Raw genomic sequence first — 57671 nt, 5'->3', positions numbered from 1 at the left:
GTATCAGGAGCTGAAATCCGAGTTTGAAGGGCAGAATCCTAAGAAGATTGTCAATGACATCCGGGACTTCGTGGACAACTACAACCAGATCGAAAACTCAGGTTCGAAAGAGATCTTCGTCCTGGAAAATCTGTCACATACTCTGTATTGGAAGACGATCCTTATTGCCGCTAAGAAGGACGGTATTGATTACTTCGACGAGTTGCGTGATGAGCTAATCGGGTTCTACTATTCGTACTGGATCGGAGACTATACCAGTGAGAAAATCAAGATACCCTCGATCAATATCTTGACTCTGCTTCGCGACGAGGCCAGTTTGGAGGAGATCCAGGAGTATATCGAGAGTAAGAGAAAACGTGATAATATACCGGAACGGGTTCGAGACGGCCTGTATTCTGATAATGTATATGGAGACGAGAAGTGGCACAAGAGCCTGCTGATTGCTATTGAATACAGTCTAAGTGACTCGCAGAAGGTTGAGCAGATTGAGAAGAGAGGCGGTGGAATGCACATAGAACACGTGCTTCCCAAGTCGTACGGTTCTGCGATGGAAAAATACGATTACTGGAAAGACAATTTCAGTAGAGAGGAGGCAAGTCAGCTGAGAAACACGCTTGGAAATTTGATTCCTCTACAGTACGATCTCAACGCAAAGGCGGCTCAGAAGCCATTCGGTGAGAAAGCTGCTATCTATCAGGGGGAGCGGGGGAAACCGCGTTCAAGTTTCGACCTGGCACTGCGAGTAGCTCGCGGAGACTATGGTGATTGGTCTCCAGAAGCGATCGAGACACACCGCGATTACTTGATTGAGGAGTCTGCTTATCTGTTGAACCTGCCTACCGATTCGATCCTTATCGAGGGAGATTCAGAGGGATCAGAGTAGGCGTCCACTCAACTTTCGTCTCTACGAGAAAACGCGAAGACGCGAATCGAATTAGCGATCGTCCTCGTCGTATGCTCGCCATTCGGGACCGTGGCTGATCCGTTGCTCGTCGGTGACGAGTCCACAGTCCTCACAGACAGTTTCGATAGCGTTTGTGGTGACCCGACCATTGCACTCGGGGCACTGATTCGATTCGGTCTCAGTCTGGACGTCTTCGTCGAACGCCGTCGCGTAACTCTCTCTGATTGCCACGATGCTCACGAGGGGACGATGCGTTGCTCGGGACGCCCCTCAGCCACTCTGGGGCGAACAAACACCACACGATACGGCGGTAGCATGGACCTATGGGGTGGCGAAAGCCCGGCAGCACAACGGCCATTGGCCGTGAGCAGCCCGGACCGTGGAGGTGGTGGGAGGTGGCGGTGACCGCTACACGTCAGCAAAAAAGGGGCGTCGCCCCGGCTTTTCCCACCACCGACTGCACTCATCAGGTCGTTCCCACCGACGACGGCCTCGGCCAGCCGCCGGCTGATCGCCGCTCGCGACTAGCCATCCTGCTTTTCGGCCAGCCGCATCGACATCAGCTCTCGACTTCAAAAGCGAGTAACTATCTCTAATTTAGTCCTCAACCGGAACTTCGACCTCGAGTTCGACGAGTAACCCGTCCTGCGCGAGCTGCTGTGGTCCGAGGAGCGTGAGACACGGATACGGTGGATCGGCGAATACGTCGTTCCACACTTCGAAGAACGCGTCCCGGTTCGTTTGTAGCTCGACGACGTGTGCGGTCACTTTCGTCACGTCAGTCAACGATCGATCGATGTCTTCGAGGAGTATCTCGACGTTCTCGAAGGCCTCGAGCGTCTGGCTCGTAATATCTTCCCCCGCGAGTTCGAATTCCTCGTTCCAACCGACTTGCCCGGACATAAAGAGGGTGCCGTCTACGACGATGCCGTGACTGTAGCCGATGCTCGAGGCGTCGATGAGCCCGTCTGGAGCGATCTGTTTCCGTGCCATGACATGGCAGACAGTGTGGAACTCGAAGTATATGCCGATCGATGTATCGTCGATCGGTTCGGAAACGTAGGGCGCGTTGACGTCAGCGCTCGCGGGCGTGATGTACTCCGCTCTGGTGTTGCGGTTGATCACCAGGACTTCGTTGGTCTTGAGCCGTGAGTTCGGAAGGGTGAGAGAATGGTCCAAGGTGGTGGTGGTAGTGGTGTCCCTCAGGCTTGTCTGGGAAGGTTGGACCTGTTTCAGTCTTTTCTTGTCGATGTAATGAAGAGATCGGTTCCCCCAGTATGTCGTGTTCGTAAGCGTCCGTGGCGTCGGCTTTAAGATTCGTGAACGCTGTCCGGAACCCGTCGGGACGGGCGTTGCGTCGGGAGTCCTCCGGTGAGAGGTGGCGGTTCAGGACACAGGCGGCGTCCTAGGACGTCTTGACGAGAGTGTAAGTCGTTGCGACAACCCCGACAGTCGGCCGGAGTCCGAGAGAGGACGCGCCGGCGGGTTTCGTTGTAGGTAAATTAATCGGGTTCCGAGCGGACGTCGATCACAACGCCGAACTTGCGAGCGTCCTCGTGGCCTTTCTTGGGTGATTCGAGACGGTCACAAAGCGGGTCCTCTAGTTTGTGAACGGCGGTTCGATACCATCGGTGTCGCCGAAGTGCGGGAGAAGACCGCTGCCCGTCAGCGGGTCCTAAAAACCAAACCGTGTCGCAAGTGTTCAGAGAACGGTAGAGAGAATAAGACCCTTCAGTTATTTCTGTCTTGTATTGAGTTGGAGAGTGCTCAGAGAGCGTTTGGTTTATAGCATTTTAGATTGATTGTCAGTTTGTTCGTATGACAAACGTGTTTTTAGCACCGTGTGACTCGCCGAACTTCGACGACACTGTAAAGTCCACCGTCGATCTCAACGAGTATCCAGATCACCCAGAAGCATTGAACGGGATGGAAGAGGTACGGTTCTGGGGAGCGCGTACAGGAGCACGAAATGAAGGAAACTTCGAGAAAATGCAAAGCGGAGATCTCGTACTATTCTACCAGGAAGGGAACTATGTGGGTACAGCATGGGTTGAATCCAAATTCGAGGATGAAGAGGGCTGGGCTAGCACCACATTTTGGCGAGGTGGCGAATCAAACCTAGTCTATACATTGGCGGATTTCGAGTCAATAGCTATTCCTCGAGAGAAAGTAAATGCGCTTTTCAACTACACAGCCGGGTACTACCCGCAGGGACTGATGCGTGTAAGTGACGACAACGTGAACAAGCGACCGGCGTCGATCAAGTTAGCACTGGAACGCTATAGTGAGAAAAACAACTAATAATTCACTCACTTCGTGGTTAGAGACACGGAATCGGGTTTCCTGCTAGAGAACGAACCAGCGAAAGCCCGGCAGCGTAACGGCCTATGGCTGTGAGCAGCTCGAAACGTGGAGGTGGGGTGGGTAGTAGGTGATCGGGCACCAGCAACAAAGAGTCCGCTACTGGCCTACTCCCACCAGGGTTCGTGCTCTGGGAACACGATTTCCGACCAGTGAGTCAGCGCAATCGAACATCGTCCATTGTACCAGCTCTTCGCCGCCGCCCTGAATCGTACTCGCTCACCCTCACGGACCATCGTTTGTCTGGATCGCGCCCAAATCGTGGACTTCGTTCGACCAGTCTCGAACGGAGTCGTATGGTAATAGCACGATGCGTCTCCTGTGGCAACAAGTTTGGACACTACCGCTGTTCCAGCTGCAGTGGCAATGTGTGCGGTGGGTGTGTTACTCGGGAAAAGTTTCGGGCAAGAATTTGTTGCGTAACCTCTGTAAGGGCTGTGCTGGCGGAGCTCACGGAGGGACCGCCTTCGCTCTATTAAGGAATGATCACACTGTTTCTACGGGAGAGCGATGAAGAAATGTAAAACCTGGACTGTGGTTGATGCGTGATCTTAGCGACCGGATACGGTACGTAGTCCCAGTATCAACATGAAATTTGGTGAAGTTCCACACAGATCTCAGTGGTCAATACCGACATCGGATAAGCTGTCTTCAAGCATTTTCCTGATATCTTGATTCATTTTCTCTCCGTGGTTGCTGTGATGGATTTCCTTGTGACAAGTCGGACAGACCGCTATCACTTTATCAGGATGATCGGAGCCACCCTCACCAAGTTCATCCACATGGTGGACCTCAAGATACGGTTCTCCGTCAGGTGTTTCGAACGGAGCCGGTTCACCGCAATACTCACAGTCGCCAGCCGCCCGGGCTTTCGCGTATACCTTGATGGCTGGCGCCCGACTATACCGTGATCCGACTGTCATCGACGTATCCCTCACAGGATCCTCGTCTGCAGCCTCCTCAGCCTTCTTCCGCAACTCCTTCAACTCAGGCGAATTACTGGGAACGGACTCTGTATCTTGGTCGGAAGCCTCAGTCTCTTGACCCTCTAACTTTCGTTGTGTGATTCGAGAATCAGATTCCGGAGCCATCTCCTCATCTTCGTCCTTCAATTCAGCAAGAACACTCTGATCAGCATCTCTAACGTCTGCAAGCCAGTCCTCGTAACCATCATCTCTCGCTTCCTCTGATATACACACACCACGCTGATGATCAACCATCATTACTGTCACTTCTTCTCCGACGAACTCATCTTTGACAGGTCCAATATTGATTCGATGTCTTCCTACCTGAATACTCCCCTTCCCACTATTGCTGACCTTGTCAATTATATCAGAAAAATGCCCTCCGGGACTTGGGACGTACATTGGATCCACGGAAGGCGGATATTTTGCTGGAGTCCTCCGATATTCCAGATCTAGACATTTAGCAAAGGTATCATCAATCATTTTTGCCCGGATAGTCTCACCTTCCGCGCTTTCCACCATCGGCCCAAGATTTATCGTACGATTGTCGATACACGCCACCCCATCCATCACCCTGTTCAAATAACTGACTGTAACTTCAAATTCTGCCCCTGGGGGTGGTACTTCCTTTAGCTCATCTTCGCTCATCCCGCTTTGACACCCCATTGACTATTGAATCAGCTGCTATTCAAGATTCAGGCTCGCAAACGCCATAATATTTTCCTCCTATTATATTTCCAGAATATGGATGGCATACTCTGAGATGCCTGAGAACGGCAATATAGTCTGTGAGGGGTAGTCTGAAGGATCTCGCCTTTCTCCACCTGCTCTTCGAGGATCTTGGTTCATTCCTCGAGAACGATATGTTTGACCCGTTTCCGTGGGATACCCGGTTTTCGTTCAAAGAATACGATTTTCAGGGGAGAGGCGAGCAAATGGCGTGGTTGAGTGAGGAGGACGGCCGTCTCGAGCAGTATCAACCAGAACAAATCGAGACAGGGGAGCAGATTCCGATCGATCATTGGCGAGAGCGGCCGGACGTCGACGGGCAGACTGAGTGGGGTGACTGGCTATGAACCGTGGCCGATCATGGAACAGCGGTACTACTATTTTTTAAGCCGCTGATGGGGACTGAGAAGGTCAGGACGTAGACAACCTTTTTCCGGGAGAACGGAGAATCGATTAAAACGACGACATAGCCGAGATTCTTCCGTTTAAGTACAAAATCCGGCTTGATTTCGAGGGGTGATCAGAATAGTGATATATCTCCGGACACCCCCTCTTTGGTACCCCTCCAATTGGCGCGCGAGTCGCCCGCGTACGCGCGCGCCAGCTGCGAAACGCGCGGACGATTGGGACCCTCAACAGAACACATTCAATTTATATTCTTTCAAATAGCTTCTGTGCATTTGCGGTTCAGGCGTTCTATCGTGGGTTTACGGAGTCTTAACTGTGTTACCAACCATTGGTGAAATGGAGACATGTCCACAACTCCATCACCCAAAAACGGCTGCACAGACATCGAGAACGTCACGATCAAAAACACCGGGACATGGTGGGAAGGCGTCGTCCACGATCATGATCCGGACACGTACGCACGTCGGGTCAGGCTCGTTCGGCGAACCTGTGACTCCCATGATTCCCAGTGGCGGAACGTTCACTCGTGGCGGATTCGTCCCGAGTACTGGCAGGAGGAACGACGGGCCGTCGCTCGGTTTGAGCGCGGTGCAGGACAGACCAACCCGCCGCCGACACCGGTTCATCCTCGGTACACGGTCACCCGATATCTCGAGGTGCGGAAGGATACAGATCGATGGGTTGCCGTGGTTGAACTTGATCGCCCGGATTGTCCCTCGTGCACGCGCCTGTATCACTGGCGAATGCCGGACGAATCCACCTGCCAAAAGTGGACGGTGGGAACGCACTGGCACGATGCCAAGAACCTGGCTACGCGGGAACTGTCGAAGATCCTCTAGCTAGGTTTGCGGCCAGCTGAACGTGATTGCACCGGAAGCAGAGATACATCGCCACCGACCACACCATGACGTACACACTGGATTTTACCCGATCCGCGACCGCAGCAGTACAGGCACTGGAACAGCGAGAACAGGAATACCTTCGGAACAAGCTGGTAGAGATCGCAACGTCTGAGTTCCGGCATCCGCGGCAATGGGATTTCAAGCCGTTACCGGGCCAGGTAGATGGTCGGTTTCGCGTCGGTCATCTCCGTGTGTTTGCCGTGATCGATGATCGGTCCGGCGTGATTTGCGTCCAGGATGTAGGCCGTCGGGAGAATCTGTACGCGTAGCTGTCGTCTCTCCCTCTATTTTTGGAGCACGTCACGTGCGTCCTCGCCGACTCCTGGTCCAGAGAAATGAAACAGGTGCGCTGATGTCCTCCGCCAAGTCCTGCATCAGACTTAACCAACAAATTTGGCATCTACGTTCCTTGTTGGTTAAGGTATTGTTCTGCTGAGTATCTCAGCGAGGAGTTGGTCCGTGACGAGGCAACTGACATCCCTGGCACTCCCACACCGGCTGGCCAGATTACGTCTCATCTGGGAGAGACTCGAACTCCTGGAACAGATGCATTCCGAAGGATAACAAGAGGTTCAATATCCAATAAGAGTCACTCCGAATGGAAGATCCATTTGTGATGATTCAGCCAGCGCTTTAATGGATATCTCGGCACGATTGAAGTGATATGCAGTCCGGTTGTTGCCGTGCTTGTACTCATTTAGTACAGCGATGATGAGACAGTTGATATCCTCCATGGCCATCGTTCGAACCAGATTTCGATAGACTGCATTAGATTCTCCTCCTCTTCCCCCTCAACTTCCAAGACGCACCTCTTTCCTTTATGAAAACCATCGACTTCGGCAGCTTTCTTCGGCTCTCCATGTTTACCTTTGAGAATTGCTCGATAGATTCTGCCCTGTTCTCCTCCTTCTACCTGAAAGCCCAGTTTTTCCAATCCCGGCCGGACCATCTCAAGTACCTCATTACTCTTTGGCCGGTCCTCCTGTGACAACTCTATTGTCGAGAGGTTCGATTCATATTGTCTGAAAATATCCGCTACATCTTTAGCGATTCTTGGTATCTCCTCAGAACCAGGATAATACTCGATTTGAATACTTGAGGTCACTTCATCACTATTCATCCTCACTTAGCAAAAATATGCCCTCAGCTATCGGTCAGTGATTTGTATGGGCATAGATAGCACTGTTTTCATGACGTCGACTCACATTTGTGTTGTTGAATCTGCTCTGACAATCCGACTTTCCCACAGATCGGGCACTCCTGTAACGGCGTTAGCGGCAGGTCGTCCCAGACGTCCAATGCGGCCGTCAACTGTGCCTCGACGACGGGAGAGGTGGTCGCTCGTTTCGCCTCTTAAAGGTGGATTCGGAGTCGCTCACGGGTTGTAAGAGTAGTTTCCTTGGACATACTTCGTTGAGGACACGCTATCGCTATGCCCTCCACTCCTCGAGGGGCAGAAAAACCCATTTCCCATGGTGATGTTGAACCACCGACGTTCACCAGTAGGCCCCTCGCGAACGCCGGAACTGATTTACTCATTTTAGTCCCGAGGCGATCGGTTTGTATCTGGTCTAAGTGGGGCAGCTCGTTCCCACAGGCGATGATGCTGAACGCACACCGTCACGAGATTCTCAAGCCGATTGGCCCGCTCGAAGTCCACATCGTCGTCCCTGTCCTCGAATGAACTGAGCGGCTGGATATGGTGACCGTGCAGTCCCCTCCCGAACGCCCCCCGATGGGCAGTATGTGACCAGTCACACCCCGGCGTTTGACATACGTAGCTGTCTCGCTCAAGCGCCTTCGCCCGCTGTGCCTTCCAGTTCGGCCCGTAGTATCGTCGCTCATCCTTTGAGTCCGCTTTCCAGTTGCCGTTGGCAGGTCCTGATGGACGACCAACTGGCTCGTGGCCAACAGATCGAACTGCGGCCTGCCAGCCGTCCCATCGATCAAAATAGCACCGACAAGAAAAACGACCGTACTCATCCATATCGGTCGCTGTTGGGACCTTCCCCAGTGCCTCGACGAGCGTCCGGATTTCATCGAGGGGACCATCGTCGGGGATTCGATGTTCGCACTGCGGCTCAAACCCAGCAGCTGCTAGTGCCTCATTCCAACTCCCAAACAAATTTTGCGCAAGGCTAACGGAGAAATCCCCTCGTTCACGGTACTCTGGCGATGTCGGTGGACGTCCAAGTTTTGTTGCGATTGTTCTGATGTCCTCTTTGACTTCCGATGACGGAATGTCGTATCTGATGTTCGGTGATAATCCAATTTCTTGTAGTGCATCTCCCCACGTACCGAACCGTTGCCTTATACAAGCCGCAGAATACGCACCCTGTTCGTCCATCATCTTCATTGTCGGTGCCCGCCCTGAGACATTCGCCAACCGTCGGAGTTCAGCTAGTAATTCTTCGCGGCTGATCTTGAGCTGATGCGCTCGTTTGTGACCGCCCTTTGCTCCTGGTGTTTTGAAGTCGGCTCCACAGATCTCACAGATATACAATCGTTTCTCTGATTCCATCGAAGATCAGGACACCGACGAAAGGTCAACGCCTCACCGCTTCAGGCGCGGAAAAACTCCCTCTCGTCGACCTTTCGACAGGGGCCTCCGCGAGTTCTTGACCTGTGTAACAATGGTCGTGGCTGCACGCGCAGCGACCAGCGGGAGCGAGCACGGAGCGGAGGGTAGGGTGGTGGGGTCTGGGTCGGTCCGGCACGTAGCAAAAAAGAGCTGTTGCGACCGGTTACTCCCACCACCGACCGCGCTCTGGGAAATGCACGGTGCTCCACCCGGTCAGGGCCACGGAGACGCGCCCGTTGTACCAGTTCTTCGCCGCGCCGTGGATGCGAACGCGCTCGCCTTCTTCGATCCAGGGTTGGTCGCTCGCAACCCACGACGTCAGCTTCGTACGCCCGCTCTCGTCTTCGATGAGACCCACCTGGGAAATGGCTGCACTCGATGGCTCCCACAGCTGCGTCACCGTCCCTTCGATACTCACCTCTTTGCGACCGACCTCCTCGAGTTTCCCGATTGGGACCACCTGTCCCGGCGCCGTCTCCAGCTCCTCGAACACGCTGACGACTGCGCTCATCAGGTCGTTCCCACCGACGACGGCCTCGGCCAACCGCCGCCCGATCGCCGCTCGAGACCAGCCGTCCAGCTTCTCGGCCAGCCGTATCGACTGTCTGTTCACCGCCGCCAGCTGCTCCTGGGTGAGCTCTGCACGGGGATCCTCTCGCTCCGGATCTGCCAGCGGATCTACGCTCGCCGCCCGCTTCTGGAACGCAGCACGCCGCTCAGCGCTCCGCTTCGCCGCAATGTCTCGCGTGCGCTGCTCGCGACCGTCCTGCGTTCCAAGATTGGCTTGGGCACTGATGCGCTCCAGTTCGGCTTCCCGCGCCTGAATGCGCTCTTCCTGTTCGAGGGTCACACCTCGAATCCGTTCGTCACTGGTGTCGACCATCCCGTCCGGGTGGTTGGCATCGACCTTCGCCTGCACCTCCATCTGCACCGTCACCTGGAATTTCGGCGTCTCGTCGACGACCTCGAAGCCGTCCTCATCGACCTTCGTTTCGTCCGCTTTTTCGAATGCCTGTTCATCGACCGAAACTACATTACTGGTAACGTTCTTACTTGACATTGGAATCACTCACAGGTGATTTCCGACGAAGGCGCTCACGCGCCGCCACCGCGATGCTGCTATATCGCGTTTTTCCGACGACACCGACCGACAGAACCATCTGCGCGCTCTCGCTCGCGCCTTCGCGAGCGTCCCCTGGGGCGCGAGCGAGAGCGGGCCAAGGGAGGCCACCCAACCAGCACCGCGCGCCGGCCCGTCCGGAGCGAGCGGCCAGCTGTAAGCCGTTTCTCGTGTCCGGCCCGGACGGCGGGTCCGTGTCCAGGGCGACGGTCGTGAGCACGGCGAGTCGTAGGGTGACTCGCCGCGCGGAACGGCCCAAAGCGCTGGAACGCGAAAGCCCGCGAGGGGCGCAACCGAAAACGCGCTTAATGCTGGCGTCGAGACCAGATTCATTTTAGCCCGGCAGCCCGCCCGCTACCGCAGGCAGGCAGCCCGGAATGTTCGGTCGCGAGCGACGCGGAGGGCGGCACGCGGCGAGCGGGGCGGGCCGTTCTGTACCACTGGTCGATCGGCTTCATCACTCAGCGAACCAATCACCGTCCTGGTGGACTCAGAAAGGGCGAGGCCGGCTCGGTCGTCCCCCGACCCCGTAAGCACCGCAAGAATGAGGCGCGCAGCGTGGGTTGCGGGATGCCGAGCGGCCGAGGGCTTTCATGAGGAACTCGAGTACTCAACAGCTGAACTACAGGAGATTGTGAACCGTCTCAAAGAGAAAGACGCTGTCAAAGAAACTAATGATCGCATTGAGCGTCTTTCGACAACGGTCTGACGGCAGGGAGTACAGGAGTCTATGAGTAACGCCTACGAGATGTCACTGGATTCTGAAGACCCACAGATATGTATCGAGGACTTTAGACTCCAACCCGTACACCCGCACGGATGTCTCCTCACGCCCCTTTTGACGACCTGATCGAGATTATTCGAATCACTCGTCCTCGAGTGCCGCGTAGATCTCGGCGTGGCGGCGTCCGTCGAGCTTCCCCATCTCGAGGGCGATCTGGTGGCGTTCCTCGTCGCTCTCGGCCACCTGATAGCGCTCGTACAGCTGGTGGACTTCGTCGTCGACTGACTCCGAATGAGTAGTGTCGGACATCACCGATCGCGCAACCGGTCTCGAGCGGCTGCAAACCGAACGGGATCCGTGTCGCCAGCAGCAGCCATCTCATTGGCTGACTGGAGCTGGGAGTCGATAAGCCGATTCTGCTGGCGTGACCACTCACGATCGTCGTGCGTCCGAACGTACTCGGCCCAGCGCTTGATCATCGCACGGCGTTGCTCCGTATTCCGGCGTTGATCGTCCTCAAACTCCTGTGAGTTCAGCATAGTAGTCTTCCACTCCAAGCTCTTTGACGTACGTTTCGAGTTGCTCCGTGTTAAATCGTTCCTCGAAAGTCAAGTACAGGTGAAGTGCATCTTCGAAATCCTTCCCGGTGAGGCTGTCTGCAGCTTGCGCGAGCCGGAGTTTGTATGCAATTTGGAGTTCGAGCGGACTGATCTCGATCTGCCCCTCGTCGAACGTAACCGTGAGAGGATTCGAGAGGGCCTCGCGCTCAACGTCGTTCGAGACGAACCACGTCTCGAAGTTCGGATACATCTCTCCGTCCTCGGCAATCCGGATTCGGCTGCCTTCGTTCAACATCGAATACATCTCATCGAGCGGCATCGCCATCCCCCAGTATCCCCTATCTTTGAGTTCAGCGACCAACTGCTCGGTCTCCGTTTTGGACAGCGACTCCAGAATGACGTCGATATCCTCTGTCGATCTCGATCGCCCAGTAAGGATCGCGACGTACCCACTGACGATGACGTAGTCAACCCCGCAGGCGTCGAGGATCCGTGTGAACGCGAGTACGTCTTTGTCGAGTTCTGAAAGTTCCCGTGAAACCGTGAGCGTGTCGTCACTGAGTTCCATCAGTCCCCTCCATGGAACACCGATAAACTAAGCGCTGCGTCACTTGTGTCCGTTCTTTTGTTACGATACTCATTCATTGCTCTCCTCTTCGGTACCGTGACGTACGTCCTCTCCGATATCGAAGTGCTCGTGGACAATGGGCCGAAGCGCCTGGAGGACAATCTCGGCCGCGAGCGGGGAGATATCGAGATCACGAGCCATCAGCCGGTGGGTGACCTCCCCCCGCTCTCGATCCACGGTGTAGATCAGTGCTGTCGCGAGGCCGGCGATTCCGTGCCGATCGATGTATGTATCGATGTCATCGTCGGCCGTGCGGCGTCCAACGGCATCGATGAGCGCTGGCGTGATCGTGTATTCTCGGGTCCCGTCGGCAGCGGTGACGGTCAGGTCGATGTCGCGAGCGACATATCTTCGTGGTTGCTCGTCAGTCGTCGCCTCGAGGACACCAGCATCGACCAACCGGTTCACGTAGGTGTATGCTGTTCCCTGCGCGAGGTCGAGAGTGTCCATCACCTCCTGGACGGTCACTTCCTCCTCGTGATCGATATACGCGTACAGTTGAGCGAGCTGTGGCTCCTCGAGAAGATCCGCGACTGAGAGGAAGTCGCGGATGACGTCGCCGTTGGCTCGGTGTGACGTACGTGACACGGCTTTGGCCTCGATTACAGTTTACAGCAAAGCAGTAAAGAGTGTTTGGGGTCACTCCGCCGGCGGCGTGACGAGGTGCTCCTCGAGGTCACGCGTCCAGTACGTCGCGGGGCCACCGGGGCTACAGCGAGCACACAGCTGTAACGGCCCTTCGAGATGCCCGAGTTCGACACGGAATCGTGTGAGTGCAGCGAGCGTGTCGACGACGAGCCCACAGCTATTACAGGCGTGGTGATCACGCTCGTCGAGATCGGGATGCTCCTGGACGGCACAGTCGACGCAGATCTAGTGGGTGACTCGCTCGTCTTCCCCCCCACGTGTACGCCGTGCCTGCCGCAGACCCGGGTACTGCCTCACAGAAGGTACACCCGGAGAGCGTCTGCTGCATCATTCTGCTGACTCGCAAGCGTTACGGGCCGCCGACCAGCCGCGATGGAAGATGACTAACTGCCGATTCGAGTCGAAGGCTTCGCCGCTTGGCTCGTGGACCAGCACTCGCTGTTCGGCGACTGCCGTCACGACACCGTCGTCGACGAGGTCACTGACGAGGTGTCGCGCCGTCGTCTCGTCGACGTCCGCTGTCGATACCCGGGCTGCATCCCGATCCTGTGCGAGAAGTTCGGTTTCGAATCGCTCGTGATCGTCTGATCTGTCGTCGAGGATGTCTGAATCAGTCATGGAAACTCACATCCTGGCACGCTCTCGAGCGTGCCTCGCGCCTCACGGCGCCGACAGACTCATCGTGGGGAACAGGTGAGGAGGGTGAATCAGGACTCTGAACTCGAGAGCTTAACCAACGGCTTGGGATCCTCACTCGGGACTTGTTGGTTAAACCAGTCACCCCGTCTGCAGAACTGCAGAAGAGGACACAAACCCCGAAATACAGGATTATTGAATTATCATCGAGTGATAAACTTGAACAGCTGTGCTGAATACAGAGAGTTAGTTCTGCAAACTACAGTCTATTCGCAATCAATCTCATCTTCTACATTCGTCTAGATCATCAGCTGCTTGCATCAAAGCCCGAGCAAATTGTCGTGTTTGTTCGGGGGTCATCCTGAGTTCAGCTTCTGCTTTTATATCTTCTGATTGATGATTCAAATGAAATGACACAGAGAGCCTTTGAGGTCTTCCCCGTCCAATAAAACCGAACTTTACATCTTTATTACATCTATCAGCGACGGTTAGACTTCCAATTTTTGTGTCTGTCTTTATTTGGTGAACCATTCGGGAACTTTTATGAGACATACCAAGAGGATGCTCATACAATTAGCTTAAACCCATGGCCATGGGTTGGAATCCGGGCGACGCCCGACCTCCTTAGATGGAGATTTGGCGTCTTGATTATCCGAATCCCATTAGTTAACTGAGTACGGTAAATATGAATCTTCGTGAATTTTCTCGGACTCTTCGAGTGATATGCGCCTGTATTCAACACGCAGTTGTTGCTAGGGCTGAAGGATTTCAACAAAACCGAAAGACAGGAATCTTCCTCCACCGAGCGGCTGCGCTGAGTACCGTGTTTAGCCGTCGCCATCTCGACACTCAGTTCGGTCGAACGCAGGGACGTCCTGTGGGCCAGGCTTCTTGGCGTCATCGATCGAGTAACTCGACGTCGGGCTTCGCCCCGGCTAACCCATCGACCGCTTTCGCCCGCTCGAGTTCGCGGCGTTCTCGCTGGGCCTGTCGTTCGAGGGCAGCTGCCCGCCGACGACGAACGGAGAATCGATCGTCGTCGACGTCGTCGTCTTCGATCGTGAAGCGCTTGCCTCGATGGTCGATTTGCTCGAGCATCAGTACGCGTCCTCCCGAACTGCGTCTCGCGCGGCCGCCTGCAGATGCTCGTAGCGGACTTCACAGCGGTCCGAACAGAACCGGCCAGCGTATCCGGCCCGATCGCGGGTGCGTCTCGTACAGGTTGGTACTCGACACTCGGTACACCTGGTCATCTGGCGATCCCTCGCTTCAGGAGCCCTATCGTTGCAGCGTCTGGCGACGCTGGTGCTACGTTGTTTGCTCGCATGGATTGCTGCGGTGGCCTTCAGTCGAGCCCCCGCACCCCTCCCGGGGCCGATAAACTATCTCGAGCGGACGACCTGGCCACCTCTCAGTCACCGGTTGAACGTCCCATCCGGGGCGGGGGAGATCCCAATCCGAATCTCGAGATCGACGCGTCTGAGGTGTTTACAGCCACAGGCGGGCTGGCGTTGTTCACAATCCGGACAGGTGCACGTCTCCGCCTCGACATCGACCGTGTATGTGTTCCCGCTCTCGCTGACGACCTCGTAGGTTGGGCACACGCTGGCGAAGCGGACGTCCATATCCTCGCTCAGTGCTCGACGGGTTCGTGGTTCGTCGATCGAGTAGCCGCCTGCCTCGAGTGGAGTCGGTGGCTGTGGATCCGCACAGGGCTGGTGAATTCGTTGCGACGGTTTCGTTCTTGCCCACATTTTCTGCAGCGCCAGTAGCGTGTGCGGTATTCGGACCCCTCTGTGAGGTCGATCTCGTATGGAGAAGGTTCGGCGCCGGGAAGCCACTCGTCGATGGCGACGAGCTCGTGTCCGTTAAGACGGGCAACGTCGCCTGGGTAGCTGCGATCTCGGTCACTCGTCTTCGTCTGGGATTGGTCGTCTCGATGCGATTCGCTCGGGAGTGGCTGATCTGTACTCATCAGTGATCTCGAGGCACACGTGGTCGCGCCTCACCCTTCAGGCGCGAAAAACGAGTTCCGGGCGGGTGATCGATAGGGAGAGCAAGGCTGACTGGAATGAAAGTCACTCATTCGAAAGCGCTCTTTGAGTCGGTTAGTTTCCCCCACGAATCTGCTCTACTCCCCCAAGGAGGTATTCTTAAACGACTCGATACGAAAGAGACGGGCACGAAGACGAGATGAACGACAGCACCGATCCACGACCGCCACTGTCGGAGTGGATTCTTGATGCGTACGACGTCCTTTGTACGCACAGTCTCAATTCGGACGATCAGGAAGACGTACAGTCGGTCCCTCGAGAGCGAGCACTCGAGATCCTTCTCAGAACCGATGAACTGACCCTTGAACCTGAAGACGCGAACTACGCGCTCACCCGGCTACTCGAGCGAGGCTACTTCTACGAGGTCGACGATGAACTCCGTGTGACGGCGCCGGAAAACTGACATTGATAGTTGCGGTCTGAGACGTATTGTCCACGACACGTGCGGACATACCGCTGAGTCATCTGGCCGACAATACCTACACCCTGGCGTTTATCTTTCTATCGAACAGCATAGCACGTATGACCGGAAGTGGAACTGTCGAACGGATCTTTATTGCACCGAAAGCCGAAGCGGAGATGGAAGAACAGACCGATATTGAAGCGGTCGCCGGGAGAGGGCTCCGAGGAGATCGTTATTTTAGCGAGATTGAGACAGGGACCTTCGTCGAATGGGAATCAGATGAAGAACGTCACGAGGGGTACGACCTCACGTTGATCGAGCAGGAGGCCGTTACAGCGATCGAACGTGAAGCGGGAATCGAACTCGCCCCGGGAGAACACCGTCGGAACATCGAAACTCGTGATGTCGCGCTCAACCATCTCGTTGGACAACGCTTCCGAGTCGGTGAGGCAATCTGTCGAGGGGATCGTCTGTGTGAACCGTGTACCCACCTTCAGCGCATCACACAAGACGGCGTACTGCAGGCACTCACTCACCGAGGAGGGCTACGGACTGATATTCTCGAAGGTGGAACGATTCGCCCCGAAGACGTCATCGAACCGCTCGAATTAGATCATCAATAGCGCTGGTTCAGATGTTCTTCGCTAGAACCTAGCCGACTTTTGGATGTCCCGTACCGCAGAATTATACTGGTTTGCTGGAATAGGAAATGTAGAGTATTCATGCCCGGACCATATTCACCAGAAGAAGGCGAGGTTCACACCTACGAGCGGACGTTTACGAAAGCGGATGTCCACCAATTTGGTGAGGTCTCAGGAGATCAGCAAGCGATCCACACCGAACCTGACGAAGCAGGCCGCTTAGTCGTCCAGGGGTTACTCACCGCTACCCTCCCGACGAAAATCGGTGGGGATCTGAGCTATATCGCGAAGACGATGGAATTCGACTTCCTCCAACCAGTGTATACCGGGGACACAATCCGGTGTGAATTGACAACCGAAACAGTCGAAGAACGCGACGATCGCTATTCGCTCTCGAATTCTGTCGTGTGCACCAATGAGAACGATGAAACGGTGATGGAGGCACACATCGACGGTCTCATCTGGAAAGACTAGGATCCCAACGGCGCTTCTTACTTGTCCCACAGCTCCGCAATCCAGTCTTCGATCTCGTCGAGGACAAGCGCAACTACGTCGCGATAATCGGCTGGCCACGCGGCGTCCTCGCCGGCCGTCGGGGCGGTCGGTGGAGGATGAAAGTGGTCTCGCGTATTACGGGGGTTCGGGTGGCGGTCCCACCGGCACTCCCAGGCGCTCTCGGGATGCACCGCTCGATAGTGGATTTTGAAGTCGTCGTTCGTGTACCAGCGGACAGTCAGGGTCGTCTCGTTGACGGTCGCTGGATAGTACGGCGATGCGAACGAGACGTGAAGTTCGAGATGGCCGCTGGCGTCTGTGATGGTCGCCTGTTCGACTTGGTTCGTGGCCTGGAGACGTGTCTGTAGAAACTCGAGGATTGGACGGTCGATAGGAGCAGGGCTGTCTCCATCGCCTGCTGGCGGCACCATCGCTGGTCTTACCCGGAGGCTTGTTCGCCGTCGGCGCCGGCACGTTGCTGGCGGGCGCGTTCGTAGCGCTCGCGCTCCTCGCGGGCGGTCGACCAGTCGGCGAGGTCGCTGTACACGTCGTCGATGGTCCGCTCGTCACTCGTCTCCGCCACGGCGACGGCGTCGACTGCGGCCGGTGACGCGGCGTCGTACGTCGCCTCGTAGTCGGTGATGCGCGTCGTCAGCTCACGAACGCGTTCCTGCAGGTCCTCGACGGAGTGGTCTGCGGCGAGCTGGTTGATGCGTCGCCACTCGAAGTACGCGTCGTTGCGCTCGTAGGTGGCCGGATGGCCATCATGCCGGGTGACGATCCCCAGATCGTCGAACCACCCCAGATACTTCCGGGCCGTCTTGGGATCACAGTTGGCGGTGTCGGCGATCGCACTCGCTGTCGTTGGCTCACGGGTTTGGAGGATGGTGCCGTAGATGCGCTGTTCAACGTCGTCGCCGAGAAACGCGTCCTCGAAGGGTGGTGGGCCGTCGGGGGCGTGTGTCTCTGACATACCTGGATTTGCATGGTTACGGATATAGTTCTTGCTTCGAGGAATAGTTTCCCGCACAATTGGCCTAAGGATGGTTTCAGCATCGAAGGAAAGGAGTATCATGTTAACCAACAATCTCCAAATTCGTGAACTGTTGTTGGTTAATTAGGTGCGACAGAAGCAAGCCTTTTGCTCAGAAGTCCTATGAAAATATGAGACCCGCCCTAATCATCAAATTCGGGACAGCGATACTCCAGATAATTCCCAATTCCGGACCCCCGATCACCTCCAATGAGGAAACTGCGCTCGGTAACTTGAAGCAGTATTTCGACACAACAGAGGATGGCAACCTCTTACACAAGGGGACGCTATCGATTATCTTACGGATCAGGGTATCGAACGTGTTGATACGCGAACGCACGTCGAGCAGTTGCCTCTGAAAGGCTATCTCTATGAAGTCGATGACGAAGTGCGATTGCCATCGCGTCCCTTAACTCAGTGTGTATCTCCATTTACTGCAGTGCTTCTGCAAGTCTCATTTATAAAACCATGTCGCCGACTCAGAGGGTGAATCAGCTATCGGCAATTCCATGAATGAGAGTTGAAACAGTCGGTAGATAGGTATACAACTCATCCATCTCGACAACTACGCACAGATTGATGGACGGCCGAGTAGGGCTAAATACTATCCCTACAATTCAATTCATTTCTGATATACCTAGCTGCAGGCTCAAGATCAGATATATAAGTCCTCATTCCGAGGAATTCATATGTCTCTCCATCAACAGTATTGAACTGGAGATTAGGTATGGAAGACTCTGATGAAGCAGTAACATCCAAAACCCGTTCATATTTGATGCTTCGTTTCTCATCGTGATCGTCCACGCCCGCTATATGCAGAACCCTCTGGTTGGTGATTAGTAAGAAGCAGGAGCCACCTTGTAATGCATCGTGATAGGGGGTTTCTTCTGTTCCATCAGAAAAAACGATTTTGAACCCCCTCCTCGGAAGTTTGAACACGAATTCAAGCTTCTCAGTATCATCAATATGTCCAATTAAATCATTGTCGAATAATCCGCTATTCCCAGTGAGAAGCCCCGTACTGAATGAACCAGTTGCATCCTCAGCGGCTTTGGGTACCTTCAGGTGTTCCTCAAACGAATCAAGTTTGGAGGAAATCTCAGATTCAAGTTCTGAAAGAGAAAAGTCCTCAGGGGGCCCCCGGTGATTCTCAATGACTGCGTCGTCGTATTCTGAAACCAATCCCTGATAAATTTCTAATGTCTCATGTAGGTCTTCAAGCTCATTCTTTGCTTGTTCATACTCCAAATGACCTTCCTCAACTTTTCCAGTTCGTCGTATTTGGTCGCCCACTTCGATATGATCTCTAATATCATTCATATATTGACAGACCTCAGTTACTAGTAAGTCCAGACCTTTTATTCGTTCAGCAATTCGGAAAGCTTCCTGGGAATGATTATTAATTCTCTCTGTAATCAGGGTTAGTTCTGCAGTAAACGTCTCAGTAGGGGTTAGGTGAGCGATAGTGGTATTATCAATATAAGTAAGTCCGGCATCGTACCGGACAATGCTCTGTTTCAATTCTTCTCGTTGTCGATTTACTTCTTCATACTCATCTACTGCGTCGAAGTATCGCTCTTTGTAGAACGCTTCCTCAGCACTGTCGAGTTTGGACTGGAGGACCTGGAGATTATTGGCGATCTCTCTTCGAAGTATTATGAGGCTTGGGAGAAGCTTTGGGACATCATAGGGGTGCGTGTCCTCATCAAACTCAGTTATCGATTGAGAGTTCCCCACCGCATCCGCATTTCGCAGTGGCGTATTAGTGGTGACGCCCTCAACGTCGGTTAGGGCAGTTCCGTTCCGGTTGGATTCCGGGTCAATATATGACTGGGCGAGTTGAAACGCATCGAGCGCGTCAATAAGGTTATAGAGTTGAGAGCCGTCGATGAGTTTCACATTGAGCCTCTTTGCCACCTCCTTTGCACCATCGGTGAATCGACCGGTAGTCACTACGACTACCGTGTCTACGTCAGTTTGTTCTTGTCGGATGCTTGCATACTGCTGTATATCCGGTCTTCCGACCGAATTCGACGGCCTGTATCGCTTGACCTGAATTACTTGTTTCTTCGGGAACGGTGTTGACTGTTCGGCAATAACATCAACCCCGCCGTCATTCGCACCTTTTGTGACATACGTATCCCAGTTTTGCAACTCCCAAAGTTCTCCGACAAACTGCTCAAACTTGTAGGAATCAATGTCCTGGAGTTGCTCAAGGAATTCATTCTGTGAAAATTCCATACTACTCGTATATACCTATATGTCATAATAAGCCACCGCTCGACATCTGTGAGTTCAGGCTCTTACCGGTCCATCTCACTTCTGTTGAATATACGCCCTATCTCTTGCAGAGATTCGATGTACTACCGAGCTAGTGTTAGAAGGAGCGTGCAAGATCCAGAGGATAGATGCAGTACGGTGTCGTCGAACTATTTGATCGGGAGGGGCGGCTGTATCGCTGGCAAACTGAGGAGGATCTCGTCGACGAGACTGGCGAGTTACCGTGAGCTTGGTTCAGCGTAGTCTCGTTAACCAACGATTCGGAGACTGAGTCCGTCGTTGTTGGTTACTATGGGTACTCCTTCGACTGGGGAGCCGACCATCAGACTGGAGGATACGTCTTGCTTGATCTCATGATCCACTCGACGCAAATGCTTGCAGCCACTCTCAGGTTTCGCTATTGCCAGTCGAAACAAGTACACGACTCCCCGATGACGTCTACTTTGTATCGGTCCCCTGACACCGACTGCACCTCGCAGCAACCATCTTTTGAGAACAACGAGACGTCCATCGCTTCGTTGACGGCGCGTTCGGTACGTGGCTTGACGCCAACCACGATGATCTGGAGTGGATTCACCTAGTCTGGCGGTGGCGGTGTGGGCACAAGGTTGAAGCTATAATATCGTGGGCGTGGTGCTACCCTCTCCATGTTCACAGCGAAACCCTGGATGCGAGAAACCTCGAGACCAAGACCAAATTGTAACGACAACGGCCGTCCGGCGATATCGCTGTTATTGGACAGACCTGCCCGACCACAACGAAGGTCATCGTCGGTGGCGAGGTGGTGAATAATGGAGATCAACCGTGCCGAACTCCATTATCAGAACACCGCCGATAAACGTGTGAAGGACTGCCTTGATCGATTTGAGGATGCCTCCACATTTTGCGAGGGCATTAGCTCGGACACGGAGATTGTCCACTCGTTACCGATCGAGGAGGTTCTCGAGGCGCTCGTCGCAGCGGAAATGGACCTCAATGGTGGGCTCATCTACGGGCCACGCGACCCCGAGGCCTGCGGGAATTGCGGGGAAGTCGTTTCCCAAGACGAGATGTACTTCATGCCCGACGGGTCGATCGTTGCATGTACCTACTGTGTTGACCAGATTGAGTAGGTACACCACGATTTCGAACGCTAGCCGCGTCTCAGATGCTCCGCATCACGTCTGCTTTTTTCTTGTCGTAAGGGCTGTAGTACTTCCCATTCCCGGACTTTCGACGTTGGGACGTTGTGCCGCTTGAGGAGTCGTCATCGCCCCCCGAGTCATCGGTGCCGTGGTCGTCCCCTTCGTCTGTCTCACTATCGTAGTTGACGCCCCATTGCCAGTCGTAGAAGTTACTGAAGTAACGAATCTCAGATCGTAGCGCCTCCACTTTGTTCGTATCTTGCGGGGAGTAGTCGCCCGTGATCTCCGACCCGATAACCACCTTGATTGCCAGCTCGATGTCGCCCATCCAGTGAATCATCATCCCCTCGAGGCTCAGTCGAGATGCATCGCGGGGCTTGTCTAGTGCGTCGACGACCGCCCATCTGAATTTCGATGGATGCGCCTTCAGCCGAATTCGGTTGCAGATGAAGTTGATCTCGTCTTCGGTCAGGTTGTTGTTCTGCTGTTCAAGAATGTTCTCGATCGCTTTGATAGTGTTGTCACTCATGATTTGATCTACCTCGATTATCGAATCGGCCCACTCCGGGCCTCGCTGTTAGAAATCCGACGTCACGGCGGGGAGATGACTCTCCCTTAACAATCCCTCTAGTCTAGCTTCTAGAAGACTAGTATCTAGACTTGCAGCTAGTACTAGGCTGATTGAGCTAGTAGTAATACTAACAACTGTGCTGAAATACGATTTTTGTAGGAGTATGGCTTGGGTCGAGCGTAAGCGAGGCCCAAGCCTTACCCTACAAAAATCGTTGGCGGTAAGGAAGGAGGAGACTCTAGAGGTGGATGGTTATTAAGCTAGTGGTCTAGTCTAGAAGGGGAATTGTTAAGGGGGATGAAATGACCGGTCTCGCCGACCGGGACTGATGAGTGCTTCGCGATAGCCCCTCATCACACATGACATCGACACACCGGATGTGTGAGTTCTCGGGCGTTCGTAGGGCCGCACAGGGACTCCGGCGCGATCCACGACACCTTATCGTGTTTCAACAGTCGACCTTCACACGGCGAACTGAGGCGCTTGAGGCGGTCGGCCTCGTGAACAGGTCGCGGTTAGAGAGTTCTATCGTCGTCGGTGGGGGAAGAACATTCGATAAGCTTCCGCGGCCTCGTGCACATGTCGATGGTCTCGTGCAGTCGAGTTCGGGTCGCAGCAGCACTCCTCGCGGACTCCGCACACCACTCCAAGATGTACGATGGAGACGACGGGCTCCTCGGGATTCTCAAATATCTCGGCATCGACGAGTGAGACGACGGCCAGTGACAATCTTGTACCAGACAGAGATAGTGTTGCGCGCAGTTTCAGAACGGTTGGCCGAGGGAGCGAATGAGTTACAACTCGAGGTGCTCGGAATCGCGACCGACGCAGTCACCAGACAGGGCATCGATCGGCTCGAATTCTACCTCCAGAGCTACGAAGTCCCCGTCGACCGCGAGCATAAAGGGGTTCTCCTGGCCGACGCAAAATCCGCGGCCTACGTGGACCGCCCCGTCGTATTCTATCTCGGCCTCGACGAAACGTGGACTCACTCGCCACCTCGTCGCCCGTGGGTCGACCGTGACGCCGAATTCACTCGGAACCTGACGCAGTTTCAGCTTCTCCTCCAGAACGGCACCGAACAGTATTATCTCGTTCAGGATACCATCGGTGGCTCGCCCGCGACGCCGTGTCTCTACTTCGAGGATCTCCTCGAGGACGACTTCGAACGCTTCAGCGATCTCGCCTCAGTGACTCACGGACGGACCTTCGGTGTGACCCGAGACGGGTTCGAGAAGGAATCACTCGACGTCTCAACGACGCAGATCGACACCGTCAGCCAGTCCAGTCTGAGTACGTACGTCAACAGCCCCCGTGATTACCTCTTCAGCCGGCTCGTCGACGGCCCTGATAAGGACTACTTCAAAGAGGGGAATCTCTTCCACGACTTCGCCGAGTTCTACGTCAACCATCCCGACCTGATCGACGAGGAGACCATCGAAGACCTAGTGGACGTGATGCTCGAGGAGGCGGCATCGTTCGTACGGCGCGTCGACCGTCCAACGCGCCGTACCAAGTACCGGATCGGACTCGCAACCATCGTCGAGCTACTCGACGAACGCACTCCGGAGGGTGACGACCTCCTCACACCGAACAGCGGGTGGGGGCAGAATTTCTTCGCGGACCACTTTGGTAGAGAAGTCGACTCCCCGTTCACGGAGCGCTGGTTCGAGAACGAAGATCTCGGACTGAAGGGTAAGATCGACCTCGTCCACGGCCCGACTCACCTCCTCGACTACAAGAGTGGGCGTCGGAAACGGGCGTCCCGCGTCGTCAAGAACTCCGCGCTCGATCCGCCGAACGATACGCCGAACTTCCAGGCACTTCTCTATCTCGCTCACCGCCGTAGCGAGCGTCCGGGCGAGCGCCTGCAGTTCACGTTCTTCCACTTTCTCGAGACGCTCGACGACGTCGTCGCCGGTGAGGCGGACTTAGACGAGACACTGACCACTATCGAGTATCACCCGACCCCGTTCGAGGAGCACGCCCGGTCACGGGCCACGTTCGAAGCGCTTCGCGATGACGGGGCGAAGAACTGCCAGAAGACGCTCTCGAAGATCGAGTACGCTGATTACCAGTCCGCGTTCGAGACGGCCCCGCTACCGGCGACACGCGACAGTGACGAACTCATCGACTCCGAGTTCGGGCAGGCGATGCAAACCCGACTGCAGGAGTGTGTCGGCGAGTACAAATACGTCTCGTCGGGCTGTAAACAGCTGCTTCGCCAGCTGGCACGAGTTCGGAGTCAGAACTACTTCGAAGAGGATCTCGACGCCTTCGAGACGTTCGTCACCGAGCGTATAACTGAACTGAATCAGCGACGGGCTGGCGAAGAACGCTTCCCTGTGAACGGGCTCGCCGGTGAACCGAACTACCGTCGCGTGGACAACCGCGACCTCCTTCTCGACCATGACTGAACCGAATACACGACAGCAGGACCTCATCGACAGCACCGACGGTTTATACCTCGTCGACGCTGGCGCGGGAACGGGCAAGACGTTCACCATCACGCGCCGCTATGCGAACATCGTCGACGAAGACGACGTCGCCCCCGAGGACGTGCTGCTGGTGACGTTCACGAACAACGCTGCAACCGAGATGAAGGATCGGATCGTCGGCCACTGCGAGTACGGGATGCGGGATCTCGCGGACGCGCCGATCCAGACGTTTCACGCGCTCTGTCACGATCTCCTCCAGGAGCACGGCTACGACGCTCCGACGCACCTCGGGCTCGACGACCGCATCACGGGCTCGACACGCATCGTCGAGAACGACCTCGTCGAGGAAGCCCTGTTCGGGGAGTTCGTCGACCGGTTCAGCGACGACCATCCCGAGTACGATGACTACTTCCGTATCGTCTCGAATCCGACTGAACTCCTCGGTCTCATCTCACAACTCGCCTCGAAGGGCGTGTTCCCGACAGCCGACGGCTGGTATCGGAACGGCGAACGGTATCTCGATGGGGATTTCGAGGCGTTCAAATCGCTGTTCGACGAGGTAAATGAGCCACAGAATGGCGGCAGCAAGCAGTCACGCCTTCGCTCGAAGCTCAACAGCTATGGGAAGAACAAATGCTACCTGCCAGATGCCCCCGAGAAGACCGAGATTCGCGGACAGGGCACGAAGAGCGTTCCCGATGCTGTCGCTCGGTTGGTGTTCGACGCTGACCGCGAGGGACTCGAGGCATTCGTCCACGACGTCTACTACGAGTACCTCGAATTCGCGCTCGGCCGGAACTACCTCAACTTCGGATTCCTCCAGCTGTTCGCGTTCGTTCTGCTCTGTGAGGACCACGCGCTTCGTGAGTCCATTGCGTTCGACTACGCGATGGTCGACGAGTTCCAGGACTCCAGCGAGATCCAGTTCAAGCTGACGCTGCTACTCGCGGGCACGAACAACCTCTGTGTCGTCGGCGACTGGAAGCAGAGTATCTACGGCTTCCAGTACGCCGAAGTCGAGAACATCACTGCCTTCGAGGACCGCCTCAATCGGTTCGTCGACGAACTGAACGCCGACCACGAACGGGTCACCTTCGACACCCGGCCGATTCACACCATCGAACTCGTCGAGAACTATCGCTCCACCCAGGAGATCCTCGACTTCTCGGAGCACGGGCTACTCGTCCCGGCGGCGAACCGGGACGACGTCGATGTCGAGACTGTCCGCGACCGAATCGTCTCACTCTTGACCAACGCCGAGCACGAGAACACCCAGATCGAAGCGATCGCGAGCCCGGAGGAACACGAGTCGGTGGTCGCGAAGATCCAGGAGATCGTCGACAACGACGCCTACCAGGTTGAGGCCGATGACGGGTCGCTCCGGACACCCGAGTATCGAGACGTCGCTGTTCTCACGCGAACACGAGAGTTCGGCCGCGATCTGCTGCAGACCGCTGAGGAGTACGGACTGCCGATGGCGTACGAGGGTGGGATCGAGCTGTTCCGCACGCCTCAGGCGAAACTCCTGCTCGCGTGGCTCCGCATCCTCGAATCCGACGCCGACCGCGGCTGGGCGGTCGTCCTCGAGGAAGCAGGCTACACACTCGACGAGATCGAGCACGTCCTGGAGACCGAAGCGTATCCAGAGAACATGCGCTCGTTCCGTGAGCAGCTGGCAGAACTGGAAACACTCGGCGGGGTGGCAGAACGCGTCTTCTCGCGATACGGGTACGACGGTGCCACGGCCGACGTCGTCCTCCACACGATTCAGTCAGTACACACCGCGACGACGCTGACCCGGGGAGACCTCGTCCGGTTCATCGAGCGCGGCATCGAAGCCGGGAGCACCCACGACGTCCACGCGAACGCCGGTGCGAACTCGGTGACGGTCCAGACGATTCACGCAGCGAAGGGGCTCGAACATCCGATCGTCGTACTCGCGAACATGAACAGCGGGCGATTCCCGCCATCGGGGGGAGGGAGTGGAACGATCACGTTTCAGGATCCGGTCGGACTCCGACAGCGGAAACGCTACGCCGATGCTGATGGCCTCCCCCACGTGTACGATGACTGGCGGACTGACGTCCTCCGTCGGTGTCTCCCTCGAGAGTACGACGAAGAGCGCCGACTGCTCTACGTGGCGATTACGCGCGCTGAGAGCCACGTGATACTCTCGGCCGGGGAGGATCCGAACACGTTCCTCGAGGAACTCCCGGTCGAGATCGAAGCGTGGGACACCGAACCCGAGACAGATACTATCGACGAAACCGAGCAGACAGAGTTGTTGATTACGGTACCGACACCAGAGGGACCAATCGGACACTCACCGCATTCACTGATGCGTGAAGACGTCTTCGAGGACGTCGATGATGGTATGGGGAAGGCGTTCGGCACCGACGTCCACGACTTCACGGAAGCGTACGCGCGAGGCGAGGAAGTCGAACTGGAACCTGACGACCCCGGATGGGACGACAAACAGCACGTCGTATCGTTCCTCGACGGGCTGTCAGGTGACCTGCTCGTCGAGGAAGACGCCTATCTCCCACTCGATGTCGACGGGACTCGCGTGATGATCTCCGGGATCATCGACCTCGTCCACGTTCGGCCTGACCGCGTCGAAGTGGTCGATTACAAGACTGATCGTGGTCGACACGCGGAAGCCGAGTATCGAAAACAACTCAGTGTCTACTATCACGTGCTCCGGGAGCTGTATCCTGAGCGTGAGATATCGGCGTCGATCTTCTACACTGCCGACGGCGTCCGTGAAGAGATTGACCCTCTCTCACGAGACGCTCTGACCGATATCGTGAAGGCTGTTTCTGGCTCGGGATCCGCTCCGACCGTTCAGTAACAGTTTTCTACTCAAGTCAGAGCGCAGTTCCGGCTATTGTTTGTATCATAGGACTACTCGTCGGTTAGAAAGAGGACGCTACGCCATGCCCGAAAAGTCAGTAATGTAATATAGTAGGAATGCAAACCAGATCAAAGAACTATCTAGGTATGACATCTGAAGTTGGTTTTCCTCCACACGATATTCGACGACAAGGGGATTTCAGCCGAGTGGTTGGTTTGTTAGCCGGCATTACGGTCATCATCCCAATCAGTGGGGTATTTTTCGGTTCCACATTCCCACACACGATCAAAGTCGTTGGACTCGCACTCGGGGTTGCATTTACCGCTGGTACAGTTCTCTTGACCGGAGTCATCGTCTATCAGGATACGAACTCCATTATAGCGAAGACGGACTGGAAAACAAAACCTGGTCGCTGGGGTGTTCTCTCGGCGGTCGTGCCTCTCGTTGGGCCAGTACTATATCTGCGTAAGCGAAATCGCGCAGTTACTGGAGCTCGACAGCGGCAGTTCTACGAACGCTGTGTAGAATACGACCAGAAGCTCTCGGGCCTCGAGGCACGAATGCAGCCGTATTTTGATATCGCATCCTATCTCACGTATCACGCGCACAAAGACCTAAAGAGTACCCACGAAAGGCTCGTCGAAGACCACCAGCAGATCGCGGAAACAACTGCCAACACGCAAGGGATCGACACGAATGGTCGATTAGACGAATTCGAATCTCGGCTCGAGGAGATACAGGACGTTTTGGCCAACCGTCAGACCTACAATGACAATTTTGTCGACAAGGAACTGATTCGACGACAAGCGTTTTTCTCTGACATCGGTGCGAAGGGCTACTCGCTGAATCGGCGTCAGCAGGAAGCGGTTGTTCGAAATGACACGTACAACCGGGTTATCGCGGGTGCCGGAACGGGAAAGACGCTTGTGCTCACCACTCGCGTGGCGTATCTCATCAAGCATCGGGGCGTTCCGCCTGAGGAGATACTCGTTGCGACGTTCACGGGGAACGCCACCAAGGAGATGGAACAGCGCCTCCAGCGGGATTTTGATATTTCCGGTGTCGAAGTCACGACACTGCACTCGTTTGGCTATAACGTCCTCGAGCAGACTCAAGAAGACCGCCCTGACGTCTTTAATGGAAGCGACCGGGAGCATTTTGTCCGAGACGCGGTCGACCGTGGGATGAAACAAGTTCCTGATCAGTTCTACGACCATCTCACCTGGTTTCTATTGTATCGCGACGTCCCGCCTATTGAGGAAACGGACTTCGAGACGCGAGAAGAGTACGTCGAAACACTTCGACAGAAATCCTATGAGACGCTCCGTGGCGAGAAGGTTAAATCTCGTGCGGAGAAGGTCATCGCTGATTTTCTCCACATTCACCAGGTCGATTATCGATACGAGCAGCGGGTTGAACCGATCAATGCTCAATTACGGTCCGACGATCGCCAGCCTTCGTTCGAACTAGACGAAAGTCGAAGTGACGATACAGACAAAGATGCCTATCGACCGGACTTTTACATCCCGGCAGCGGATCTCTATCTCGAACATTTCGGTATCGACGAGGCAGGAGAGGTTGCGGACTATTTTGAGACGACGACAGATGAATACGTCGAGAAAATCCACTGGGCTCGCGATCAGTTCGCGGAGATCGATGCGACGCTCGTTGAGACCTATCAATTCGAATTCGACGTCGGACGGCTCCGAAAAGCGTTGGAACATCGGCTCACACATCACGGCGTGTCCCTGAACCGGATGTCGTACACGGAACTCGTTGACGAGACCTATGAGATGCACGAGCAGGCCATTCCCGTATGGCAACAGTTGAGCCGCTTTATCGAACTCGCCCGAACGTTCCTAATTCCGCCCTCAGAGATACCCTCTCGGTTATCGATGTCCCGGCCAGCTCAGTATCACTTCGGGATGTGTGGTGGCCTACTTCTATACATGTACGAACAGAGGTTGACCAACACCCGGAGTGTTGATTTCCCCGGTATGATTCACGATGCGACGCAAGCCTACGAAGAGAAGTCGAGGCTCGCACCACAGTTCGAGCACGTCCTCGTCGACGAATTCCAGGATATTGGACAGGACCAACTCCATCTCGTCGAAGCTCTGTCCGGGCCGGACGACGCTCGGCTCTTCGCAGTTGGCGACGACTGGCAGAGTATCTACTCATTCCAGGGGGCCATCGTTAACCTCTTCGTCGACTTCGAGGAGCACTTTGGTCCAGCCGCGACTTCGACCCTCGAAATCAATTATCGGTCCCCATCACAGCTTGTCAGCGCCGGTGCTTCACTCGTCCAGCACAATGACAATCAACTGGAAAAGGCGATTAGTGCCGATTCAGATGTCGAGGCCTCGGTCGTGAAGCATTTGTTAGGTGGCTATACCGAGCGAGATCACATCGAGTATACAGCCAAACTTGCGGTCCACCTCGTCACTTCCTACCTTGAAAATGGATGCGACCCCGACGATATTATGGTCCTGTGTCGCTACGATAATGCGGTCCCCTATCTCGATGCTGTCCGTCGACGGCTCCTAGAACACGGAATTCCGTTTACAAATGCTAGAGGTTCACGATCCAATGACGAAGAAGATGAGAATGCCGTTATTGTAAAGTCGGTCCATTAGGTCAAGGGACAGGAAGCAGACCACGTAATAGTCACACACGTGTCCGAAGATGGGCTAGGATTCCCGGCTACTGACCGGGATTCGAACCTCATGGAGCCTGTACAGGAAGTAGAAATGAACACGATGGCAGAAGAGCGCCGACTGTTCTACGTCGCAATTTCGCGCTCAATCCGGACCCTGGATATCATTACGAAGACGGATAGTGAGTCACGTTTTATCGACGAAATCAACAAATACGTCGATCAAGCAGTTGATGCAAGTAATCTGGTTAACCTTGACGCCGAGAGTGATATCAACGAAGTTAACGCGAAAGTTGCCAAGCTGTGGGATGAGACGCATCCAACAATACATCAAGCCGGTATTTTGGAAGATCAGACGGACTCCATACGATTCGTCTCTTGGGCCAACGCGGAACCCCCGACGCTGGATGAAGACGTGTGGTATCGCCTCAAGGGGATTCATGTGAACGAATACAAGGGCGAACCACAGGTCCAAATCAAGCGATGGACAAAAATATCGGAGATTTTGCCGGAGGACGCCCGTATGAGCATTGAGGACCTTCATCAGCACCTTTCAGAAGTTAACACTCCCGCATAATTACACCAAGACTAACTGATTGGTGAACAGACTCGGTCGTCCGTTATATTGCGTCAAGTGTCTCGGGCTCGGGCTCATCAAACTCGAGGGCTTCAGTGACGGCCTCGGGAAGGTCTGGTCGCGGTGCGGCCTCGTGGCGCCGTACCCGTTCAGATTTTTGCGTCTCTTCGTAGACCGCCCTTGCGATCGGGACACCCCGCAGGAAATTGTGCTCGTAGAGGATCTCGATACCGCGTTCGGTCGGCCCCCAGAACTTCGAAGGAAGATTCCGTGTCGACGCGTTCGGTTCGTGCACGTAGACGTCGAGGATACCAGTGTCTCGCAGTGTCTCGAGTTGGTCGAGGATGGCGGCCTCGTTCTTCGGAATCATGTAGTCGAGCTCAGCCAGCGACACGAGATGGGCCGGGTGGCCGAGGATCAACTGGATGATGAGGTGCCGAGTTTCCTGTGAGAGCAGCTCACGCATCCGTTGCTGCTCTGCAAAGGAATCCTCGAACCCCTCCGGAGCCGTATCGCTCATATCTCGAGGTAGCACTCTCGACTGCATAATGACTTGGGTCAAATGAATCAATGGAATCGGTGTTTGACTGAACGACTTCCGTCTCTTCGAGCTTCACGGACGATGCTACCCGTGGACGACGGAGGAGGAGTTACTCGACGCAACAGACGAGCTTCCGGGGTCGCCCAGACCGGATTGGGAACGACAGTAGGAATTCACTTCAGAGCCAGTGAGCTGATTCCGGCCATTTCCCAGAACCTACGTGCTCCAGATAGACTCAGACCACCACACTGGACGAACTCACTCATCGCCTCCCTACGTCGACAGCGGTTACCTGATGGCACGTCATCTGCGTGGAGTGAGAACGTCGTCGATGTCTATCTCGACCGCAGACACGTGATCGTCGGATTGACGCATTGCCCCGGACCGCTCGAGCAGGGAGATAGCCGAATCGACCTGCTCTTTGATCCGTTTGCCCGTTCGAGAGTAACCGAACAGCCTCGCTGTCTCCAAGACGAGATCCGATCGCGTCATCGATCCACCTTCGTCCAGGATGATGTATGCTGCCTTCGCAATTTCCTGTGGCGGGATCTGATCGATTTTCCGGCTCGCGTGACCTGTATTCGTTCGAACGTACACTGTATCCGTACCAGTCGGCCAGAGGAACCCAGTTTTGAGGCGGAGATTGTCTCTGTGCTGTTCGCGACGGCGGTACCGTTCTAATCGACTCCGGATGTTCTTGCCCAGTCGCGAGACGTCCCATCCAGCGACAACTATCCGATACGCGTTCTCCTCTTCTATCGGTCCATATCGTTCGACAACTTCAGTCAAGTCGTTACAGACGTGCCGTCTACTTGCCTCGTCGAACTCTCCCCAGTGTGAGGAGACTGCATCTGGCTCCTCGTAGTCAATTATCTCGTCCTGATAGCCACCAAGCTCTGCACTCGACATTGGCTCGGGGACTACAGGTTCGACCGCTTCGCTATGGGCTGATTCCGTAACGCCTCCATCAGCTCGACTCGGTGTCTCTGCAAATTCCAGCAACGTCTCGACCTTCTCGTCGATTGCGTCCAGCTGTCCGTTTCGATTCGCCGTCCAGTCCGGTGACCATATCCGATGGATTTCCCATCCGAGGTCTTCGAGGACGGCCTGACGAGTCCGGTCACGGTCCCGAGCGGTCTTCGAGGAGTGATAGGCAGCCCCGTCACACTCGATCCCCAGTATATATTTTCCTGGGTGGTTGGGGTGTTTGAGTCCCAAGTCGATGCTGTACCCCGCGCTCTGGACCTGGGTCTCGACGTCGTATCCCCGGGCACGCAAGGCGTCACAGACGGCTTCCTCGAATCCAGAGTCGAAGTGGTCGACCCCTGTCGACGACGTCTCCTTTCGGAGCGCACTCTCACCAACCTCCGCGTACTCGAGGTAGTGCTTGAAGTCCTCGACACCGCGGCTGTTGGACTTCGTGAGATCGATATCGGAGTGTCGGATCGAGGAGACTACCGTGATTTGGTCGCGAGCCCGTGTCACGGCGACGTTCAGTCGACGTTCCCCACCGCTGTTGTTGAGTGGGCCGAAGTTCATCGTGATCCGGCCTTCGCTATCGGGCCCGTAGCCGATACTGAAGACGAGTCGGTCGCGCTCGTCACCCTGAACGTTCTCCAAACTTTTGACGAAGAATCCCTCCAGTGCATCGTCGGCGTCGATGAAGCTCGCGACCGCTGGCGAACTGTCGCGACGTCGCTCGAGTTCGTCGCGGATCGCTTGCGACTGTGCCTGACTGAAAGCGACTACGCCGAGGCTATCGCTGGGTCGTTCTTCGACGTGTGTCTCGACGAGGTCGACGACACGTCTGGCCTCCGGCTCGTTCGTGCTCGATCCGCCACGGTCGTAGAGGCCATCTTCGACGTACTCGAAGTCGACACCGAGTTCCTCGTCGTCACCAGCGTTCTCGGGGAACGTTTTCAATCGGTTGTCGTAGTACTTCTGGTTGGAGAAATCGATCAGCCGGTTCGTGTTACTCCGGTAGTGCCAGAGCAGGCGTTTTTCGGGGAGAACTGACGCCGCCTCGTCGAGCACGCTTTCGAGATCCTCCACAATGCCGTCGGCGCTGTCGACGCCGGCGTTGAAAAACGAGGTCGGCGGGAGCTGTTTCGTGTCCCCGGCAATGATCGTCTGGTTGGCCCGGATGAGGCTACTGACCGCATCTTGTGGCATGATCTGCGATGCCTCGTCGAAAATGACGGCGTCGAACCCGATGGTTCCGTGCTCGATGTACTGCGCAACCGAGAGCGGACTCATCATGAGACACGGCTTGAGCGTGCTGATCAACGACGGAGCGTTACGGAAGAGCGTCCGAAGCGGCTTGTGTCGTTGACTCTTGTTCATCTCCCTGCGGAGGAATACCTGCTCGGAACTCTTTGCGTGCTCCAGTTCGATCTGTGGATACTGCTTCGTTACCTCGTGTTGGATTGCGACCTTGGCGTACTCTTGCTGTTGCTTATCGAGAGTGCGGAAACGCGAGAGCTGGCCTTTGATTTCGGTCGCGCTGAACGATCCCAGGTCAGTGCGGTCGTAAACAGCGTTCAACCACGCAGTGAAGAAGGCCTTCTCGAAGCCCGCTGGGAGGACATCGGCGTCGTGCTTGCCGCCGAGGAACTGTTCGAGATAGGTGGCGACTGCAGGACCCGACCCACGAGCCTCATCGAGACGCTGTGAGAACTCGACCCATCGCTTGAGTTCGTCGATCGAATCACCGAGCGTGACGAGGCGGTCTTTCAGTGCTGTGAACGGAGCCTGGTCGAGGGACGCTCCCTGGATGCTGAATTCGTCGACGTCGATGATAGCTTCGAGCTTCTGTCTGGTCGTAGACAGCGCGTCTATCCCTTCAGTTGCTCCGGTACGGACGGGCGAGCCAGGTTCATCGAACCGACCCCTGGTGATCGCCTCTTCGATGTGATCCGTATCGAAGCCGTCCAGGGCACGGAACGCGTCGACCCACTCGTAGACCTCCCAGACGAGATCCCAGTCTGTCTCTGCCCCTTCGTAGAGGAACCCAAGCTGGGTACGGATGGCGTCGTACTCCGAGCGCTCCGCTTCCAGAGTTTCGAGCTCCATCAGGGTACGTGCGTCCTCGAGGAGGTCCTCGTACCCTGGATCGTACTCGTCTTTCGTGTGGTCGAGCAGTCGTCCACGCAACGAGCGGTACGAGGGTCGAACGATCTTGAAGAATCCATACCCCGATAGCTCTGCGTAGAGTTTGTCGCCATCTTCTGCGAAGAAGCTCTGCTCGTAGTTGGCCGCGAGCTGTTGGCGAAGCTCGAGGATTTCTGTTTCGTGCTCCTGGAACCGTTCCAGGCGTGATTCTCGAGCGTAGAACGATTGTTCGAAGAACCGTCCCTCCAGAGTAATGTCTGGCAAGTCATCGAGGAGCCTGACCAGCTCGGCCGCTTGTTCGAACTCGCTCACTGTCGTGACCGAGACGTTTAGAAAATCAGCCACGGTGGACGACGCTTCCTGTACCACCTCGAGAGACGTCACGGCGACCTCGAGATCTCGTTCGACAGTCTCGGCAGTATCGATTCGCCAAGAGTCGATCGCCGTCGATCTCCAGGGGTGGTTCGTGTAGTTCGTCACCTCGTATTCGTACTCGGACAGGCGCTGAAGGACGTCGAGCATCTCGTCGACGTCTGTATCGTCGTACTCGAGGGGAGCCTCGAGATCGAGCGAGAACGAAGGTGCATCCGGGTGCTGTGCGACACGGCCCATCGCGTCGTAGACGGTCGTCTCTCCGCCTCCCGGGCGGGTAAAGAGGAGATCACCGTACTGGTTCAACTCACGTCGAACCGACGCCAGGTTGGACGTGACGTCGTCACGGTCAGATGGATACCGAATGGGGTTCGACCGAAGCTCCGATGCGAGACTTTGGAGGACCGCTTCTTTGTTCGCCTTCTCACCGTGGGCTTCCAAACAAAATCGGCCGAGACCGATGTCGTCCAGTCGGCTCTTCACGACGTCCAGTGCCGCCTGTTTCTCACTCACGAAGAGTACGGTCTCCCCTGCGGCCAGCTTTTCAGCGATGATGTTCGAGATCGTCTGGCTCTTCCCAGTCCCGGGTGGCCCTTGCAAGACGAAATCGACTCCCCGTTTGGCTGCCTCGATCGCCTCCTGTTGGCTCGAGTCAGCTTCGAGGACCTGGAAGACGTTTTTGGGTGGAACCGCTTCGTCGAGTTCCTCAGCCCGTGGGGATTCCGGTGGATCGCGGAGTGCTGACGGATCTCCGTTGATTGCCTTGATTAACGGATGTGCTTTGACGGCCTCACGATTCTTCTCGAGATCCTCGTAGAGCGTGTACTTCGTGAAGTCGAAGATACCGAGCAGGACCTCGCCGTCGATTCGCCACCGGTCGAAGCCCGAAATCGCCTCGTCGACGAGTTTGACCGACGCGGCGAGATGTTCGAGCGAGTACGCCTCGTCCGACGGAAGCGCCAACCCGCGTTCGTGTTCGAGCTTTTTTCGAAGCGCCGGGTTCAGCTTGAGCTCGAAATCAGCGACCGAGAGTTCGTAGTCGTGTCGCTCAGAATCGTTCGACGTCTCTCGTTCCAAGTCCACTGAGAGGAGAAAGAGTGGAGAACGGAGCGGTTCGTCGCTGTGTTCGACTTCGAACCATCGGAGCGTACAGAAGCTGATGAACAGAGCGTTGACACCCTTCTCTTCCATCGCCCGTTTCTGTTTCAGGCGAAGGTTCTGGAGTGAACGGGCCGTGCTCTCTTCGGACCGTGTCGACGCGATTTCGTTTGACTGGATCTCACTCTCGTCCGGTGGAGCTCCACCGTGATCACTGTGAGCGGATTTCCGGATGTAGAGTGGCTTCTCCGCCATCAGTGTCTCTGCGATCGCGAGCGCATCAGCTCTGTATAGTGGAAGGGACTTCGTTTTCGTCGGGGAAAAATCGACGAGCTTGTTCCGCTTCGTGAGGTCCAGTAGCTGTTCTTTCCAGCTATCGATTCGTCGGTCGAGTGCGTCAGCTCCCGTGGACTGTTCGGTGGTCTGTGATGGCTCCAGATCTGCTGCAGAGAGATCGAGGGCTTTGGTCGATGCCCCCTCCCAAAAACGCTCTGCTGGCCGGTCTAGGTTTACCACTGAGTCCCGACCCGTGTTATTGCTGGTGCCGTCGGTCGGTTCCTGCGTATTGACTTCCCCGTCAGCATCGTTGGTATCGCTCGAGCTAGTGCATTCGTTGCATACCTGGCCTGCTTCTCCGTCTTGCATCCACTGCGGTAACGTTCGTCCACAATCTGTACACGAAAATGTCGCAGACTCACTCATTGCTACTGTCTGTTCTATTACGAGATGGTTCCCACAGGCCGAGTATACGGAGTCTGTTCATTGATTATCTCCTGAAGAAGTCCGAACGTACTTATCAATTCCGGCGGAATACCGCTGGACAACGTTGCCACTTGCCTCGAGTTCGTGCTCATCGTCGTGAGCCACGCACCGACCATTCTCACCGACCTCCGGACATCGCAGAGCTCGCTTGCCATCGTTCGTATTCGATCCCGGGATGGCGAACGGCTACCCGTCGGAGCGATTCGTACACGACGTAGAGTTCGCCGACCATCGTGTGGGCGCTGTCACGGATAGCTGCGAGTTGGTCATCTGGATTGGCGTCCGTCGACGACAGGTGGTGGTGCGGAGACCAGAGCTGGGTGACGTGACTACTCCCACGACTGAAGTCGTGGGCTTTCTCCTCGGATCTATGTAAATCGATACCTGTGACCCCCTCTGATTGGCATAGTGACTGGTGTACAGCGCTCTGTGTCACGTTTCGATCTGGGCGAGGGCCCACGACGCCCTTTCACGGACGTCCGCGTTCTCGTCGTCGTGTGCTCGCTCCTCGAGCGTCGAGACTGCGTCTCGAGCGGAGAGATACCCGAGTCCCCAGCAGGCGTTCTCACGGACGAGGGGGCTTTCGTCCGACAGTAACTCGAGAAACGTCGGTGTGAGGTGGTCGACTGAATCGGGAAAGTCCTCGGCCACCCGACTGAGAGCACCGCTCGCATTGATTCGCGTGTAGGTATCGTCGACGGTCAGCAATGTAGCGATTGTCTCGGTATGTGGCTCGACCACGTCGGTGTGGATAATCGCCACGTCACCGACCAGGCCGATCGCGTTGTTCCGAAGTTTGGGGTTGGCAGCATCGAACAAGGTCGCCACGTCGTCGACGATGTCGACACCGACACTCGGATATACACCAGCGATGCGACCGAGCGCGGCGCTCGCGCTCAATCGAACCCCGTCGCATAGTGCATCGTCGAGGATAATCGTCCCCAGTGTCTCCGCAACTGGTTTGACCGCTTCCGGATACGTACAGGTGATTCCCGAAAGCGCGTACACGGCGTACTGATATCCATCGGCTCGATCCTCGACGATCGTTGCCAACGCGGGAACTGCACCCACGACGTCGTCAGGAGATTCGTCGGCAATCGCGGCGATACACCTGGTCGCTTCACGTCGAACGGAGACGACGTTCGAATCCAGGTGTGACACGAGTTCCACTGTGAGCGGCGCGATCGAGCCTGGGTCGGTCTCGCCGATAGCTCGAAGAGCGATCAGCGCATCAGCCCGCCCGACAAGTGTCTCACGAGCCAGTAGTGATCGGAGGATCGGGATCGCTGGCGTACACTCCGCTGGACGTACCTCGGCCACTCGACGCAGTGCTTGTAGTGCGACCTGTTCCCGAAAGGGGTTCTCGTCTTCACGATCCAGGAGCGTGAAGAGCGACGAGAGCTGGACCGCATCGGGATTCGCCTCGGCTAATCGGCGTAGCCCAGTTGCTTCCTCGGCAGATGTCTCTGCACGTGCCGTGTACAGTTTCGCTGGTGGCTCGACGACAGCGAGCAAGTCGATCGCGTCGACGCCGACGGTGAACTGATCACGTTGTGGCTCGACTGGTGTACACTGAATTGCCGGCGCGGCTGATAGCCGTTCGAGCGCTACCGCAGCGAGCGAGACGCTGTGACACAGTTCCCGTCGCTCGGATCCATCGGCCGTATACGTGAGTTCGAATCCGGGCGCATCCCTGTGGTCGTTGAGGAACGTCGACAACATCGAGGGGTTGGCTGGCGTAATCCCAGCGGAGGATGGCAGATCACTATCCGTCATCGGCTGTCGTTCCATGGAAGGCCGGGATGGATCTCGCCTCGTTCGACCGCTGGAACGAACTCCCACGCGTGGTAGTGGTCCCACTCATCGACGTCGTTCAGGTCGAGATCGTCGACGACGATATAGCCGTCCGCTTCCGGGTGTAAATCGGCGATCAGCGACAGCCGTTCCCGGCGAAGTGGGAATTTCTCGTACCGGCCATTGGGTTGTTTCTTGCCGAGCCAGTACTCCCAGTCGTCGGGGTGGCGGCCGACGATATCGACGACACCAGGAATCGCGGCCTCCTCGGCGAGGGTCTGATTACCGATGGCGTACACGGCGTGGGGCGTCTCGTGGGCGAGGTGGCGCACCCAGTCCAGTGGGACGGCCTCGTGACGCGGGTGAGGATTCACGTCGACGGTCCAGTCACGGTCGAACGCGAACACGAGCATCAGTCAGTCACCTCCTGTGGCGTCGCGGGCGCTTCCTGGCATAACGTCTCGAGGAGGTCCACCTCTTGTTGCATCGTTTCGTCGTCCACGGCTTCTATCTCGGTTTCGAGGTATCGTCGAAGCTGATCGAACCGATCGGCGTAGCGGTCAGGGACGACCAACGGGACTGACTCGCGTTCGTGTTGGCCGCGTTGATCGGGGAGCAACCAGTCGTCGACACCGGTCGCCGTCTCCGCTCGGTCGTGGAGATCCGCTGCCCACGCACGGAGTTCACGAGCGTACCTCGTCAGCGCGACGGCCTTCCGAACGCCACCGTGGTCGTACGTTCCGGGTTCGTCGGGAACGTCGACGGCTACGCGTTCGGAGTGCTCGTCACCATCTCGTTCCGTCCACGATGCGACCAACTCGAGGTCGGCGTCCGGGTCCGTCTGTTCGAGCCGAACGAGGATCACGCCACCGCGAGCCTCGCCGTCTTGCTTGGCAGATGGGAATAGCGTCCCGACGTGCATGAGTCGGTCCGTCGCAGTGTCGGCAGACGGCGAGCCGTAGACCGCTTCGACGGTGTAGCCGCTGGCGTCGAGCTCGAGGTGGAGGTCGTAGACCAGGGGCGTAACCATGTAGTCGAATTCCTCACCGAGTCGGCGCTCGAACTCGCTGGCCGAGTGGATGAAGTAGTGGTTCGCCCCGCGGATGCCCGACAGCGTGTCCGCCAGTTTTGCGTTTGCATCGAGCCCCATCCCGATGAACGTCGTGTGGATTCCGTCGACGGCGGCGTCCGCGAACAGGCTGGTGAGTTCGTCCTCCTCGGTCGTTCCCGTGTTGGGCATCATGTCGGTCATGAAGACGACGCGTCGCTCGACGGCGGGATCAGAGATTCCGTCCTGTAGCATGTCGACGGCCGCTTCGAAGCCATCTTCGAGATTCGTACTCCCATCCGCGGAGATCTCCTGGATGTGGCGGCGAATCGCCCGCATATCCGTTGTTCCGACGTCGCGGAGGGGCTTTGCGACGTGAGCGCGATGATTGTAGAGGACGACACCCAGCCGGTCCTCGTCGTGTAGTTGTTCGGTGAGCGCGCACAGTGACTGTGTCGCCGCCTCGAGTTTCGTCGCTGCGTCGTTCTCGGCCTCGTGCTCGCGACCCTGTTCGTCGTAGTAGTACGCGTCGAACGGACTGGACATGGACCCAGAGACGTCGAGGACGGCCACGAGGTCGAGCCGTGGCCGTTCGAACTCGTCGATCGAGAGCGTCGAGTCCAGCCCGACCGACAGGTACCGCTCGGTCTCACTGCTGAGAGGATGGTCGCTCACGGCAGCCGCGTACCGTGGCGCGAACAGTGCGTCCGATGCCGACCGATCACTCGTCTCGAAGTGATAGTCGTAGAACAGTCCCTCGTCACTGATAGCCTCTGGCTGTGGGGTGTACCCGTGCTCGACGTTCTCTCGGAAGTTGTCGACGTCTTTCGCCCCACCAGTGGCGAGTCCAACCGTCTCCGGACTTGCCATGTTTGCACTGAGTGGGGCCGGTGACGCGTTCTCGACATTCTCGAGTACTGGCCCGTCCTCGAGTTCGTACGCATCGACGTACCGACCGCAGGACTCACAGACGTAATCGGGAGGCGCAACCTGCCCCTCGGTATCCATCGGTGTCCAGTCGTTGACGCGCCCGGAACTGCCGTGTACGCGACGAATGGTCGCCCTGGCATCGAGAATCCCGAACGGCTCGTCGATAGAGAACTGCGACGCAGCTTGGGTGACGACTGACCCAGCAGTGTCGACGACCTGTCCCGGCCGTAGCGCCCCGTCACAGGTGGGGCACTCGGAATCAATATTCTCTGATGTGGTGATTGGGGAGGCACCCAGCAGATCGGTGAGCCGATGCGTTCCTCCCGTCTTTAGATCCAGGAGTGGTTCGCTATCGGGCGTTGTGAGGACCGTGAATTGCTTTCCGGAGGTGTCAACGACCAGCAACCGGTGGACGCGTTTCCCGTCACACTCGACGACTCGTCGGGTGATGAATTCGACCTCGATGTCGAGCCGTTTCCCATCCGCTATGTCCGCATACCTTGTATCCATGTGTTTGTTTCGACTGTCGTTCCCCGGACAGTCAGCGGGTGATCGACGACGATCTGGTCGCGTTCTCGATCGGGAAACCAACACTACGATGTACCTTTTTCCACCTTCACACTCAATAGTGTGTCCCAAGAGATGATAAATCCTTCGGAGGTAAGCAAGCTATAGTAGATAGTAGCGAGAAAAGATACATCCCGATGTATCTATCCGCGGTTAGGGAGAGTAGATCGCGTTAGAGGAGGGAATGCAGCTAGATAATCGACTCTATACTGTATAGTTTCACGTCGAAACAATCATTGTGACGGACGTTCTACAGGGTGACAACAAGACCATGCCTATCGATGCCAGTGACGCACTCGTGCGAGCCCTCCACGATCACAACCCGTGGTGGGATCAGGGGACAGAGGCGTTCTCACTCCCTGCTCGCCAGAAAAGCGACTTCTATCATCTCGCTCGTCCCGACGGCTCCAGCAGCCAGTTCGAAGATCAACCGCTTTTCGGGCTCGTTGGGCGACGCGGTGTCGGGAAAACGACTCTCCTCCACCAGTTCGTCCATCATCGAATCTCCGCTGGTGACGCCCCGGAGCGATTTCTCTACCTTCCGTTCGACGCAGACCCGCTCTATCAACTCCAGTCGGACGACCAGCTTCGACGGGCCGTTCGGTACTACCAGAGCCGAATTCTGGGCCCAATCGCGCCGGGCCACCCACACTTCATCCTGCTCGACGACGTTCACCAGATCGAGCACCCGAACAAACCGACTATCGATGGATGGGGCGTCCCCGTCGTGGAACTGCTCGAGGACGTCCCGGGCCGACACGTCGCTGTGACTGCGAGCGCCGGCATCCAGATCGAACGAGAACTCGAGAGCGTCGGAATGCCAACCGACGACTACGATATTCAGCCGATCCTCCCCGAGAAATTTCGGGACTATCTGTTCACGCTGTATCCAGACCTCGAGGAAGGAGAGACGCGCGTGAGCCCCACCTCACTGCGGACTGGAGCGAACAGCTTGCCAGCTGCTCTCCAGAGTGGCGATGTCGGTCCGTTCGTCGAGGAACTTCGACAGAAATACGAGCAAGTTGCGGACGTCGAGCGACGCATTCAGTCACAGGTCGTCGACTACCTCGCGATGGGTGGCACCATCAGCTACGACCTCGACGGAGCGGCGGAGTCGGCGGCGGATCTAACGCCGAGTGACTACGCACGGCTTCGCGAGGACGTTCGTGACGCCCTGTACCAGGAAGTCCCCGGCTTCGAATCGATTCAGACGATTGCGGACCTCGAGCGTCTCTGTGCGCTCGCAGCTCGGAACCGTGGAGCCGAACCGTTCCGCTATCAAGAACTCGTGGAACTGTTCGACGTCGACCGGCGGACGATCGCCGATAGCTACCTCCCCGCACTGGCAGAACTGTACCTGCTTACCGGCATCACTGAGTACGACAACAGTCGGCCTCGAGCAGTGCGGCTCTACCTCCGTGACACGGGCTTGGTGACCGCGCTAGCTGATGGTGACGCGACGACCGTCCGCAACGATTTCGACCGTGAAGCTGACCTCGCCCGCGTCGCGGCGTTCGATCACACGATGCGGTTCGCCTACGGCACTAATGCCATGCAAGACAACGACGTGACTCCATCCGTTCAGTACTGGCGCGGACGAGACGGGGAGGTCGACTTCGTCTTCGAAGTGGGTGGTACGCCCGTTCCGATTGGACTAGCGTATCAGTCACGCGAGCGCGAATCGACGCTTGCAGCAGTTCGAGAGTTTAAAGAAGCGTACGACGTACCTCTTGGGTTCCTTCTTGCAGGGGACACAGTTCGTGGTAGACAACCCATCGAAAATCTCGGTGAGGGAATTATACAGCTTCCGTACTGGTTGTACTTGCTCATCTGTTAGATCGTTATCTAAGGGCACTCTGAGTAGTCTACACGCATCTTTAGACGAGAAATTCAAGCGACCTGATCGTTCTCCAAACAGGCTTACTCCCTTCCCGAACTGGTACTGGCTGCTGTCTTCTCCGATCGGTAACTCCACTGGGTCGAGAATCGCAACTACACGCCGATCAATGGGCTAACCAGAGTACAGAAGCCTCTCTCGAGTTCACTCGTAGCCGAACGTCTCCAGAATCAACTGGGCATACTCTTCTGCCGAGAGCTCACCTGCCGCGAACGCGCTCGCCCACTCGGCGTCAATTATGTAGCCGCCGAGGTCGCGATTTTCCTCGTCGAGAAAGATCACGTGCGCCAGCTCGGCTGGATACCCTGCGGCGATGAGACTCGCGTATGCCCCAGCGACGGTCGTCAACTCGTCTAACTTTTGCCATCCAGCAGGGTTTCGTGTCTGATAGTCCAGATAGAGCCGATTCTCGACCAACTGTAGATACGTGACGGTCATGCCACGTGTCTCGAGCGACTCGCCGAACGACTCGAGTGACTCGATCGACTCGTCCAGCTCGATCGTAAACTCGTAGAACGTCCACGGCTGGACTTCGACCATGGCGTTGTTACGATCGAAAATCCACGCATAGACATCGCACGTATGACAGCCACCGTCGATCTCGACGGCCGCTGCATCCTCGTGGCCGTCGATCTCCGACACCCCAACGAGACGATCCCACTGGTGGACCCACCAGACGACTCGATCGAGGGCGGCATCACGGCTCTCGACGTCGAGTTCGAAGGCGTGGGTACGATCGGGAGTCGTCGCGACCATCCCGGTGTCCGGACGGCGTTGCGTAGCCGTTGGTGGGGCATCCCCCGTCGTATCGACCGTTACTTCCCAGTTCGCTCGATAATTCGACCCTGTCGTGGCGACCGCCCCGAGCACGTCGTACGTTCCCTCGGCGTCGAACACGTGCAGCCAGTAGCTGGTTTCGAGTTCGTCCGTATAGGCAGCCGTCCACGGCCCGTCCGGTGCATACTGATGGACATCGTTGAGGAACCAGTTGGTTTCAACGACGTCGTGATCATCGTCGAGCCTCTCGGGAACTTCGAACATCACCGTCGTTCCCGGCTGGACGGTCAGTGTCGGCGCTGGTCGCTGTAACTCACTGTCGAGGTCGTCGATGCCAGCCACTTCGACCAGTTGCTCGTCTGAGTCTCCGCCAATAGCGACGGTGACCGTGAATTCGACGTCTTGCCGGACGGGGTAGGTCGGATACGTCAACGTCATCTCGTTCTCACCCGGGTCGAAGAGACGAGAGCGACCGCCTCCGACTGGCTCATCACCGATCAGGAACTCGACGTCCGCGCGAGTTTCTGTAGAACCCGGATTGGTGACACCGACCCGTACTTCGAGAACATCGCCTGCCTCGATCGGTGCGTTCGTTCCGAGAATACGAATCGTGAGCGGAGCCGTCGCGCCACGAGTGATCGGCTGAAGGACAGACGCACTGAATCCTGCTCCCAGTCCCGAAAGATAGCCGCGGCGATTCATACCCATCTCCTCTCGAGTGGTGGATGATCGCTGTGAGGTGTCGTGGAGTACATCGGTTAACACGGATGAGCATACTGCTCGGAGCGCTGGCTGATCCCGATATTGACGTCTCCATCTTCGGCGTCAAGCTGGCGAATGGAGCCACTGAAGAAGTAGGTCTGCCGGTCACCGCCGGAGACGTACGTGGAGAGATGGGAGTCGAACGCGTCGGTCTCTCCTTGTGGGGCACAGGGCGTAGCTGCAAGTTTCCCCGACACGGCGATCTCGACGTGTCGCTTGCATGGTGAGCAGTTGTGGATGGTGATTGCGCCGGGCGCCCACGGCGCATGACACTCTCGACACGTGATGAACTCCTTCGAGTGCTCACCACATTTGAGCGTGAGTACCCGCCCGTCTTTCTCGTAGACCGACTTGGCTGGTATCTGGTCCTTTGTCGTGATCGTGTCAGTCTTGGAAGTCCCCTTCTCACATTCAGTATCATGATCGGCAGTAGTGGTTGGGACAATCGCTCCAATCCCGACAGCCCCCGTAGCGGCGAGTAACGTCCGCCGAAGGTAGGTACGGTGTTTCTCGTCCATGTCATCTCACACCACAATACCTACTCAGGCGCGAATAATGAAACCCAGTTCACATGATCTGATCAGTCACTGCATGTGTTCAGGATTACTGTCTCTCCGAAGTGGGAAGTCGACTGTCTATTCATGTTCTCACTGCGTCAGAAGGGGCTTTCCGTTTATCGAGAGTTCCGTGAAGTCGTTCTGATGTGTGCCGTCTACAACATCAAACGTGCTGTGAGCTGTGTGAATCAACCGCGTACGACGATTTACCACCGCTAATTCCTTTGTATGTCCGTGCAGTGACGGACGGCATCACGTGGACACAGAACTGTCGGTGACGAATTGAGGATTAAGCGACTTGTCTCACGGACATTAACCAACGACGAAGGGACATTTACTTCGCCTCAAACGCGAACTCGAGACCAAGACTGTCGACGTTCGAGCCGCAGGTCCGATTGATACGTCTTAGTGAGTTCGAGTTGGGTACCTAGTCTTCTCAACGCTCGCACTACGAGCGTCGTCGAAGCTATCACTCTCGAAGGTACTGAACGTAACCCCGGAAGGTTAGGGTCGGTGGTTCTACCTCGTCGAGGTACGAGTCCACCGCCGAAGTAGCACCTCCGAGCGACGAAACTCGATCGTGGTACCTCTCGGTACCAACTGACGTGATTCGTTCACACTCGAGCAATCTCTCTGTGAACGACTCGAGATCGTCTCGCGTAGGGGCATCGAGAGACACCAGGTGATCAGAACTCAACTCGTACAGTGGAGAGTAGGTACCCCGAATTGCGACTTGCTCGCCACCACCATCTAGTAACTCTGGCGTTCCCGTAACGAACAGTGTAGTGTTGGCTGGCAGGTCTCGGATGAACTCGTGAATTGCTTCGAAGTGAGCTCGTGTTCGATTCGCCTTCTCTAATTCGTCGACAGCGATGACTAGTCGATAGCCGCTGAATCGAGCGAGCTCAGCGAACAGGTGTAGTACGTCCTGTGCGTTCTCGTCTGTAATCTCGGTGTCGGGGAACTCCTTACTGAAACTCCGGCTTCGACTGCCTGTCAGGTTCGCTTCTCCGATATCGACGAGCTGTTCTGAGAGTGATTGCGGGATAGCGAGGTTATCGACGATCGTCCGTAGGACTGATAGAATGTTGGGTTTGACTCGGTCTTCTGTCGTCTCAAACCCGCGACTTTCCAAATGGTCGAGAGACTGTGTCTCGATCGTGTGGAGGAACGTTGCCCAAAGCTCGTCGACGCCGTTTGCGAACTGATCTGTTTCGAGTGTTCGCGGGGTCTGTAGTCCGCTCCGAATCGCGCTGACGAGAGTACCCTGATCGAGGAAAGTCGTTTCGTCGTCGAGATCGATGATACTGACTGCAGAGGCTGGTGCGAGCTCGTCCCGGAGCCACTGGAGGAAAAACGACTTTCCAAATCCTAGTTCTCCCTCGATGAACACGTACGAGGTTTCGCGATCGAGATGCTCCATGGCGATAGCCAACTCCTCCTCCCTATCCACCGCAATCTGTGAACAGGCCCCGGGCTCGGTCGGAGGCATACTCGCTCCGAGATTCGAGAGGACGTGACGTGCTAATCCTTCGGTGAGCTCGTCCGGAGGTGAGAAAATCTCGTCTGGCAGGCTCGTCTGTGGTTCCCACTCACTAAAAGTGGATTTGCCATCTAATGGAGCTACAAGCCGGTAAACGCGTGCCGTATCCGTCGTTCTGCTATCGCGTACTACCTCGATTACGTCCCCCTTCCGAACTGGGAGTCCCTCGAGCCCTGGATCCGAATTTTTTATTTTAGGAAGGTGTGTTTTATCTATATCGTACTCGTCGAAAACAGATTGTGCTTCGGTTTTGGAGATGAGTCTGTGTTCAGGAACTAGTCTATGGCGGGTCTGTCCATCGATTCCCGAAGCCGTGCTGATAGCGAGCCACGAATCCTCGATAGGTCTGAGCGCCGTTAGACACTCCGGACAGATGTACGCACCCTTAACTACCTCTCTACTACAAGAGGGGCAATTATCCATACTCGTTGAAGAATCTCCCACTACTATACGTTTTTGTCTGACGTCTATCTACAGATGAGCGAGGCGAGTTCCTCGGGGCTCGACCCCGAGGCGGTTCACTTGTACCGGCGTACGACAGTGATCAAGTTGGGCCCGTCTTGACCTTCAGGTTCCAGAAGTAATCGTCGTGGGCTGAGTGCACTCACCGATTCCCCGCCGTGAGCTCTAATCGCAGTATCGACCATTTCTGATGCTTCGGACGCGTTGATATTGATCTCGACATCGTCGGCGGTCGAGACCAGCCAGGCGACTTTGTGTATCAAGTTCTCGTAATCCGACTTCGTCAGCGGACTCAACTCGAGTTTCTTCGCGTTGTATCGATCGGTGAGGGCCCCGTGTCCCGTCTCTTCGATTAACGAATCCCACTTCGGAGCGTTGCCCACGAAGACGAACATCATCCGCGAGAATTGATCTTTCTGATAGCTCTTGTTGAAGAGGTCGATCAACCGCTGTGTAGTCGCATCGTCTGGGTTCCAGTCCATCTCTTCGGCGACCTCGTCGATTAACACGACGAATCCCTCGTACCCCAGTTCGACGATGAGCGATCGGATGTGTTTGAGGTATTCGTACTCGTCCTCTCCGTCGTTACCGATCCGGTCGTAGCCCTTCTTTCCTATCGCGTGTTTCTCTGGAAGTGCAATGTTTTTGCCTTCCAAATAGCCGATCGCCCCCGACAGAACGTTCCGGAACTCCAACTCTTGTTCGTCCCGTTCGACGTATACGCTCCCGTTGTCACGGACTTGCAGAAGATCGTCGAGTATCGTGTATATGCTGTGACCCAGGAATCCTCGACGAGCGGCGGTTTCTTCTAATCTGTCTCGGTCGAACTCGTCACAAAATTTCCTGAGAACCTGCGCTAGTCCCGATCCTCGCTCGTCGGGAAGTCGCACGTTCTGGACGGCTTTTTTGTAAAATTCTGTTTTATCCGAGAGGTTTCCGACGTCGGGGATATCAAGTTCAGATCGAGCGAGGTTCTTCTCGAACGCGTTCTCTGCGATCAAGTTGATGAAAAACGATTTGCCGTATCCGAAATCGCCGAGGACGAAGAATATCTGTCCGTTCCCGTACCGGAGACTCTCCATCCCTTCTATCCCATCCTCACAAATTTCGTGTTCTTCGGCTTCTCTACCAACCCGCACGTACTCGATGTGTTCAGGTTCGGGCGGCATTCCGTTACTGATACGGTTTAGGATGTTACTCGCGGTACGTCGATCCAAGTCGGGCCGGTCGTCTCCTGACGGACTGCTAGAGGCCATACCAACTAACTACATATCACTTACTTGTAATTCTACCGCAATGTACCGGTCGTTGCCTACTTTGACTCCGGTGTACGGATCCGTCCCTTTACGGTGATAGGTACTACCCGTTCGCTCTAACCGTCGTTTCAATTTCTGACTGCCTAACGCTCGACGAAGTCCCTCGCTAGCTTCCTGTTTTGTGCCTCTGAAGAGAGTTGGTACACCAGGGAGGGTGAGGCAGAACTCAATCAAGTCGTCGAAGTATACGAGACTCCGATCGTCATCGGCTCGGGTCTCTCCGTACAGAACTATTAGATCGTACAGTAGATCCACGTCATCGTCGACAGATTCGGAGACTTGTGGGCTAATTAACCCCGCGAGTGAGACGAGTACCTCGTCGGCGGAATTGCTGATAGTCGGGCGTGAGACCTGTCGTTCGTTGACCCGAACGTCACGGTACGGCATGTATATTTTGACGTCAACTGTTTCCTCTAGATCCAGTCTAATGTTTCGAGCCTGCATTTCGAGCGTCGAACCCGATTCGTCACGTGATTCTGAAACCTCGAGGACGATGTCGGCGGTCAGTCCCTTCTTGATTGCATCTACTAATGTACTCGAGTAATGATCCCACGCGCGCTCTACGTCACGTTCGAGTTTCGCGTACAACGCCGTTGTTGCTGGTCCTTCGTCTCTGAGTTCCTCCATCAAATCTTGTTTATCTTTGATCAACCGGAGTCCCGCTTGACTCGTTACTCGGTGAGTCGAGAGAATTGCTCGCCAGTGCTCTCGATACCACTCCGGATCACGGGCATCGGAAGAGTGTTCGATCTCCGGTGTACTGGAGGAGCTGGTATCGGCTATTTGAGATGGAGGGAGGAAGCCCTGATAGAGGAGCATTCGCTCGGCAAGTTCGTGAGATGAGACCTCTGTTACGTTGGACAAGCGCTCTTCTACGAGTTTAATCAGCTCGAACCATCGTTCCTCGTCGATCTGATCGGCATCGAGGAAGGTTTCGATGGTATCGACGAGTACTTCGCTCGGATCACCATCGACTGGAACGCCATTTAGATGAAGATCGAGGAGTGCCCCCTCGTGGTGGAGGACGAACTCGCGGATTGCATCGTCTTTCCGTGCTACCCGAACACGAGGGAACGAACTACGCTGGGACCTATATCGGTCGTATTTTGGATGGGGTTTGACTGTATTATCCCACAGCTCCTCGAACTGGTTCCTGGGAGCACCCTTGAGTTTCTGCTCTGAATACTGGTTCTGTAAGCCGTGTTCGATTGCGTCGACGAAGTGGGTTGCGTATTCGTGCTCGGGAGAATCGAGGTGTCTCAAGTCGAATGCCGTCGCTGTGGCTGTACGAGCGACGTCCTGTCTAACTGTTCCTGAATCGACATCGTAGCAGAGTCGCTCGTACCACGAATCGAGCCACGACTCGATCTCCTGAGAGACGGTGATCCTGCGTGAGTCTAATTCGCGGAGATCGAATCGACTGATACTTCGGAAAAACTCTTCGATGTGTTCTACTTCGTCTGTTCCAGTATCCGGGCCTGTCATCACGACAGACAAATTCATGAGTAGCAACTCTTGGACAGTACGAGAGAGATAGGAGAGTTGTCGAGATTTGGTTACCTCAGAGAGTGGATCTGTGAACTCGATCAGAACCGTTCCTACTGACGGACGATTGATTTCACGAGTATCAGCTGTATAGCCGACTGCAGCAGCAAAATCTTCCCGGTTGAAAGTCGTATTTGGTGCCCTGATTTCGTTCAACTGTTTGGAGACTTCTGCCTCGAGATTGAGTCCGAGAGAGAGCGGTTCTCCGATGAGGGCAGACTCGTAGGGGTCGGCATCGTACTTCGAGAATTGTGCAGCGAGTTCGTCTTCGAGAACGGATTCGTCGACAGAGTTCACCATCGAAGCGACGAACTCCCGATAGTAGTCTAAGATATCCTTTCCCCACCTCGATCCAACTTTCGTCTCTCGAAGGAGGTAACCAAATAACTCGTCTTCTGTCTTCGCGTGTTCGAGAAGACTATCTGACGTGATACGGGCCTGAATCCCGACTCGGTCGTCACACTCTTCTATCACTTCACCCCCTACCTCTCGGACACGCTCAGATGTCGGAACGAGGAAGTAGACTGCCGAAGGAGTAGAGTCAAACCAGTCCCGAAGTTCAGCTGCCATTGTATTGACTTCTCATCTCCAGAAGTAAAACCGTTCAGGTTTGTGGAATTCACCAGGCTAATACTCGTTGATCATAGCTATAGTTCGATAAATACTGGATTGCCAACTCGCCAATAGTTACGCAAGATTAACAGTACTGCTATACTGATCAGTCTCAACGATGGAGTTCTGTGACAATTGCGGGACACTCGTTCCAGCAAATAAGGATATCACTGGATGCCAGGGCTGCGGAACATCGCTCGAGCGATCTGGAGACGAGTCTGCACAGACTGACGGGAGTTCCTCGACTCGAACTCCGTCGACAGAGTTAGAGCGGCTACCGACGACCAAAAGTGGAAACGTCAAGAAAAAAGATGCCATGAAATGGTTAGAAAATCGGGATCGCCCATCAGGAGCTGAGCTCCGTCGAGCGATGGTCGAGAAGCCGAACGATTTCACCGGGAGTACGTTTCCAACAGATATCTCGACAATTCGAATCACAGGCGATCCCCAGTTTATCGAGACCATCGCGGGACTCTTCTCCTGGATCGTCGGTATGGAAGACTACAGCCGGCGTGTCGAAATCAACCTCCAAACGGCAGAAGACAAAGAAACAGGGGAACAAACCGAAAACTACGCACTGTATCTGTCTGTCGCCGAACGCGGATAATAGAGACCGTTCGGAATGGAGTACAGGTACCAACCCACCCCCAATTCCTAACTGAGACGAAGCAGTCGCTTACGAAGTTCGAGAACTGGTTCGACAGAAGTGGTCGAACCTCGTCCCTGGTCACTCGAGCCTATGGCGGCGGAATATATAAATATTAGGAATAACCCTGCGGTGTATTTCACCCGATCGTTAGATCAGCCCAGCAAGCCCTGTAGTTGCATTTTACACCCCAATTTTGACTGATTATATAGCCCCGGAAACGCCGATTTCGACCCCTATGAGCGCTGTGAAGCAGTAATTCGATGGAAAGTATTATATGGTCTTCCACTGTGGATGAATGTACGGCAGGACACTACCCACGAACCTCGTCCCTGGTCGGACGGTTGGTGTCGGTACTGTTCTCCGTGAGACGAATCTATGTTAGCCGATACCGCACGAGCGGCAGGGCAGCGACAGCTCTGTCCCACGATCGCACGACGTATCATGTTCGCGGCGTCACCCGCTGCGACGAACACTGCACAAGACGGTAACGCAGATTGCACCGCCTGGAACAGACTGGAGGGAGGTCGATGAGCGTCCGCTCGATTCCGCAGCCGAGTTCTCACGCCAAGCTTCGGTTCATGCAGCGGACTGGTATCGTAGAGTTCTCGCTCCGCCAGGCCTGGCAGAGCGGGTTGCCGGTCGACGTCGACGGCCAAGACTACCATCAAGCACGGTACGATGAGCTGCTCGACGTCGTTCTGCTGGCTCGCGATGGTGTTCTCACGACCGTTCTGAATGCAACGCACCTCGAGGTCACGGAGGGATCGCGATGACGCGTAAACTGACGGTCGCCGCAGAGTTCGAGCAGGGGACGTTGATCGAAGCGACGACCACGGAAGAGTACATTGTCGGGGAGAACCACGCGTACTACGTCCCAGACAAGGCGCGACTAGACGCGGGTATGCAGAAGGTTCGTGCTACCGAGACGATAGATGCTTACCGTAACGGGGAAACCGGATTCGATTGGGACGGTATCCGTGACACAGTGAGTGCGATCGATATCGTTGAACTGGCCGAGCAGGATACCATCAACCGCACCGACGGGGATATCGGTGACGCTCGACGACGTGGTATTCGATGGTCACCTCGCGGCGCCGACGAGCACGTGACGGTTCCTGCCGGTGTCGTTAAGTTCGCTGACCCCGACGCCGACCGAGAGTGTGGTGCAACGCGCGACCCCGTCGAACGCGGACTCATGTGGGGCGCGCTGAAAGACCGCGTGCTGACCGATGTACGGGATATCGAACTGCAGTACCACAACGATGTCCAGCAGGGTGGTTTGCGAACGGCCCGAGTCCCGATCGCCGTTTACAAGAAGGGGACTGGAGCCATCATCGCGTATCTAGCCGCCCACGATCAGCCGACGATGTATATCGCCGCCACTCTCGAGGTGGAGCGCGAGGACGTTGTCGCGATGCTCGAGCGATATCGGAACCTCGCGTAACGAGTTCGGGATCACTCGAATTGATTCTCGGATTGCATCCCAAACATGACAGAGACGTGAGTCGAGATTTATGGCAGCGGATACTCGAGGCCGGGCGCCGTCGATCTCGACGACGGACTCACCAATGGCGCCCTGCGATAGCTTCGCCGTCGACTGGCCTCGGACGCGTTCTTCCATAGCCAAAACTGAGTGTTCAGCCGCGAGCTGATAGATACGTCGCCACTCGAAAAAGTGTCGTTTCTCTGGTAGGTGAGTGGATGATCGTCGTGCTGGTAACGATTTCGAAGGCAGCGAACCAGGCCAAGTACTCGCGAGCTGGTTTAGGGCACAATCCACACGGTCGGCGATCTGACTTGCACATCTGGAGAATCGCAACCGAAGTCGTGGGGGTAGTGATTTTCCACGTCCATCGGATTATACATCGAACCCCGCTTCCCGTAATGCCTCCTCGATCCCTCCGAACTCGTCTTCGTACTCGAGGTACCCGAAGTCGGTTTCGGCATCTAACTCTGAGGGGGTTGGCACACGACCGATCTGTTGAACGACCCCGACCAACTGGATCGTCATCTGCCGAGCATCTCGATCACCGCCAGCTGGTCGATTATCCGACTCCGAGCCCGACGAAGTGCTCTCTGGCGCCCACGTCAACCCGACATCACCGCTCCGAATACTCTCGATATCTTCCTCGACGTATCGGCGCTCAGTCCTCACTTCATCAGGTGTTGGTAACGTTCCATCTGGCCCGAACTGGGCACACGACGGGCACACCTGCGAAAAGCCATCGACCTCGATCGCGCTCGGCTCGATATCGTCTTCTAACAGGCACCCACATACATCACAACGATCAGGAGCTGCTGTCGGTTCGTCGAAACCCTGTTCGAACAGAACTTCCACTTCGTCGTAGCGTTCTCTCGCTGCCTCGTACGCTTCGAGCGCACCCTCGTACTCTGATGCTTGAAATGCAGCATTGCCAGTTGCAGTACGCTGACGTGACCTCGTCACGAGGTCTAGTAGCTCACGATGCCAGTCTGAGGATTCGAGATGGTGACGACGTGCCTCCACCCGCCGGAGTCGGTCTTCTATCTTGCTGACGCGGTCGGGCGCTACATCCGAAGCGAGTTCTGTTGCTTCCTTGAGCGACTCGATACTCTCTTCGTACTTGTGAGTCGCAGCTTCCGCGTCTTCCTCGATCGAAAGTTGGTCGCCAGCATCGCACGCGTTCTCTGCCCGATTGACGAGATCGTCGAGTTTTTGCAGGACACGGTCGGTTTCTACGTCTGAGATCGATTCGAAGACTGTGCGACGCCGGGCTTCGATGGATCTATCCACCTCATCTGTGAGTAGGCCTGCCTGCTGTAGGTGCCACAGCGCCTTCTCCAACTTTTCGACAGCTACTCTGTACTGGCCACTGTCTCTCGCCTCCTGAGCCGTCTCCTGCAACCGTTCAGCCGTCTTCACGTGTGACTCGTATTGAAACCGGTCACCGTTCTCGAACCCGAGGACGCCCCAGTTGTGTTGCTCGTCGTTCTCTGCATCGATATGACTCACTACAGCTTTGATTTCGGCTTCGAATGTACATCACACAACTGGGCAACGGTACTTCTCACTCATTTCGGGACTCCTTCGCTGATAAGCTCACAATCTCATCTCGGCAATTCTACAGCGACGATAATAAATCACAGAACCACGCCAACAATGTGGACTACTCGAACTCACTCTAGACGGGTGATCGCCCACGCCGCACGCTTTCGAACTGTCTCGTCCAGGTCGTTTGTTTTCAACTCCTGGAGGGTCTCGATTGGAACTGGTACATTCGCGTTCCCAATCAGCGTGCACACGTTCGCTCGCACTTCCGGGCTCGAATCCTGCAACGCACTCTCCAACTGATCCTGCTGCGCCCTGATCGCACCTGGATCTGCCTCGCCTGCTCGCTGGAGTGCAATCGACGCGTTCACGCGTGCCTGAATGTTGTTGTCTTCGAGTCGGGCAGCGATCTGATCAGCGTACTCGATCACGACGTCGGGGTGTTCTTGTGCGAGATCACCCAGCAACCCGACTGCGTTGTTTCGAACACGCTTCGCATCGGCTTCCAGCAACGCCACCAACTCGTCTACGATTGACTCCGCGGCGTCCGGGTAGTTCGACGCGATCTTCCCGAGTGCCGCTAACGCGTTCGTTTGCGTCGTATCGTCTTCGCTCTGTAACGCCTCGATCAGGGCGCTAACCGCTGGGAATACCTCTTCAGGATACTCCGCTGCAACACAGGAGAGTGCGTAGACTGCGTAGCTCTGTGTCGTCTCGAAGTCAGCTACCACAGCGGCTTCCAACGCTGGTACCGAATCGAGTACACTACCAGGATCGGCTTCGGCTAGCTCCATCAGACAGTGCGTCGCGACCGGCTGGCATACCGATTCCTGGCTCGTGTAACTCGCTAACTCAGACACGTGCCCTTTCAGCGTCAACGGATCGTCCTTCGTCGATTTCCAGAGGGCCTGAAGCGCCGCCCGGTCGAGCGGTGTCGGTTCGTCAGCCAACAACTCGAACACGGTCCCAGTAGCCAACTCGCATCCGTCGTCCCGATATTCCAGTACGCTCATCGCCAGGCGGAGTGCCTCGCGCCGATCCACGCTGGTTGACTCCGACACTGCATCGGCCAACATCGTGCGGATCGTTTCACCGTCTACTGATTCTGGATCCTCCTCGAGTCGTGATCGAACCGCAGCGAACGCCGCCTCTGCGAACGGATCAGCGAGTCGTTCGTACGGAACGGGGTGTAACGATTCGACGGCTGGCAGTCGAACAGAGAACCGATCGTCGATTCCCACGGTCTCGAACCAGAACGCAGGCGGGCCCTTCAACGGCGTCATCGATGGGCGCTCCGGCTCGAAGTGCGTGACTAACTGCGTCTTCGTCTCACCGTCTACCCGATACGTGAGTTCGAACACGTACCCGTCAGCCAGGATCTCTCGCATCTCGTCTGCTGACTCGAGCCCGCCGTCTGGAACCGGATCATTCGAGGCCGGTATAGACAATCCTAGTTCGCCTCTCCGGACGAGATCGACGAAGTCCCACGCGTGGTAGTGATCCCACCCGTCGACGTGACTCAAATCGAGATCGTCGACGACGACGTACTCGTCTGCGTCGGGAAACAACTCAGCGAGAATACGCAGCCGTTCTTCACGCTCCGGCCACCACTCGTAGTATCCGTATTCGCCTTGCTCGCCCAATGCGTCGAGGTGCCCGTCACGCCGCCGAACGGACTCAATCGTCCCTGGAATGTCCGCCTCGTCGACGAGGACTTGATTCCCGACCGCCCAGACCTCGTGGCTGGTCTCGTGGGCCCAGTACTGCACCCACTCGAGCGGTACCGCCTCCCGCCGTGGGTGCGGATTCACGTCGACCGTCCAGTCCCGGTCGAACGCGAGGACGTACATCACTCTACCTCCACGAGTTGCTCCGCCAGTGATTCGATTTCAGCCGTCTCGTCGATCGCGGAGAGCCACCGATCGGGGAGTCGTGACGCCCCGAATCGAGCCCCTGCGATCGCGCCCGTAACGGCGCCAATGGTGTCTGTGTCCCCACCTCGATTGACAGCCGACGTAATCGCCGCTTCAGCGCTTTTGGCCCGGAGACCATCGTGCATCGCCGTTCGAAGCGAGTGGACCACGTACCCGGACGTCTCGAGCGAACCAAGTTCGTCACCGTCACAGATCGGGGTGAGCGCGTTTCGCAACTCTTCTGGCGCGTTGTTGCCGACGTGGTCGATAGCACTGGCTAATGGGTCAGTAGCGTCCTGGAGGAGTCCGGCGATGGTGAGATTCAAGATCGCACATCCATACGTGCAGCGCGGATCAGCGTGCGTAATCTGCGACGAGTGCCGACTGACTCGCTCGAGCGTCTTCGGCTCAGTCGCGTACGGAATGCTGAGTGGCGGACACCGCATGATACTGCCGTTCCCAGCGTTCTTCCCTTCAGGACTGGCTTTCCAGACCTCCTGGCCAGCCTGTTCCCACGATCGACCCGCCTGTACGTTTTCGATCGATCGCCGCGTCATGATCCCGATATCGAACGGTCCCGAGTCGTACCACGCAACGAACCGATCGGCGATATCGTCCGGGTCGAATGCCTGTCGTTCGACGAGGCTGCGTGCGATACACAACGCCTGTTCGGTGTCGTCAGTAATCGTCCCCGCGGGCTGATTCCACGTCCCGTACCCGACCATCTCGTCGAGCCGCCCGTGCTCAGCGGCGATCTCCGAAGCCGATGCGAACTCGACCGGGCGTCCGAGCGCATCCCCACACGCCAACCCCAACAAGACACCGAGAGCTCGATCAGAATCCATACATCTCCCAACGGACACATTCGAGAAGAATGTGTGGTCGCGGTCACTCATTGGGCTTCGTCCCCGTACGGAGATTCTCCCGGTACTCGCCCAACGCTCGATACATCTCCACACGTTCCGCTTCCGTCATCGTCTCGTGTTCCGCGTCGTCGTAGAACGGAAGTTCGTCTTTCTCCGGCACGTCCATCAGGGTGCCAAGCTGGTAGAGTTGCTCGTAGTAGTTCTCCAGCACCCACTCCTCGCCGTGGTCGTCGACCGCTTGCTGGATGTAAGGCGCTGCTTCCGGGTAGTCTTCGTGAAGCTCGTCGGTCATTGGTGATCGGAATTGGCTGCGGTTGGTTTGCTGCTGTGTGTCCAGGGTGACCGACAGCCGCCTGTAAATTCGGCGAGTGAGTGGTTTGGGGTATCTGTGGTCCATTTGCCGACCTGGACGAGTTCGAACGTGTCGATGGGGGCGTCGAGTGCATTGTCCAACTGTGTCCGGACTGGATTGGCGAGACTGTCGACAGGGATGGCGGTGAGGGAGTGCTGAGTGAGGAAGTAGCTGGTCGCCAGACTCGTCGGACCGACGACGATGACGTCGCCCCCATCGACGTCAGCGAGCGCGAGTTGGGCCTCCCGATGCTGGTACAGAACCGCATCGAGCTCCTCGACGGGGAACAGAACATCGGCTCTCCCGTACTCGATACTCGTCTCAGCAGACTCGAAATGTCCTTTGGGCATAATCGCTTCTAAATATATTCCCACTGTGCATTAACTTTGTGGTAGTCTGACTACTCGCCTCGCCAGCAGCCAAGTTCCCTCAATTTACCTGTGCCTACTGCCACCAGTTGACGTGACCCGCCACCTTTACAACTGCACAGCCACCGAACTCGCCACGCACCCCGTCGAATCTCTGCCACACGATCGCGTCGCTGCCAGAATTTATCTATATGGTCGAGGTGCTGGTTTGATTGTGCACCCACTCGAACGTGCGATCGAGATTGCAGCAACTGCTCATGCCGATCAAACGGACAAAGCAGGTGAGACGTACATCCTCCACCCGTTGCGTGTGATGTTTGCCCAGGACTCCGAAGCCGCGATGATTGCAGCAGTCCTCCACGATGTCGTTGAGGATAGTGACTGGACTGTTGCCGAACTTCGAAACGACGACGTCGATTTTCCAGACGAAGCGATCGACGCCGTTGAACTCCTCATGAAATCAGACGACGAGTCGTACGAAAAGTTCGTGGCAGACGCGGCACCCCATC

The 57671-nt window shown here is 56.1% G+C and carries 46 protein-coding genes and 9 pseudogenes (2 of these 55 cut by a window edge); 18 read left to right on the top strand and 37 right to left on the bottom strand.

The window, feature by feature from the left end; genetic code table 11:
- A protein-coding gene (locus ACFQS4_RS01695; RefSeq protein ID WP_497903212.1) for a DUF262 domain-containing protein crosses the window boundary here: on the top strand, positions 1-883 show its 3' portion. 803 nt of this gene lie to the left of the window's left edge; the window shows 883 of its 1686 coding nt (coding positions 804-1686); its start codon lies off the left edge, out of view; its stop codon occupies positions 881-883.
- A 54-nt stretch (positions 884-937) separates the two neighbouring features.
- On the opposite strand, the pseudogene ACFQS4_RS01690 reads toward ACFQS4_RS01695, so the two are convergent.
- The 3 genes and pseudogenes from ACFQS4_RS01690 to ACFQS4_RS01680 form a co-directional block, all read right to left on the bottom strand.
- Positions 938-1135, bottom strand: a pseudogene (locus ACFQS4_RS01690) (TFIIB-type zinc ribbon-containing protein); the annotation flags it as partial.
- Positions 1136-1353: 218 nt separating this feature from the next.
- Positions 1354-1461: pseudogene (locus ACFQS4_RS01685) on the bottom strand (DNA-binding protein); the annotation flags it as partial.
- A gap of 40 nt (positions 1462-1501) precedes the next feature.
- On the bottom strand, positions 1502-2029 hold the full coding sequence (locus ACFQS4_RS01680) for a RidA family protein (protein WP_497903211.1): 528 nt from the start codon (positions 2027-2029) through the stop codon (positions 1502-1504).
- 693 nt (positions 2030-2722) lie between these two features.
- On the opposite strand from ACFQS4_RS01680, the gene ACFQS4_RS01675 reads away from it, so the two are divergent.
- Positions 2723-3205, top strand: coding sequence for a hypothetical protein (locus ACFQS4_RS01675; protein WP_497903210.1), 483 nt, complete (start codon positions 2723-2725; stop codon positions 3203-3205).
- A gap of 167 nt (positions 3206-3372) precedes the next feature.
- On the opposite strand, the pseudogene ACFQS4_RS01670 reads toward ACFQS4_RS01675, so the two are convergent.
- Positions 3373-3549, bottom strand: a pseudogene (locus tag ACFQS4_RS01670) (DNA-binding protein); the annotation flags it as partial.
- 333 nt (positions 3550-3882) lie between these two features.
- Positions 3883-4878: an HNH endonuclease gene (locus ACFQS4_RS01665; protein ID WP_497903209.1), complete on the bottom strand. Its 996-nt coding sequence runs from the start codon at positions 4876-4878 to the stop codon at positions 3883-3885.
- A 140-nt stretch (positions 4879-5018) separates the two neighbouring features.
- On the opposite strand from ACFQS4_RS01665, the gene ACFQS4_RS01660 reads away from it, so the two are divergent.
- On the top strand, positions 5019-5306 hold the full coding sequence (locus ACFQS4_RS01660; protein ID WP_500191932.1) for a hypothetical protein: 288 nt from the start codon (positions 5019-5021) through the stop codon (positions 5304-5306).
- Between the two features lie 1660 nt (positions 5307-6966).
- Here ACFQS4_RS01660 and ACFQS4_RS01655 read toward each other — a convergent pair.
- The 11 genes and pseudogenes from ACFQS4_RS01655 to ACFQS4_RS01605 form a co-directional block, all read right to left on the bottom strand.
- On the bottom strand, positions 6967-7374 hold the full coding sequence (locus ACFQS4_RS01655; RefSeq protein ID WP_497903351.1) for a hypothetical protein: 408 nt from the start codon (positions 7372-7374) through the stop codon (positions 6967-6969).
- Positions 7375-7809: 435 nt separating this feature from the next.
- Positions 7810-8790: a homing endonuclease associated repeat-containing protein gene (locus ACFQS4_RS01650; RefSeq protein ID WP_497903350.1), complete on the bottom strand. Its 981-nt coding sequence runs from the start codon at positions 8788-8790 to the stop codon at positions 7810-7812.
- A gap of 223 nt (positions 8791-9013) precedes the next feature.
- The gene (locus ACFQS4_RS01645) at positions 9014-9910 is read right to left on the bottom strand and encodes a DNA-binding protein (RefSeq protein WP_497903349.1); all 897 of its coding nucleotides are present in this window, start codon (positions 9908-9910) and stop codon (positions 9014-9016) included.
- Positions 9911-10835: 925 nt separating this feature from the next.
- Complete coding sequence (locus ACFQS4_RS01640) at positions 10836-11003, bottom strand: hypothetical protein (RefSeq protein ID WP_497903348.1); 168 nt, start codon at positions 11001-11003, stop codon at positions 10836-10838.
- A complete protein-coding gene (locus ACFQS4_RS01635) occupies positions 11003-11233 on the bottom strand; it encodes a DUF8150 family protein (RefSeq protein WP_497903347.1) in 231 nt (76 codons plus the stop codon). Before ACFQS4_RS01635 ends, ACFQS4_RS01640 begins: the two co-directional genes overlap by 1 nt.
- A complete protein-coding gene (locus ACFQS4_RS01630) occupies positions 11211-11822 on the bottom strand; it encodes a hypothetical protein (RefSeq protein ID WP_497903346.1) in 612 nt (203 codons plus the stop codon). Before ACFQS4_RS01630 ends, ACFQS4_RS01635 begins: the two co-directional genes overlap by 23 nt.
- A 69-nt stretch (positions 11823-11891) precedes the next feature.
- Positions 11892-12470: a DUF7437 domain-containing protein gene (locus tag ACFQS4_RS01625; RefSeq protein ID WP_497903345.1), complete on the bottom strand. Its 579-nt coding sequence runs from the start codon at positions 12468-12470 to the stop codon at positions 11892-11894.
- A 51-nt stretch (positions 12471-12521) separates the two neighbouring features.
- A pseudogene (locus ACFQS4_RS01620) lies at positions 12522-12858 on the bottom strand (DUF7558 family protein).
- Positions 12858-13148 (bottom strand): DUF8069 family protein, encoded by a 291-nt coding sequence (locus tag ACFQS4_RS01615; RefSeq protein WP_497903344.1) that lies wholly within the window; start codon positions 13146-13148, stop codon positions 12858-12860. The pseudogene ACFQS4_RS01620 and the gene ACFQS4_RS01615 overlap by 1 nt, the downstream one beginning before the upstream one ends.
- A gap of 915 nt (positions 13149-14063) precedes the next feature.
- On the bottom strand, positions 14064-14264 hold the full coding sequence (locus ACFQS4_RS01610) for a hypothetical protein (protein ID WP_497903343.1): 201 nt from the start codon (positions 14262-14264) through the stop codon (positions 14064-14066).
- A 317-nt stretch (positions 14265-14581) separates the two neighbouring features.
- Positions 14582-15141 (bottom strand): annotated as a pseudogene (locus ACFQS4_RS01605) (hypothetical protein).
- 218 nt (positions 15142-15359) lie between these two features.
- Between ACFQS4_RS01605 and ACFQS4_RS01600 the strand changes: the two are divergent.
- The 3 genes from ACFQS4_RS01600 (at position 15360) to ACFQS4_RS01590 (ending at position 16738) form a co-directional block, all read left to right on the top strand.
- Positions 15360-15623 carry a hypothetical protein gene (locus ACFQS4_RS01600; RefSeq protein ID WP_497903342.1) on the top strand — a complete coding sequence of 88 codons (264 nt, stop codon included), beginning with the start codon at positions 15360-15362 and terminating at the stop codon, positions 15621-15623.
- Positions 15624-15742: 119 nt separating this feature from the next.
- A complete protein-coding gene (locus tag ACFQS4_RS01595) occupies positions 15743-16246 on the top strand; it encodes an MOSC domain-containing protein (protein WP_497903355.1) in 504 nt (167 codons plus the stop codon).
- Positions 16247-16345: 99 nt separating this feature from the next.
- Positions 16346-16738, top strand: a complete 393-nt coding sequence (locus ACFQS4_RS01590; RefSeq protein WP_497903341.1) for a MaoC/PaaZ C-terminal domain-containing protein — start codon at positions 16346-16348, stop codon at positions 16736-16738.
- Positions 16739-16755: 17 nt separating this feature from the next.
- Here the strand turns inward: ACFQS4_RS01590 and ACFQS4_RS01585 are convergent, their stop codons facing one another.
- The 4 genes and pseudogenes from ACFQS4_RS01585 to ACFQS4_RS01570 all read right to left on the bottom strand — a co-directional run.
- On the bottom strand, positions 16756-17190 hold the full coding sequence (locus ACFQS4_RS01585) for a toxin-antitoxin system TumE family protein (protein ID WP_497903340.1): 435 nt from the start codon (positions 17188-17190) through the stop codon (positions 16756-16758).
- An 8-nt stretch (positions 17191-17198) separates the two neighbouring features.
- On the bottom strand, positions 17199-17732 hold the full coding sequence (locus tag ACFQS4_RS01580) for a DUF7342 family protein (protein ID WP_497903339.1): 534 nt from the start codon (positions 17730-17732) through the stop codon (positions 17199-17201).
- Positions 17733-18389: 657 nt separating this feature from the next.
- Positions 18390-20033, bottom strand: a complete 1644-nt coding sequence (locus tag ACFQS4_RS01575) for a restriction endonuclease (protein WP_497903338.1) — start codon at positions 20031-20033, stop codon at positions 18390-18392.
- Positions 20034-20306: 273 nt separating this feature from the next.
- Positions 20307-20619 (bottom strand): annotated as a pseudogene (locus ACFQS4_RS01570) (hypothetical protein); the annotation flags it as partial.
- Between the two features lie 244 nt (positions 20620-20863).
- Between ACFQS4_RS01570 and ACFQS4_RS01565 the strand changes: the two are divergent.
- Positions 20864-21184 (top strand): hypothetical protein, encoded by a 321-nt coding sequence (locus tag ACFQS4_RS01565; protein ID WP_497903337.1) that lies wholly within the window; start codon positions 20864-20866, stop codon positions 21182-21184.
- A gap of 31 nt (positions 21185-21215) precedes the next feature.
- Here the strand turns inward: ACFQS4_RS01565 and ACFQS4_RS01560 are convergent, their stop codons facing one another.
- A complete protein-coding gene (locus ACFQS4_RS01560) occupies positions 21216-21725 on the bottom strand; it encodes a hypothetical protein (RefSeq protein ID WP_497903336.1) in 510 nt (169 codons plus the stop codon).
- 627 nt (positions 21726-22352) lie between these two features.
- On the opposite strand from ACFQS4_RS01560, the gene ACFQS4_RS01555 reads away from it, so the two are divergent.
- From ACFQS4_RS01555 to ACFQS4_RS01535, 5 genes and pseudogenes are all read left to right on the top strand, one after another.
- Entirely contained in the window at positions 22353-22478 is a 126-nt protein-coding gene (locus ACFQS4_RS01555) for a hypothetical protein (RefSeq protein ID WP_497903335.1), read from the top strand.
- Between the two features lie 86 nt (positions 22479-22564).
- Positions 22565-24184 (top strand): annotated as a pseudogene (locus ACFQS4_RS01550) (PD-(D/E)XK nuclease family protein); the annotation flags it as partial.
- A complete protein-coding gene (locus tag ACFQS4_RS01545; protein WP_497903334.1) occupies positions 24177-27056 on the top strand; it encodes a UvrD-helicase domain-containing protein in 2880 nt (959 codons plus the stop codon). The pseudogene ACFQS4_RS01550 and the gene ACFQS4_RS01545, both read left to right, overlap by 8 nt.
- A 149-nt stretch (positions 27057-27205) precedes the next feature.
- A complete protein-coding gene (locus tag ACFQS4_RS01540; RefSeq protein ID WP_497903333.1) occupies positions 27206-29695 on the top strand; it encodes a UvrD-helicase domain-containing protein in 2490 nt (829 codons plus the stop codon).
- A 123-nt stretch (positions 29696-29818) separates the two neighbouring features.
- Entirely contained in the window at positions 29819-30292 is a 474-nt protein-coding gene (locus tag ACFQS4_RS01535) for a hypothetical protein (protein ID WP_500191922.1), read from the top strand.
- Between the two features lie 43 nt (positions 30293-30335).
- On the opposite strand, the gene ACFQS4_RS01530 is transcribed toward ACFQS4_RS01535, so the two are convergent.
- Positions 30336-30812, bottom strand: a complete 477-nt coding sequence (locus ACFQS4_RS01530) for an ArsR family transcriptional regulator (protein ID WP_497903331.1) — start codon at positions 30810-30812, stop codon at positions 30336-30338.
- A gap of 67 nt (positions 30813-30879) precedes the next feature.
- On the opposite strand from ACFQS4_RS01530, the gene ACFQS4_RS01525 reads away from it, so the two are divergent.
- Entirely contained in the window at positions 30880-31002 is a 123-nt protein-coding gene (locus ACFQS4_RS01525; protein WP_497903354.1) for a DUF8170 family protein, read from the top strand.
- A gap of 134 nt (positions 31003-31136) precedes the next feature.
- Here ACFQS4_RS01525 and ACFQS4_RS01520 read toward each other — a convergent pair whose 3' ends face one another.
- The 4 genes from ACFQS4_RS01520 to ACFQS4_RS01505 form a co-directional block, all read right to left on the bottom strand.
- Positions 31137-36059 (bottom strand): PDDEXK-like endonuclease domain-containing protein, encoded by a 4923-nt coding sequence (locus tag ACFQS4_RS01520; RefSeq protein ID WP_497903330.1) that lies wholly within the window; start codon positions 36057-36059, stop codon positions 31137-31139.
- Between the two features lie 549 nt (positions 36060-36608).
- Positions 36609-37952, bottom strand: coding sequence for a HEAT repeat domain-containing protein (locus ACFQS4_RS01515; RefSeq protein ID WP_497903329.1), 1344 nt, complete (start codon positions 37950-37952; stop codon positions 36609-36611).
- A complete protein-coding gene (locus ACFQS4_RS01510; protein ID WP_497903328.1) occupies positions 37949-38383 on the bottom strand; it encodes an adaptin protein in 435 nt (144 codons plus the stop codon). Before ACFQS4_RS01510 ends, ACFQS4_RS01515 begins: the two co-directional genes overlap by 4 nt.
- Entirely contained in the window at positions 38383-40458 is a 2076-nt protein-coding gene (locus ACFQS4_RS01505) for a vWA domain-containing protein (RefSeq protein ID WP_497903327.1), read from the bottom strand. The genes ACFQS4_RS01510 and ACFQS4_RS01505 overlap by 1 nt, the downstream gene beginning before the upstream one ends.
- A gap of 328 nt (positions 40459-40786) precedes the next feature.
- Here ACFQS4_RS01505 and ACFQS4_RS01500 point away from each other — a divergent pair, with 328 nt between their 5' ends.
- On the top strand, positions 40787-42352 hold the full coding sequence (locus ACFQS4_RS01500) for an ATP-binding protein (protein WP_497903326.1): 1566 nt from the start codon (positions 40787-40789) through the stop codon (positions 42350-42352).
- A 204-nt stretch (positions 42353-42556) separates the two neighbouring features.
- Here the strand turns inward: ACFQS4_RS01500 and ACFQS4_RS01495 are convergent, their stop codons facing one another.
- The 6 genes and pseudogenes from ACFQS4_RS01495 to ACFQS4_RS01470 all read right to left on the bottom strand — a co-directional run bounded on the left by ACFQS4_RS01495 (position 42557) and on the right by ACFQS4_RS01470 (position 49944).
- Positions 42557-43891 carry a DUF8159 domain-containing protein gene (locus tag ACFQS4_RS01495; protein WP_497903325.1) on the bottom strand — a complete coding sequence of 445 codons (1335 nt, stop codon included), beginning with the start codon at positions 43889-43891 and terminating at the stop codon, positions 42557-42559.
- A gap of 56 nt (positions 43892-43947) precedes the next feature.
- On the bottom strand, positions 43948-44469 hold the full coding sequence (locus tag ACFQS4_RS01490; protein WP_497903324.1) for a hypothetical protein: 522 nt from the start codon (positions 44467-44469) through the stop codon (positions 43948-43950).
- 508 nt (positions 44470-44977) lie between these two features.
- On the bottom strand, positions 44978-46069 hold the full coding sequence (locus ACFQS4_RS01485; protein WP_497903353.1) for a BREX system ATP-binding domain-containing protein: 1092 nt from the start codon (positions 46067-46069) through the stop codon (positions 44978-44980).
- A 63-nt stretch (positions 46070-46132) separates the two neighbouring features.
- Positions 46133-46354, bottom strand: a pseudogene (locus ACFQS4_RS01480) (DNA-directed RNA polymerase subunit H); the annotation flags it as partial.
- 215 nt (positions 46355-46569) lie between these two features.
- A complete protein-coding gene (locus ACFQS4_RS01475; protein ID WP_500191915.1) occupies positions 46570-47769 on the bottom strand; it encodes a BREX system ATP-binding domain-containing protein in 1200 nt (399 codons plus the stop codon).
- Between the two features lie 9 nt (positions 47770-47778).
- Positions 47779-49944 carry a hypothetical protein gene (locus ACFQS4_RS01470; RefSeq protein WP_497903322.1) on the bottom strand — a complete coding sequence of 722 codons (2166 nt, stop codon included), beginning with the start codon at positions 49942-49944 and terminating at the stop codon, positions 47779-47781.
- A 412-nt stretch (positions 49945-50356) separates the two neighbouring features.
- Here ACFQS4_RS01470 and ACFQS4_RS01465 point away from each other — a divergent pair, with 412 nt between their 5' ends.
- The 3 genes from ACFQS4_RS01465 to ACFQS4_RS01455 all read left to right on the top strand — a co-directional run bounded on the left by ACFQS4_RS01465 (position 50357) and on the right by ACFQS4_RS01455 (position 52079).
- Positions 50357-50593 (top strand): hypothetical protein, encoded by a 237-nt coding sequence (locus ACFQS4_RS01465; RefSeq protein WP_497903321.1) that lies wholly within the window; start codon positions 50357-50359, stop codon positions 50591-50593.
- 569 nt (positions 50594-51162) lie between these two features.
- On the top strand, positions 51163-51408 hold the full coding sequence (locus tag ACFQS4_RS01460; protein ID WP_497903320.1) for a hypothetical protein: 246 nt from the start codon (positions 51163-51165) through the stop codon (positions 51406-51408).
- Positions 51405-52079: a hypothetical protein gene (locus ACFQS4_RS01455; RefSeq protein ID WP_497903319.1), complete on the top strand. Its 675-nt coding sequence runs from the start codon at positions 51405-51407 to the stop codon at positions 52077-52079. Before ACFQS4_RS01460 ends, ACFQS4_RS01455 begins: the two co-directional genes overlap by 4 nt.
- Positions 52080-52493: 414 nt before the next feature.
- On the opposite strand, the gene ACFQS4_RS01450 is transcribed toward ACFQS4_RS01455, so the two are convergent.
- From ACFQS4_RS01450 to ACFQS4_RS01430, 5 genes and pseudogenes are all read right to left on the bottom strand, one after another.
- Entirely contained in the window at positions 52494-53627 is a 1134-nt protein-coding gene (locus ACFQS4_RS01450; RefSeq protein WP_497903318.1) for a hypothetical protein, read from the bottom strand.
- 164 nt (positions 53628-53791) lie between these two features.
- The gene (locus tag ACFQS4_RS01445; RefSeq protein ID WP_497903317.1) at positions 53792-55513 is read right to left on the bottom strand and encodes a HEAT repeat domain-containing protein; all 1722 of its coding nucleotides are present in this window, start codon (positions 55511-55513) and stop codon (positions 53792-53794) included.
- Positions 55513-56421, bottom strand: coding sequence for an ADP-ribosylglycohydrolase family protein (locus ACFQS4_RS01440; protein WP_497903316.1), 909 nt, complete (start codon positions 56419-56421; stop codon positions 55513-55515). The genes ACFQS4_RS01445 and ACFQS4_RS01440 overlap by 1 nt, the downstream gene beginning before the upstream one ends.
- A 43-nt stretch (positions 56422-56464) precedes the next feature.
- A complete protein-coding gene (locus ACFQS4_RS01435) occupies positions 56465-56734 on the bottom strand; it encodes a DUF8110 family protein (RefSeq protein WP_497903315.1) in 270 nt (89 codons plus the stop codon).
- A 62-nt stretch (positions 56735-56796) separates the two neighbouring features.
- A pseudogene (locus ACFQS4_RS01430) lies at positions 56797-57144 on the bottom strand (DUF8165 family protein); the annotation flags it as partial.
- A gap of 112 nt (positions 57145-57256) precedes the next feature.
- Between ACFQS4_RS01430 and ACFQS4_RS01425 the strand changes: the two are divergent.
- A protein-coding gene (locus ACFQS4_RS01425; protein ID WP_497903314.1) for a GTP pyrophosphokinase crosses the window boundary here: on the top strand, positions 57257-57671 show its 5' portion. 155 nt of this gene lie beyond the right edge of the window; the window shows 415 of its 570 coding nt (coding positions 1-415); its start codon is at positions 57257-57259; its stop codon lies off the right edge, out of view.

Origin of the sequence: Saliphagus sp. GCM10025317 (assembly GCF_042663665.1) — an archaeon.
Lineage (GTDB): Archaea > Halobacteriota > Halobacteria > Halobacteriales > Natrialbaceae > Natronosalvus.
The sequence above is the reverse complement of the archived record's forward strand: the minus strand, read 5'-3'. Positions and strand labels throughout refer to the sequence as shown.

Bases quoted from the DNA above. Each gene is read 5' to 3' on its own strand.
- ACFQS4_RS01465 (WP_497903321.1), top strand. From the start codon at position 50,357: ATGGTCGAGAAGCCGAACGATTTCACCGGGAGTACGTTTCCAACAGAT.
- ACFQS4_RS01630 (WP_497903346.1), bottom strand. From the start codon at position 11,822: ATGGAACTCAGTGACGACACGCTCACGGTTTCACGGGAACTTTCAGAA.
- ACFQS4_RS01555 (WP_497903335.1), top strand. From the start codon at position 22,353: ATGGTCTCGTGCAGTCGAGTTCGGGTCGCAGCAGCACTCCTCGCGGAC.
- ACFQS4_RS01455 (WP_497903319.1), top strand. From the start codon at position 51,405: ATGACGCGTAAACTGACGGTCGCCGCAGAGTTCGAGCAGGGGACGTTG.
- ACFQS4_RS01600 (WP_497903342.1), top strand. From the start codon at position 15,360: ATGAACGACAGCACCGATCCACGACCGCCACTGTCGGAGTGGATTCTT.
- ACFQS4_RS01505 (WP_497903327.1), bottom strand. From the start codon at position 40,458: ATGGATACAAGGTATGCGGACATAGCGGATGGGAAACGGCTCGACATC.
- ACFQS4_RS01585 (WP_497903340.1), bottom strand. From the start codon at position 17,190: ATGGTGCCGCCAGCAGGCGATGGAGACAGCCCTGCTCCTATCGACCGT.
- ACFQS4_RS01590 (WP_497903341.1), top strand. From the start codon at position 16,346: ATGCCCGGACCATATTCACCAGAAGAAGGCGAGGTTCACACCTACGAG.
- ACFQS4_RS01510 (WP_497903328.1), bottom strand. From the start codon at position 38,383: ATGCTCGTGTTCGCGTTCGACCGTGACTGGACCGTCGACGTGAATCCT.
- ACFQS4_RS01440 (WP_497903316.1), bottom strand. From the start codon at position 56,421: ATGGATTCTGATCGAGCTCTCGGTGTCTTGTTGGGGTTGGCGTGTGGG.
- ACFQS4_RS01500 (WP_497903326.1), top strand. From the start codon at position 40,787: ATGCCTATCGATGCCAGTGACGCACTCGTGCGAGCCCTCCACGATCAC.
- ACFQS4_RS01460 (WP_497903320.1), top strand. From the start codon at position 51,163: ATGAGCGTCCGCTCGATTCCGCAGCCGAGTTCTCACGCCAAGCTTCGG.
- ACFQS4_RS01635 (WP_497903347.1), bottom strand. From the start codon at position 11,233: ATGCTGAACTCACAGGAGTTTGAGGACGATCAACGCCGGAATACGGAG.
- ACFQS4_RS01535 (WP_500191922.1), top strand. From the start codon at position 29,819: ATGGCAGAAGAGCGCCGACTGTTCTACGTCGCAATTTCGCGCTCAATC.
- ACFQS4_RS01515 (WP_497903329.1), bottom strand. From the start codon at position 37,952: ATGACGGATAGTGATCTGCCATCCTCCGCTGGGATTACGCCAGCCAAC.
- ACFQS4_RS01575 (WP_497903338.1), bottom strand. From the start codon at position 20,033: ATGGAATTTTCACAGAATGAATTCCTTGAGCAACTCCAGGACATTGAT.
- ACFQS4_RS01640 (WP_497903348.1), bottom strand. From the start codon at position 11,003: ATGTCCGACACTACTCATTCGGAGTCAGTCGACGACGAAGTCCACCAG.
- ACFQS4_RS01540 (WP_497903333.1), top strand. From the start codon at position 27,206: ATGACATCTGAAGTTGGTTTTCCTCCACACGATATTCGACGACAAGGG.
- ACFQS4_RS01560 (WP_497903336.1), bottom strand. From the start codon at position 21,725: ATGAGTGACAACACTATCAAAGCGATCGAGAACATTCTTGAACAGCAG.
- ACFQS4_RS01445 (WP_497903317.1), bottom strand. From the start codon at position 55,513: ATGTACGTCCTCGCGTTCGACCGGGACTGGACGGTCGACGTGAATCCG.
- ACFQS4_RS01675 (WP_497903210.1), top strand. From the start codon at position 2,723: ATGACAAACGTGTTTTTAGCACCGTGTGACTCGCCGAACTTCGACGAC.
- ACFQS4_RS01520 (WP_497903330.1), bottom strand. From the start codon at position 36,059: ATGCAAGACGGAGAAGCAGGCCAGGTATGCAACGAATGCACTAGCTCG.
- ACFQS4_RS01470 (WP_497903322.1), bottom strand. From the start codon at position 49,944: ATGGCAGCTGAACTTCGGGACTGGTTTGACTCTACTCCTTCGGCAGTC.
- ACFQS4_RS01650 (WP_497903350.1), bottom strand. From the start codon at position 8,790: ATGGAATCAGAGAAACGATTGTATATCTGTGAGATCTGTGGAGCCGAC.
- ACFQS4_RS01645 (WP_497903349.1), bottom strand. From the start codon at position 9,910: ATGTCAAGTAAGAACGTTACCAGTAATGTAGTTTCGGTCGATGAACAG.
- ACFQS4_RS01435 (WP_497903315.1), bottom strand. From the start codon at position 56,734: ATGACCGACGAGCTTCACGAAGACTACCCGGAAGCAGCGCCTTACATC.
- ACFQS4_RS01595 (WP_497903355.1), top strand. From the start codon at position 15,743: ATGACCGGAAGTGGAACTGTCGAACGGATCTTTATTGCACCGAAAGCC.
- ACFQS4_RS01665 (WP_497903209.1), bottom strand. From the start codon at position 4,878: ATGAGCGAAGATGAGCTAAAGGAAGTACCACCCCCAGGGGCAGAATTT.
- ACFQS4_RS01545 (WP_497903334.1), top strand. From the start codon at position 24,177: ATGACTGAACCGAATACACGACAGCAGGACCTCATCGACAGCACCGAC.
- ACFQS4_RS01475 (WP_500191915.1), bottom strand. From the start codon at position 47,769: ATGGCCTCTAGCAGTCCGTCAGGAGACGACCGGCCCGACTTGGATCGA.
- ACFQS4_RS01615 (WP_497903344.1), bottom strand. From the start codon at position 13,148: ATGACTGATTCAGACATCCTCGACGACAGATCAGACGATCACGAGCGA.
- ACFQS4_RS01490 (WP_497903324.1), bottom strand. From the start codon at position 44,469: ATGGACGAGAAACACCGTACCTACCTTCGGCGGACGTTACTCGCCGCT.
- ACFQS4_RS01580 (WP_497903339.1), bottom strand. From the start codon at position 17,732: ATGTCAGAGACACACGCCCCCGACGGCCCACCACCCTTCGAGGACGCG.
- ACFQS4_RS01610 (WP_497903343.1), bottom strand. From the start codon at position 14,264: ATGCTCGAGCAAATCGACCATCGAGGCAAGCGCTTCACGATCGAAGAC.
- ACFQS4_RS01530 (WP_497903331.1), bottom strand. From the start codon at position 30,812: ATGAGCGATACGGCTCCGGAGGGGTTCGAGGATTCCTTTGCAGAGCAG.
- ACFQS4_RS01495 (WP_497903325.1), bottom strand. From the start codon at position 43,891: ATGAATCGCCGCGGCTATCTTTCGGGACTGGGAGCAGGATTCAGTGCG.
- ACFQS4_RS01565 (WP_497903337.1), top strand. From the start codon at position 20,864: ATGGAGATCAACCGTGCCGAACTCCATTATCAGAACACCGCCGATAAA.